The organism is Kribbella sp. NPDC002412, from assembly GCF_053592935.1.
In genome coordinates this window covers 1-56,732 of record NZ_JBSFBL010000010.1, presented here as the reverse complement: position 1 = coordinate 56,732, position 56,732 = coordinate 1, and the positions used below count along the sequence as shown (strand labels likewise).

Here is a 56,732-nt window from a genome sequence, read left to right as displayed (position 1 = left end):
GGCGGCTCCGGCGGCGAGTCCGGGGAAGACTTGCCCGAGGCAACGACCGGCGACGGCGAGGGTACGGCGGCGGCCGCCGCGGCGTCGACGTCGTACGCGTCCTCCTCCGGCGCGGGCGGGGCGGCCTTCGACTTGCGGCCGCGCTTGGTGAGCTCGCGCCCCTCGAGCACCGGCGAGTCGTACGGCTTGATCGTGGGCTCGCCGTCCTCTTCCTCGGCGGCTGCCTTGGCGCGGCGCTCCTTGCGGGTCAGCCGGACGGTGTCGTCGGTCGGCGCGGCCACGACGGACGGTGCGTCCTCGGGCAGCGCCGTACGTCCCATCAGCACGTCGAAGGCCGCGCGGACCCGCAGTGGGATCGCGTAGACCGGCGTCCCGGTGATCACCAGCGCGCCGAAGATCGACAGCAGGACCAGCAGCGGTGCGGCGACGTACTGCGTGAGCAGGTCGGACAGGAACGTGGAGATGAAGTACCCGATCGCGCCGCCCGCCTCCTGGATCGGGGCGTCGGCCGGGTTGCCGGGCCGGGGCAGGCCGTTGGCGATGTGGATCAGGCCGAGCACACCGAGCCCGAACGTCGTCCAGCCGATCACCTGCCGGCCGGCCGGGCCGTTGCGGTCCGGGTTGCGCATGGTGCGCAGCGCGATGAACAGCAGCATCAGCGGGACGGCCCAGCCGAGCATGCCGACACTGCCGCCGACGACGGTCCGGATGACGTTGCCGACGGCACCTGGCAGCTGCCACCAGATGGCGGCGGCCACCACGACGCCCAGGCCGATCAGGAACAGGCCGGCGCCGTCGCGGCGGTGCTCGGGGTCGAGGTCGCGGGCGCCGTTGCCGATTCCGCGGACCATGCCGCCGAGCAGGTGCGCGATGCCGATCCAGAGCTTCACGAAGCCGCGGCCGAGCGCGAGCATGGCGGCCGCGAACGGGCCCGGTCCGCTGTTTTTGGGCGTGCTGGTCCGCGCGGCGGTGGATCCACCGCGCTTCGCGCTCTGCCCACGCTTCTGGGCGCCTGACGGACGGGAGCGTCCACCAGCAGCCGACCGTGCCGTACTCGGCCGGTTGGCTGCCGACTTCTGCGCCCGCGCCGGGGAAGACGTGCGGGTCGCCATATGCCTCAGGCTACCCCGATTACCTCTCGAGTCCCACGTGTCACACGCCGATCACACTGCCCCATCCGTAGCGTCACGGCGCCGCCACCGGAACAGGTGCCAGAGCACCACATACCAGGCCAGAGCCACCAGACCGCCGAGAACGAGACCTGTGAGCACGAGTCGTACTGCGGTCTCGCCGACGAGTTCCTCGGCTCCGTCCAGCTGTACGAAGGCTCCCGCGATACCCAGCGCGAGCACGCCGGCGACGACGACGTACCGCACCCAGGACGGGACGAGGCCACCCACCGCATGCACCGGGGCGCGGCGGAACCAGCGGTAGAGCCAGATGGCGAGGATCAGGCAGCCGCCGAGGGTGCTGACGTACTGCAGGATGCGGTACGCGTCCCAGGCAGCGGTCACCTCGGCGACGAAGATGTCGGGGAAGCGGCGGACGAAGTAGCCGTGGCCGTGGGTCAACGAGTCCCAGAGCACATGCGTGAAGGCGCCGAGGACGGCGGAGACCGCGGCCCACGCGAGGACTACCGGCGACCAAGTCGGTGCGGGCGGGAGACGTGAGGCAAGAGCTGCCGGCGCGAGGGCTACGAGTGGACGCCTGAGGATCAGGTAGAAGACCGCGAGCAGGAGCAGCGCGATCAGGGGGTCGAGCCAGAAGGCTGACGTGAACTCGTGGGTCAGCGTCAGAGTCAGGTTGCCGTTGATCTGCTGGGTGGCGAGGCGGTAGAGCGGGTCGACGTACAGCAGGTCGGGTGCGATCGCGCCGGCTACCAGCGCTGAAGACACCAAGGGACGCCGGATCAGAGGGAGAACGGCCGCCGGGTGGGCAAGCGTGAAGGGCACTGCCGCAGCCTAGGCGCCGGTGGTGCCGTCCAGTTGTTCTCGGACGAGGTCGGCGTGGCCGCAGTGGCGGGCGTACTCGCCGATCAGGTGGATGTAGATCATCCGCAGCGTCGACTCGGTGTCCCTGAAGGTGAAGCGCTCGTCCAGCGAGTGCCCGGCAGCGGCCTCGTCGGACAGCTTCCACTCCTCGATCAGGCCGTCGTACGCCGCCTCGGCGTCAGCAGGATCGATGAGCTCGAAGTCCGCGTCCTTCCCGAGCTCCAGGGGAAACACGGGCTCGGCAGGGACGGCGGCGAAGTGGATGCGAAACCAGATCCGCTCGACCTTGGTCAGGTGCCGGATCAGTCCGAGCAGCGAGAGGTTCGACGGCGGCGACGGCCGCTCGGCCAGCTGCGCGGCGGTCAGCCCGGCGCACTTGAAGAGCAGAGTCGTGCGATAGAAGTCCAGGTAACCCTGGAGCAATGAGCGCTCCGGCGCGATCAACGAGCCGCTCGGTCGCTCGACGGCAGGTGCTCTCCAAGTCATGCGATCCCCAATGTGTCCACGATGTGTTCGCTCATCTCATCACATGAGATAGCCACTGGCGTCAGCCGTAGCCCGTTCGTTACCGTCTTCGGCAGGTCATGAGCGCCAGCGTCAAGCCCCGGCTCGCTGGCCGGCAACCCTCCTCCGCGGTGGGGTGCCCCGGGTGAAGACCAGGCCGTGCGGATACCCCGCTCGGCAAGTGCGGACTTCCTGGGAGCAGCAGCATGTCGATCCTCTCCATCCTCGAGCCTGCCAGTACGACGACCACGCGGCCGACTGTGGCCCGCCTCGCCACCGGCAGCATCCCCGCCACCGTCGGTTCGGACCTGCTGGTCCCGCTGGCCGACGGCCGGGTCACCGACTACGCGAACTTCGACCACGGCGCCAGCGCGCCGTGTCTGGAGTCGGTCCGCGCCAGCGTCGAGGCGGCGCTACCGTCGTACGCCTCGGTGCACCGCGGCAACGGGTACGCCTCCCGCATCACCACCCAGTGGTACGAGCGGGCCCGCGCTGAGGTGCACGCGTTCGTCGGCGCCCGTGACGACGACCAGGTCATCTTCACCCGGCAGACGACCGACGCGCTGAACCTGCTCGCCCACGCCGTCCCCGCGGACGCGACCGTGATCGTGTTCGAGTCCGAGCATCACGCAGCGCTCCTGCCCTGGCCGGCCGAGCGGACCGTGCGCCTCGCAGCGCCGGCTAGCCCGAGCGAGGCCGTGACCAACGTCGCCGACGCGCTCCGCAACGCGCCGGAAGGCCCGCGGCTCGTCGTCGTGACCGGCGCGTCCAACGTGACCGGCGAGATCTTCCCGATCGCGGAGATCGCGGCCGTCGCCAAGGCGCACGGTGCGCGCGTCTGCCTGGACGCCGCGCAGCTCGCGCCGCACCGGCCGGTGGACATCGCCGAACTGGACGTCGACTGGGTCGCCCTGTCCGGCCACAAGCTCTACGCCCCGTACGGCGCCGGCGCTCTGATCGGCCGCTCCGACTGGCTGGACGCCGCCGAGCCCTACCTGTACGGCGGCGGCGCGACGACCGCGGTCACCGAGGACCTCGTGGTCTGGGCGACCGGCCCGGCGCGGCACGAGGGCGGCTCCCCCAACGTGATCGGCGCGATCGCGCTGGCCTCGGCCTGTGCGGCGATCAGCAGGCACCGCGATGCCATCGAGCAGCACGAGCGCAGCCTGCTCGCCCGGCTCCGGACCGGTCTCGCACAGATTCCCGGCGTCACGACGTACTCGATCTTCGGCCAGGACGCGGACCGCGTCGGCACGGTGTGTTTCACCGTCGCCGGTCTGACCTCGACCCTGGTGTCCGCGGCGCTCAGCGCCGAGTACGGCATCGGCGTCCGCGACGGCAAGTTCTGTGCGCACCCGCTCGTCGGCCACCTGCTCGCGGATTCCCCCGAGCACGGTACGGCGGTCCGCGCGAGCCTCGGCCTCGGGACGACGCGGGAGCACGTCGACCGCCTCGTCAACGCCGTACGGACGCTGGCCACCAGCGGGCCGCGGTCGGAGTACGAGGAGTCCGCGCACGGCTGTCAGCCCGCCGACGACCCCCGCGACCTCCAAGCGCCTCGCATCTGGTGATGCAGCCCTCCTACTGCTCAGGAGGTTGAAGGCCTACATGGTGAGCAGCGAACGCCAGTAGGTCCGCCCATTCCGACGCGACCATCGCGGCGGGTTTCCCGAAGCCGTGGCCGGTGTTGACCTCGACCCTGGTCAAGACAGGTTCGGCGGAGGACTGGGCATGCTGCAACGCGGCGATGAACTTGTGGCTGTGCAACGGCACCACCCGGTCGTCGTGGTCACCGGTGACCACGAGCGTGGCCGGGTACGCCGTCCCCTCCTGCACCCGGTGCAGCGGTGAGTACGCCAGCAGGTCCTCGAACTGCTCCGGGTTGTCCGGATGCCCGAAGTCGGAGGTCCAGGCGGCCCCCACCGTGAACAGGTGGAACCTCAGCATGTCGAGTACGCCGACACCCGGCAGCGCGACCGCGAACAGGTCGGGCCGCTGCGTCATCACGGCGCCGACCAGCAGACCGCCGTTGCTGCGACCGTGGATGGCCAGCTGCTCCGGCGTGGTCACGCCGGTGTCGCGCAGGTGCTCGGCGACGGCGATGAAGTCGTCGAAGACGTTCTGCTTGTTCTTCAGGCGGCCCGCGTCGTGCCAGGCGCTGCCGTACTCGCCGCCACCGCGCAGGTTCGCGATCACCAGCACCCCGCCGGCGGCCAGCCACGCCGGCCAGCCCGGCCGGTACTCGGCCAGGATCGGGATGCGGAAGCCGCCGTACCCGTAGAGCATGGTCGGGCGTGGTGACGAGAAGTCGAGGTCGGCGCGGCTGATCAGGAAGTACGGCACCTCGCGCCCGGGCTCGAGCCGGCGCTCGACCGTGATGGCCGGCGACGTGAAGCCACCCGCCCCGCGGACGAGCTCGGGCAGCGCGCGGACGGCGCGGGTCGAGGCCGAAACGACGTACGAGAGGGTCGGGTCGGTCGGTGTGGACAGTCCGACGAAGAGCTCGTCGTACTCCGGGGAGGCGTTCATGCCGACCACTCCCCCGCCCGGCGCCTCCACCACGCGGGCGTCGGAGCCGTCCAGCGCGTAGAGCGTGAGCACGGGCTGCGCGTCGACCAGAGTGAGCGTCGCGAGACCGCTCGCCGTACCGCGGACCGCCTGCAGGGTGCCCTCGCCCTCCGGGATCAGGTCGGTGAACTGCCCATCGAGGGAGGCGAGCACGACCCGGCCGCGGGGTGCGTCGCGGTCGGTGCGCACGACGAGTTGATCACCGGACATCCGCACGAACGTGATCTCGTCCGCGAGGTAGTCGACCACCTTGATCGGTTCGCCGATGCCGTCGTCCGACGTGATCGGGAAGACCCACAGCCGGGTCGCCGGGTCGGTGCCCTCGCTGATGTGGACGACGAGATAGCGGTCGTCCTCGGACACCTCGGGCGTGATGAAGATGCGGTCGTTGTCCGGGAAGTCCAGCACCAACTCGTCCGACGCCTGCGGCGTGCCGACCCGGTGCAACATCAACCGGCCGCCCGACAGTGTCTTGGTCTCGGTGCCTTCGCTGCGACCGCTGGCCGGGTAGTGCAGATAGAGGTACGCCGAACTGTCCGGCAACCAGGTCGCCTCGCAGAACTTGGCCTCCGTCACCACGTCGTCGACCGGCGTGCCGGTGGCGATGTCGAGCAGCCGGAACGTGGTCCAGTCGCTGCCGCTCTCGTTGATGCCGTAGGCGAAGTACTTGCCGTCCGGGCTGACCGTGAACGTGCCCAGCGAGTCGGTGCCCGCGGCGGACAGCGTGTTCGGGTCGATCAGCACGCGGCCGTGGTCGACCAGGTCCTCGAGGGTCTCGGCGACGTACACCACGTCCTGCGCCTGGGTGCCGTCGTTGCGGCCGACGAAGTACCAACCGGACTTCTTGACCGGGACGCCGGCCCGCGGCCGGGCCAGGATCGCGGACATCGTGGCCTGAAACCACGCCCGCTCCGGATAGCTGGACAGCTCGGCCTCGGTGAACGCGTTCTGGCGGGCGACCCAGTCCCTGGTCCCGGGCGCGTCGGGGTCCTCCAGCCAGCGGTACGGATCGGCGATTCGATGCCCGTGCAGTGTCTCGACGACATCGTCGCGGCGGGTGTCCGGGTAGGTCATGGGGCCTCCCGGCCTGGACTGAGGAGCGGAGGGAGCGAGGCGACTGGAGTGACGAGGGAAGGCCGGGAGTTCCAGCCCCATGACCCGCCGCGCGGCAGCGTGGCATTCAGCAGAGTCATGCGGACAAACTTAACTGGCAAGTGCAACCTTCAACAGCAGCTCGAAGGTGGGCCGCGGGTCGACCTCGTCGTGGCGTGCGATGCGGTGCAGGATCAAGCCCTCGGAGGCGGCGGCGATCGCCCGGGCGGCAGCCAGCGGATCGGGTGCGCCGAGGCCGGCCAGTGCTGTCACGGCGATGTTCTCCATCACCTCCCGGCCGCGGGACAACCCGGCCCGGATGGCTGGATCGTGGCTGCCTTCCAGGAACAGCACCAGCCGTGCGGTGGTCCGAACCCGGTTGACCCGAGTGAGGTAGTCGAACAGTCCGCACATGATGTCGACGAACTCCTCGGCCGTGGCCGGAGTGAATGCCGTGTCCAGCGCCTGGCCCTCGGTCTCGGTGATCCGGTCGACGACACCGGAGAGCAGGGCCGCGCGGGTGCGGAAGTAGTTCGAGGTCGAGCCCTTCGGCAGTCCGGCCCGCTCGTCGACGCGGGCGTGGGTGAGCGCGCGCAGCCCCTCGGTGCCGAGGAGCTCGATGGCGGCGTCCAGGGCGCGAGCACGCGTCGGCGTCATGCCGTCACTATAGACGTAGTGACTTCGTACTACGTTCGTAGTACCGTCGAGGACATGCTTCCGACACTCGATGGGGTGACCCACACCTACGTCGAGCTGCCTGGACTCCGGATGCATGTGACCGAAGCCGGCAGCGGCGACGCCGTCCTGATGCTCCACGGTTTCACGCAGCACTGGTGGGAGTGGCGCGACGTCATTCCCACCATGGCTCAGCACTACCGTGTGATCTGCCCCGACCTGCGCGGCGCCGGCTGGACCGACGCGCCGCCCGACGGGTACACCGCCGACCAGTTGCTCGGCGACCTGCTCGCGCTGCTGGACGCGCTGGACCTCGACCAGGTGCACCTGATCGCGCACGACTGGTCCGCGATCGTCGCGTACCTGCTGTGCCTGGACCATCCGGAGCGCGTCCGCGACCAGGTGTCGATCGCGATCCCGCCGCCGTACGTCGAGTTCGACGGCGCGATGGTGCGCAGCCTCCTGCGGCACGCCTGGTTCAACTTCATCGTGCCGGTGCCGGGCCTCGGTCCCTGGGCGCTGCGCACGTGGCTGACCCGCCACCTGCTGGCGTCGGTCTCCCGCGGGATCACCGACGAGGACCTGGAGATCTTCACCGAGCGGCTGCGCGAGCCGGCCCGCGCCCGGGCCGGGTCCGCGCTGTACCGGCACTTCATCCAGCCGACCGGCACGCGGATGCTCCGCGGCAAGTACCGGGATCGCCGGCTCCGCACGCCGACCCTGGTGCTGCTCGGCGACGAGGACCCGAACGTGCGGCCCGAGTTCATCCACGGCTACGAGCCGTACGTCGACGACCTGCGGATCCACGAGGTCGCCGGCGCGTCCCACTTCGTCGTGGACGACAGACCTGACGAGGTCGCGCGGCTCGCACTCGAGTTCTTCAAACGTTGAGCGTCGTACCCACCGGCCCCGGTGGGCGGCATCCCGCACAGGCGCCGGGGGCCGGTGGGTACGACGGGCCTCAGCGGGCCGTCTCAACCACCTCTTACCGGGCGGGTTCGATGTCTTTGGACCACAGGACCTTGCCGTAGAGGTCGCGCAGCGACGCGGTGAAGACGCCGGTGCGCGGGTCGATGTCGACGTGGCCGAAGAACTGGTTGCCACCGCTCGGCGGCTGGTTCGGGAAGTCGGCCGCCTTCACGAACTCGACCTTCGGCCCGAACGTCGAGTCCAGCGCGTTCGGCCCGAACGTGCCGGCGTTGATCGGCCCGGCGACCAGCTCCCAGAACGGGTCGAAGTCGGTGAAGGCCGCCCGCGACGGGTCGTAGTGGTGCGCCGCGCAGTAGTGCACGTCCGCGGTCAGCCAGATCGTGTTGCGGAGCTTGCGCCGCTTGAACTGGCTCAGGATCCAGGCGATCTCGTGCTCGCGACCGCCGGGCGCGCCGGTCAGGCCGTTCGCGACCGCCTCGATCTCGGCGCCGTCCGGGACCAGCACGCCGATCGGCATGTCGCTGGCGATCACCTTCCAGGTCGCCTTCGACTTCGCGACCTCCCGGACCAGCCACTCGGCCTGCTCCGCGCCGAGGATCGCGACCTCGCCGGCGACGTCCGGCTTCGGGTTGGTGTCGCGGTAGGTCCGCATGTCCAGGCAGAAGATGTCCAGCAGCGGGCCGTAGCTCACCTTGCGGTAGATCCGGCCCCGCCCTGCGGTGTGGACCATCGGCAGGTACTCCAGGAACGCCTTCCGGGCCCGGGCCGCCAGGACGTCGACCCGCTTCTCGGTGTAGCGCTCGTCGGTGAGGATCTCGCCGGGGTACCAGTTGTTGACCGTCTCGTGGTCGTCCCACTGGCTGACGATCGGCACGTCGGCGTACAGCGCCCGGACGTGCTCGTCGAGCAGGTTGTACTTGTACCGGCCGCGGTACTCGGCCAGCGTCTCGGCGACCTTGGCGACCTCCTCGGTCACCACGTTCCGCCAGATGGTGCCGTCGGCAACCTTCACCTCGGCCGCGATCGGGCCGTCGGCGTAGATGTTGTCCCCGGAGTGCAGGAAGAAGTCCGGCCGGGTGTCGTGCATCGCCTGGTACGCGATCATGCCGCCGAGGTCCGGGTTGATGCCGTAGCCCTGGCCCGCGGTGTCGCCGGTCCAGACGAACGACAGTCCGCGGTTGCGTCCCGGCGTACTGAACGAACCCTCGAGCGACTCGCCACGGCGGCCGCTGGAGTCCTCGAACGCGATCCGGTAGTCGTACCGCTGGCCCGGGCGCAGGCCCTTCAGCGGGAGCTGCGCGGTGAAGTCGTCGTCGGGCCCGGTGACCGGCCCGCGCAACCGGATCGCCCGGTCGAACCGGCCGTGGCTGGTCAGGTCGACGACGAGGCGGGCCCGGCGGTCGGTCCGGGACCAGACGACGGCCGAGTTCTCGGTGACGTCACCGGACATGATCCCGGACGGCAGCGCCGGCCGGTCGCGACGGACGAGGTTCGGCGTCGCGGCGGCGATCTCTGGTACGGCGAGGGTCGCGCCGGCGACGGTGGATGCGGCCAGGAGCTGGCGGCGGCTCAAGTTCATGGTCCGAAGGTGCGCTCCCCCGATGACGGTCAGGTGACAGCCGGGCGAACTGGGACCGAATCAGCCCGCGAGCACCGAAAATGGAGAGAGCGGAGGGAGGAACGGATGAGTCGCGAGCACCGCATCACCGAGGTCTTCATCGAGCTGGCCGACACCCTGGTCGACGAGTTCGACGTGGTCGACTTCCTCCGGACCCTGGCCGAGGTCAGCGTCGAACTGCTGGATGTCGACGCCGCCGGCCTGATGCTGGCCGACCAGAACGGCGTCCTGCGGGTGATGGCGTCCTCGGACGACCAGGTCGAGCTGCTGGAGCTGTTCGAGCTTCAGCAGAACGAGGGTCCGTGCCCGGAGTGTTTCCGGACCGGCGCACCGGTGGTCAACACCGACCTGGCCCGCTGGCCCGAGTTCGCCGCGGCGGCAGCGGCCGGCGGCTACGCATCGGCGCACGCGATCCCGCTCCGCCTTCGCAGGCAGGTGATCGGTGCGCTCAACCTGTTCCGGACCAGTACGGAACAGCTCGGGGCCGAGGACATCGCCCTCGCGCAAGCCCTGTCCGACATCGCCACGATCGGTCTCCTGCACGAGCGGCGGCACCGTGAGCAGCAGCTGCTGGCCGGGCAACTCCATGACGCACTCACGAGCAGGGTCCTGATCGAGCAGGCCAAGGGAATGCTGGCCGAGCGTGCCGGGCTGAGCCCCGCGGCGGCGTTCGCCGCGATGCGCTCGTACGCACGCGAGACCGGTCAGAAGCTGAGCGTCGTGGCACACGGTGTGCTCGACGGCTCGCTGGACACCTCCGCGCTGCCGACCCGGTAGTTCGTCGCCTTGCGTGTGTGGGCCGGCCGTGGTTCCGTTGAAGTACCAGCCACTTTCGTGGCGCTGCCCCAGACCCGGTAGCCCATCGACGATGCACCGGACCGGGGCGCTCTCATGTCACAGCTTGTCGCGGACGACCATCCGCAGCGGCCGCAACAGCGGTACACGAACCTCTACACCGACCTTGCCCGGACAGTGCGTGAGCTGGGACTGCTCCGACGCCGTCGCCTGTACTACTGGATCCGCATCAGCCTGGTGCTCGCAGCCTTCGCGGCCGTCTGGGTCGGTATCGGCCTGCTCGGCAACTCCTGGCTACAGCTGCTCATGGCCGGCGCGCTGGCTCTGGTCCTCACCCAGGTGGCCTTCCTCAGCCACGACAGCGCACACCGGCAGATCTTCGACTCCGCGGCCTGGAACGACTGGACCGCACGCCTGCTCGGTGGCGGACTGATCGGGATGAGTTCCAGCTGGTGGCACTCCAAGCACAGCCGCCACCACCAGGCGCCGAACCAGGTCGACCGCGATCCCGACATCGGCGCCGGCGTCGTGGCCTTCACTCCGGAGCGCTTCGCGCAACGCCGCGGCCTGAGCGGCTGGCTCACCCGTCGCCAGGGCTGGCTGTTCTTCCCACTGCTCACCCTCGAAGGCCTCAACCTGTACGTCTCCAGCCTGCGTCATCTGCTCCGCCGGTCGGCGAGCCGGGTCGAACGGATCGAGGCCGCGATCGTGCTGTCCCGGCTGGGCGCCTACCTGGCGGTGTTGCTGATCCTGCTGCCGATCGGCAAGGCCGGCGCCTTCCTCGGGCTGCAGCTGGCGGTCTTCGGAGTCTGTCTCGGCGGCGCGTTCGCGCCCAACCACAAGGGGATGCCGCTGGTGCCCGCCACGATGAAGCTCGACTTCCTGCGCCGCCAGGTGCTGATGTCGCGCAACATCCGCGGCGGCGTGCTGGTGGACTTCGCGCTCGGCGGCCTCAACTACCAGATCGAGCACCACCTCTTCCCGAGCATGCCCAGGCCGACCCTCAAACAGGTCCAGCCGATCGTGCGCGAGTACTGCGCCGAGCACGACGTGCCGTACACCGAGGTCGGCCTGTTCACGTCGTACGGGATCGTCGTCGGCTACCTGAACAACGTCGGCCTGCGGGCCCGCGACCCGTTCCAGTGCCCGCTCGTCGAGGCCTACCGGAAGTGACGCTCAGCGGGGCGGGATCTCGCCCGACCCGCGGATCGTGAGCTTCACCGGAACCCGGACCGTGCGGCCCGGCCGGTGGGGCTCCGGGAGGCGCTCGGTCATCAGCTGGATCGCCGTACGGGCCATCACGTCCGCCGACTGCGCGACCGCGGTCAGGCCGGGGCTGAGCAGGTCGCCGAGCGCGAGGTCGTCGAAGGACACCAGGGCGACCTGGTCCCGGCGGCCCGCGAGTCCGCGGAGCACCTCGGCCGTGGTCATGTTGTTCGCCGACAGCAACGCGGTGGCCGGCTCGGAACGGTCGAGTACGGCGGACAGCGTGATGCCGATGCCCTCGGTCGTCGGCTCGGACAGGTGGACCAGGTCCTCGTCCACCTCGATCCCGTGCCGGGCCATCGCGGCTCGGTAGGCGACCACCCGTTCGCGGGCGGTGAAGATCCGCTCGTCGTCACCGAGGTAGGCGATCCGCCGGTGGCCCTGCCGGACCAGGTGGTCGATCGCCTGGTCGATCCCGCCGGCGTTGTCGGCCAGGACGGCGTCCGCCTCGATGCCGTGCGCCGGCCGGTCGATCGTGACGACCGCCATGCCGGCGTCGACGTGCGGCGCGAGGTACTCCTGGGTCTCGCCGATCGGCGCCATGATCAGCGCGTCCGGCCGGCGGGCGACGAACTCGAGGCAGACGTCGCGCTCCCGGTCCGGGTCCTCGTCGGTCAGGCCGATCATCACCACCGAGCCGGACGACCGGGCCCAGAGCTCGACCGCGCGGCCCAGGGACGCGAAGAACGGGTCGCCGATGTCGCGGATGACCACCGCGATCGTCCCGGTCTTGCCGCGGCGCAGCATCCGGGCGCTCTCGTTCGGGGTGTAGTTGAGCTCCTTGATCGCGGCCTGGACCTTGGCGGTCAGCTCCGGGCTGACGTTCGGCTCCTCGTTCACCACCCGGGAGACGGTCTTCAGCGCGACACCGGCCCGGGCCGCGACCTCCTTCATCGTGGGCCGGCGCTGGCCCGTCCCGTTCACTCCGCTGATCGTCATCGCCGGCCCTCTCCCCAGTTGTCCCGTTAGCTCTCGACGACGACCGGGATGATCATCGGGCGCCGGCGGTGGGTGTCGCTGACCCACTTGCCGACCACCCGGCGGATCACCTGCTGCAGCTGGTACATGTCGTCCACACCGCTGCCGATCGCCTTCTCGATCTCCGCCTCGATCTTCGGCTTCAGGTCGTCGAAGACAGTGTCGTCCTCGGCGAACCCGCGCGCCTGGATCTCCGGCCCGGCCGTCAGTTTGCCGGTGACCGAGTCCATCACGGCGATGACCGAGATGAAACCCTCGTCGCCGAGAATCCGGCGGTCCTTCAGCGAGGTCTCGGTGATGTCGCCGACCGTCGACCCGTCGACGAACACGTACCCGCAGTCCACCTTGCCGGCCACCACGGCCTTGCGGTCGATCAGGTCGACCACCACGCCGTCCTCGACGACGACGACGTTCTGCGCCGGCACCCCGGTCTGGATCGCCAGGTCCGCGTTCGCGTGCAGGTGCCGGATCTCGCCGTGCACCGGCATCACGTTGCGCGGCTTCACGATGTTGTAGCAGTACAGCAGCTCGCCCGCGCTGGCGTGACCGGACACGTGCACCAGCGCGTTGCCCTTGTGGACCACGTTCGCGCCGTGCCGGGTCAGGCCGTTGATCACCCGGTACACCGAGTTCTCGTTGCCCGGGATCAGCGACGACGCGAGTACGACGGTGTCGCCCGGCTGGATCTGGACGACGTGGTGGTCGTTCGCGGCGATCCGGGACAGCGCCGACATCGGCTCGCCCTGCGAACCGGTCGAGACCAGTACCACCTGCTCCGGCGGGTAGTTGTCCAGCTCGCGCATGTCGATCAGGGTGTCGCCGGGCACGTTCAGGAAGCCGAGGTCGCGGGCCACGCCCATGTTGCGGACCATCGAGCGGCCGACGTACGCGACCTTGCGGCGGTGCTTCACGGCCGCGTCCATCACCTGCTGGACCCGGTGCACGTGCGAGGCGAAGCAGGCGACGATGATGCGCTGGTTCTTCGCCTTGGTGAACACACCGTCCAGCACCGGCGCGATGTCGCGCTCGTGGGTGGTGAAGCCGGGCACCTCGGAGTTGGTCGAGTCGACGCAGAACAGGTCCACGCCCTCCTCACCCAGCCGGGCGAACGCGCGCAGGTCGGTGATCCGGTTGTCCAGCGGCAACTGGTCCATCTTGAAGTCGCCGGTGTGCAGCACCAGGCCGGCCGGCGTCTTGATCGCCACCGCGAGCGCGTCCGGGATCGAGTGGTTCACGGCGATGAACTCGCAGACGAACGGGCCGATCTGGAGCGACTCGCCCTCGACCACGGTCTGCTGCGGCACGTTGCGGTGCCGGTGCTCCTTCAGCTTGCCCTCGAGCAGCGCGAGCGTGAGCTGCGACCCGATCACCGGGATGTCGCCTCGCTCGCGCAGCAGGTAGGGCAGGCCGCCGATGTGGTCCTCGTGGCCGTGCGTCAGCACCACGGCGACGATGTCGTCGAGGCGGTCCCGGATCGGCTGGAAGTCCGGCAGGATCAGGTCCACGCCGGGCTGGTTCTCGTCGGGGAACAGCACTCCGCAGTCGACGATCAGCAGCTTGCCGTCGTACTCGAAGACCGTCATATTCCGGCCGACCTCACCGAGGCCGCCGAGCGGGATCACCCGCAAAGCGCCCGGGGCGAGGGGCCCGGGCGCGTCGAGATCTGGATGGGGATGGCTCATGCAATCAGTCCTGCCGTCTTGAGGTCGGTGGTGAGCCAGTCCACTTGCTCGGCGGTCGCCTCAATCAACGGCGACCGGAGTGTCGCGTGCTCGATGACGCCGGCCAGCTTGAGCGCGGCCTTCACCATGATGGCGCCCTGGGTCCTGGTCATGATCGCTTCGACGGCGGGCACCACCCGTCGGTCGATCTCTCGTGCGGTGGCGAGGTCGCCGGCCACCACGGCGTCGATCAGTTGCCGGTACTCCGGACTCGCGACGTGCGCGACGACACTGGCGATGCCGACCGCGCCGATCGCGAGCGAGGCGAGATTCAGCTCGTCGGCACCGCAGTAGTAGAACAGATCGGTGTTCGCCAGCACCTTGGTGGTCCCGGCGATGTCGCCCTTGGCGTCCTTCACCGCGACGATCCGCGGGTGCTCGGCGAGCGCGATCAGGGTGTCGGTCCTGACCTCGACGCCGGCCCGGCCGGGGATGTCGTAGACCATGTTCGGCAGGCCGGTGGCGTCGGCGACCGCGGTGAAGTGCGCGCGCAGCCCGTCCTGCGGAGGCTTGTTGTAGTACGGCGTGACGACCAGCAGACCGTGCACCCCGGCGGCCTCGGCCTGCTTGGCGCACTCGATCGTGTGCGCGGTGTCGTTGGTGCCGACGCCGGCGACCACCTTGGCCCGGTCGCCGACCGCGTCCAGCACCGCCTTCAGCAGCTGGACCTTCTCCCGGTCTGAGGTCGTCGGGGCCTCACCGGTCGTCCCGTTGACGATCAGCGCGTCGTTCCCGCGGTCGACGAGGTACTTCGCCACCTTCTGCGCCGCGTCGAGATCGAGCGAGCCGTCGGGCCGGAACGGGGTGATCATCGCCGTCGTCAGGCGGCCGAACGGCAGCGCCTCTGCGGCAGCAGTTGTGGCTGGGGACATGGGGCTCAGGTTACCGCTCCGAAGCCGCTGAGAAATGAGTAGGCCTGATGGCTGTCCGCTCGGGGGTCCGGGCAGCCACCAGGCTCACTCGTCCTATCGGGCCGGGCCCGGTAGGCGTTACAGCTTCCCGCAAAAAAGTCCGGAAAAAATTCTGTGAACACTCTCCGTCACACCACGGTTGCTGAGTGTCAGGGTCTGGTGACTTTCCGGACCGCTAGTCTCTCCGCGTGTCCACTGTCACTCCCGCGCAGCGATCGCTGATGACCACGGCCGCCGCCATGCTCGCCGCGATCCCGATGATCACCCTGACCCTGTGGTTCGTGCTGGCCGTCGACGGGATCGGTGACTTCCCGCCGACCTGGGCGCCGTCGTTCGTGCTGCTGGCCGCGGCGCTTGCTTATGCGTTCTGCGAGCTCATCGGTTTCCGGACCAGCCCGCTGGAGATCAGCGACCGGTCGCGGGCCGAGGTCGCGACGGAGTCGTGGCAGCGATTCACGGCGTCGACCTTCGTCCGGTTCGCGGTGTGTGAGGCGGTCTTCCTGATCTCGATCCCGCTCGCGTTCGTCGTCGACAGCTTCTATCTCGTGCTGATCGGGGCTGCCCTCGCGATCCCGCTGTTCCTGTGGGAGGTGTGGCCGGGCTTGCGCAACCAGCAGCGGTTCGCCGCCGCACTCGAGTCCGGCGGCGTGTCGTCGTACCTGACCGAGGTCTAGCGGCCGGCGATCCAGATCGAGGTTGCGGTGAAGAGGCGCTCCACTGCCTGCAGGGCGCCGGGCAGGAGGAGCACGGCGGCACCGAGCAGGAGCGGTACGACGATCAGGCGCTCGAACCAGCCGTTGGTGCGGAAGCGGAGCGGGCGTGGGAGGCGGATCTCGTACCAGGTCTCGCCGCGGATCGGCAGCGGCCACAGCCACGGGCAGCCGGAGCGGGTGAGGCTGTCGCCGAGACAGTGAACGAACATGCCCAGGGCGACGGCGACTCCGATCCAGCCGCCGATGCCGGTGAGGCCGGCTTGGATGGCGTCCGCGGTGGTTGTGCCGGGTAACGCCGTACCGGCCACGGACCAGGCGGTGGCGCCGAGCACGAGGACGATCAGCCAGTCACCCAGTACGTCGGCCGCGAGCAGCAGACCGGTGACGGCCACCGCGAGGACAGCCCACTTGCCGCGGTCGCCGGCGCTGGCCGCGAGCATGCCGAGCAGGATCGCGGCGACGAGCGTGTGGGTCGCGTGGCGGTGCTTGCCGGTGCTGTCCTCGTCGCGCGGGCCCTTGGTGAGGTTGTAGAGCACGCCTGAGAAGGCACGAACCGCCTCGGACACGAGCCGCGTCACCGGACCGACCAGCCGGGACGCCCGCGCCCCCGGGTGATCCAGATCCGGCACCAGCGCGCACCCAGCGGTCGCCGCCGCGAACGGCACCACCTCCGCCACCGTCGTCAACCCGACCAACGGCGCGACCACCAACCCCGCACACCACCCCGACAAAGCATGCGACCGCCCCATCATCCGGGCCCCACTCCCCTCACTCGGCGAGCCCCCATCCTCCCAACCCCAACCCCATCCGCCTCATCAGCCACGCTGATCCCCTCCAACCACAACCCCTCGCTTCGCTCGAGGGCTGGAACAAGGAGCCACCCGCCCGCCGACGCAGCGGGGCCAGCGGCGACTCGCTTTGCATAATCATGCAGGAGAGTGCATACTTTTTCTGTGTCCAAGGTTCTTACGTCTTTGCCTGTTGGTGAACGGGTCGGCATCGCCTTCTCCGGCGGTCTCGACACGTCGGTCGCGGTCGCGTGGATGCGGGACAAGGGAGCGATCCCCTGCACCTACACGGCCGATCTCGGTCAGTACGACGAGCCCGACATCGCCTCCGTCCCGGGTCGCGCCACGGCGTACGGCGCCGAGATCACCCGCCTGGTCGACTGCCGCGCGGCGCTGGTCGAGGAGGGCCTGGCCGCGCTGGCCTGCGGCGCCTTCCACATCCGGTCCGCCGGGCGGACGTACTTCAACACCACCCCGATCGGGCGGGCGGTGACCGGGACGCTGCTGGTCCGGGCGATGCTCGACGACGACGTCCAGATCTGGGGCGACGGCTCGACCTTCAAGGGCAACGACATCGAGCGGTTCTACCGCTACGGCCTGCTGGCGAACCCGCAGCTGCGGATCTACAAGCCGTGGCTGGACGCGGAGTTCGTGCACGAGCTCGGCGGCCGCAAGGAGATGTCCGAGTGGCTGGTCGCGCACGGCCTGCCGTACCGGGACAGCACCGAGAAGGCCTACTCCACCGACGCGAACATCTGGGGCGCCACCCACGAGGCGAAGACGCTCGAGCACCTCGACACCGGGATCGAGACCGTCGACCCGATCATGGGCGTGCAGCACTGGGACCCGGCGGTCGTGATCGAGGCCGAGGACGTGACGATCGGCTTCGAGCAGGGCCGGCCGGTGACGATCAACGGCAAGGAGTTCGGCTCCGCGGTCGACCTGGTGCTGGAGGCCAACGCGATCGGTGGCCGGCACGGCATGGGCATGTCGGACCAGATCGAGAACCGGGTGATCGAGGCCAAGAGCCGGGGTATCTACGAGGCTCCCGGGATGGCGTTGCTGCACGCGGCGTACGAACGGCTCGTCAACGCGATCCACAACGAGGACACGCTGGCGAACTACCACAACGAGGGCCGGCGGCTCGGCCGGCTGATGTACGAAGGCCGCTGGCTGGACCCGCAGTCGCTGATGCTGCGGGAGTCCCTGCAGCGCTGGGTCGGTACGGCGGTGACCGGTCAGGTCACGCTGCGGCTCCGGCGGGGTGAGGACTACTCGATCCTCGACACCACCGGTCCGGCGCTCAGCTACCACCCGGACAAGCTGTCGATGGAGCGGATCGTGGACTCGGCGTTCGGCCCGGTCGACCGGATCGGTCAGCTGACCATGCGGAACCTGGACATCGCCGACTCCCGCTCGAAGCTGGAGCAGTACGCGGGCCTCGGCATGTTCGGCTCCACCAACCCGGCGCTGGCCTCGTCCACCGACCTCATCGGACCGATGCCCACCGGCGGCGCCGAAGCGATCGCCTCCCGGGGCGAAGCCACCGAAGAGGACGAGCTCCTGGACCGCGCCGCGATGGAGTCCGGCACCGACTGACCCGACACCCGCAAACAGCCAACCTCATCAGGTGGGGTTGGCTGTTTGTCGTGGTCAGGCGTCGAAGTCGAGGGTGACTGCGGGGGTGGTGGGGTGGGACTGGCAGGTCAGGACGTAGCCGGCCCGGATCTCGTCGGGTTCCAAGGCCCAGTTGGTGTCCATCCGGACGGAGCCTTCGAGGACCTTGGCTCGGCAGGTGCCGCAGACGCCGCCCTTGCAGGCGAAGGGTGCGTCGGAGCGTACGGCGAGGGTGGCGTCGAGGACCGGCTTGGAGTGTTCGGCCAGAGCAAAGGTCGAGCGGCGGCCGTCGAGGATGACGGTGACCTGGGCTGCGTCCTCGTCGACGGGAGCCTCCTCGACGGGAGCCGCCGGGGCCTCGTCGCCTACGTGGAAGAGCTCGGCGTGGACGTGCTCGCGCGGAACGCCTTGGTTCAGCAGCAGGTCCTGGGCGCCGACAACCATCGCGTACGGGCCGCAGAGGAACCACTCGTCGACGGTCCCGATCGGCAGGATCGTCTTGAACATCCGCTCCAGCCGCTCGGCGTCGATGCGGCCGCTGAACAGCTCCACCTCCGTCGACTCCCGCGACAGCACGTGCACCAGGTGGAACCGCTCGGCGTACCGGTCCTTCAGATCGGCCAGGTCGTCGGCGAACATCACCGACCCCGCGGTCCGGTTCCCGTAGAGCAGCGTGACCCGGCTGGCCGGCTCCACGGACAGGATCGTCGCCACCAGCGACAGCACCGGCGTGATCCCGCTGCCCGCGGCAACGAACGCGTAGTGCTTCGCGTTCGCCGGATCGAACGTCGTACCGAACCGTCCGAGCGGTGTCATCACCTCGAGCTCATCGCCGACCTGCAGCTCGTTGGCGGCGTACGCCGAGAACTCGCCACCCGGGATCCGCTTGACCCCGATCCGCAGCACACCGGACCCGGCCGGCGAGCAGATCGAGTAGCTGCGCCGCACGTCTTCACCGGTACGGCGGATCGTCAGATGCTGTCCCGCGGTGAAGTCGTACTCGTCCACCAACTCCGCCGGCACCGCGAACGTGATCGCCACCGAGTCGTCGGTGATCGCCTCGATCGCCGCCACCTTCAACGGGTGGAAGACAGCGCGCCGCCGGGGCGCCACAGTCGTCATCTAGATCGCCTTGAAGTGGTCGAAGGGCTCCCGGCAGCTGTTGCACCGCCAGAGGGACTTGCAGGACGTGGAGCCGAAGCGGCTGAGCTCGGTGGTGTCGGGCGACCCGCACAACGGGCACCGGATAGTCAATGACAGCGCAACCGGGCCGCCGACAGCACGGTGACCGGTCGGCGGGGCGATCCCGTACTCGACCAGCTTCGCCTTCCCGGCGTCACTCATCCAGTCGGTCGTCCAAGCAGGCGACAGCACGGTCTCGACCCGCCCGCCGACCCCCAGATGGTCAAGCGTCAGCTCGACCTCGTGCCGGATCAGGTCCATCGCCGGACACCCGGAGTACGTCGGGGTGATCGTCACCACCACCTCGTCACCCTCATGCCGCACCCCACGCAGCACGCCGAGATCCGCGATCGTCAGCACCGGCACCTCAGGATCAGCGACCTCACCAACAGCCTCGAGGATCGCCGCGTCCGTCACCATGTCGCGCCCGGATGCGACCGCGCCACATGCTGCAGCTCAGCCAGCAGATACCCCAGATGCTCCGTATGCCGACCAGCGCGACCGCCCGTGTGCTGGTACGACGCCGCCGGCCGAGCACACGTCGACTCGTCGATCACCGCAAACACCCGGCGCTCCCACTCATCCCGGACCGTCGACGGTTCGACCGCGACCGGCAGGCGCCGTACGAGCTCGTCGGACTCGAACATCTCCGCGGTGTAAGGCCAGAACGCCTCCAACCCGGCCTGCATCCGACGGTGACTCTCCTCGGTCCCATCGCCGAGCCGCAGCACCCACTGCGTCGCATGGTCGACGTGATAAGCGACCTCCTTGACCGCCTTGCCCGCCACCCCCGACAGCATTTCGTCGGAGCACTCGAGCAGCTCTTCGTAGACCAGATGCTGGTACGTCGCGAAGTACAGCAATCGCGCCATCGCCCGCGCGAAGTCGCCGTTCGGCAGCTCGCACAGCTGAAGGTTGAGGAAGTCGCGCTCGTCCCGGAAGTACGCGAGGTCGTCCTCCGTCCGCCCCTCCCCCTCGACCTCGCCGGCGTACTGCAGCAGCGACCGGGCCTGGCCGAGCTGGTCGAGGCCGATGTTGCCCAGGGCAACGTCCTCCTCGAGCTGCGGGGCGGCCGCGATCCACTCGGCGGTGCGCTGCGCGGAGATCAGCGCGTCGTCGCCGAGCCGGAGCGTGTAGACGAAAAGGTCGTTCACAGGTGCTCTACGCCTTCCGGGACCTGGTAGAAGGTCGGGTGCCGGTACACCTTGTCGCCGGCCGGGTCGAAGAACTCGTCCTTCTCGTCCGGGCTCGACGCGGTGATGTCGGCCGCCCGCACGACCCAGATCGACACGCCTTCCTGGCGCCGGGTGTAGACGTCCCGGGCGTTGCGCAGCGCCATCGTCGCGTCCGGCGCGTGCAGGCTGCCGACGTGCGTGTGCGAGAGCCCGCGCCGGGACCGCACGAAGACCTCCCACAGCGGTTCGATGCTCATGCCGCACTCTCCTGACGAGCAGCCTTCTTCGCCGCGTACGCCGCCGCGGCTTCACGGACCCACGCGCCGTCCTCGTGCGCCTTCACGCGGTGCGCAAGCCGCTGCTGGTTGCACGGCCCGTTGCCCTTCACCACTTCGTACAGCTCGGTGTAGTCCGGCTCGCTGAAGCGATAGTGTCCGGTCTCCTCGTCGTACGACAGGCCGTCGTCCGGCACGCGCAGCCCGAGCACGTCGGCCTGCGGGACGGTCATGTCGACGAAGCGCTGGCGCAGCTCGTCGTTGCTGTGCCGCTTGATCCCCCACGCCATCGACTGCTCGGAGTGCGTGGACGCGGAGTCCGGCGGACCGAACATCATCAGCGACGGCCACCACCAGCGGTCGAGCGCGTCCTGGGCCATCGCCTTCTGCGCCTCGGTGCCGTTGCACAGCGTGTGCAGGATCTCGAACCCCTGCCGCTGGTGGAAGGACTCCTCCTTGCAGACCCGGACCATCGCCCGCGCGTACGGCCCGTAGGAGCAGCGGCAGAGCGGGACCTGGTTGACGATCGCGGCGCCGTCGACCAGCCAGCCGATCGCGCCGATGTCGGCCCAGGTCAGCGACGGGTAGTTGAAGATGCTGGAGTATTTCTGCTTCCCGCTGTGCAGCAGGTCGAGCAGGTCGGCCCGGTCCACGCCGAGGGTCTCGGCGGCGGCGTACAGGTAGAGCCCGTGGCCGGCCTCGTCCTGCACCTTGGCCATCAGGATCGCCTTGCGGCGCAGCGACGGCGCGCGACTGATCCAGTTGCCCTCCGGCTGCATGCCGATGATCTCGGAGTGCGCGTGCTGCGCGATCTGCCGGATCAGGGTCTTGCGGTACCCCTCCGGCATCGCGTCCCGCGGCTCGATCCGGCCGTCGGCGTCGATGGTCGCCTGGAAGCTGTCGTCCATGCCGCCAGCATAGCCGAGTTGTGACACTTTCTGTCCAGATCAGCGAAGAAGTGTCACAAAGCCGGACGGTGGCACGGCCGAGACCCTGCTGCGGAAGCTCGTGTACTGACTTGCGAGGATGGCGGGTATGAGTGACTTCGGCGTCCCGGAACCCGCCAACCTCTCCGACCTGTCCAGCACGGGCGAGAGCCCGGTCGCGGAGACGAGTGTGCGGCTGGCGCTTCCGGCCGAGGCGAACGAGATCGGCGAGATCCAGGTCGCGTCCTGGCGGGCGTCGTACGCCGGCTTGCTGCCGGTCGACGTACTCGCCGATCTCAACCCGGCGCAGTTCGCCGCTCAGTGGCGAGCTGCGCTGATCGCTCCCGGTGAGGCCCGCAACCGGGTGATGGTCGCACTGGCCGGCCGGACGCTCGTCGGGTTCGCCGCGATCACGCCGTCGGACGACCCGGACGCCGATCCGCAGCGGGACGCGTTGATCGCCGAGCTCGCGGTCAAGCCGGAGGCCACCCGGGCCGGCCACGGTTCGCGGCTGCTGAACGCGGTCGTCGACACGGTCCGCGCCGACGGGTTCGGCCGGGTCACCGTGTGGGTCAACTCGACCGACGACGTTCTTCGGGCGTTCTACACCGAGGCCGGCTGGGCTCCGGACGGCGCCCACCGCGAGCTGGATTTGTACGGCGACGAGTCCGTCCGGATCAAGCAGATCCGGCTGCACACGGACCCCGGCACCGCCGACTGAGAGGTCAGCCGACTGACCGCAGGGCGAACCGCCGGCGGTACTCGCTCGGGGTCAGCCCGGTGGTGCGTTTCAGCTGGAGCCGGAGGTTGGCCGCCGTACCCAGGCCGCAGTTCCGGGCGATCGTCTCCAGCCTGACCTCGCCGCGTTCCAGGACCCGGCAGGCCATCGCCACCCGCTCTCCCGTCAACCAGGCCAGCGGGGTCGTCCCCAGCTCAGCCTGGAAGCGCCGATGCAGGGTCGCCTGGCTCACGGCTGCATGCGCTGCGATGTCCGCGACCGTCAGCGGGCTGCCGAGTCGCGCCCGCACCCACTCGAGCAGAGGGGCCAGCGAGGTGTCCGCCACCACCGGCACCGGCTGGTCGATGAACTGCCGCTGCCCGCCGTCGCGATGCGCGGTGAACACCAGCCGCCGGCTGACCGCATTCGCGACCTCGGCGCCGTGATCGCGCCGGATCAGGTGCAGTCCGAGGTCGAGGGCCGCCGCACTCCCGGCCGCGGTCAGAACGTTGCCGTCGTCAACGAACAGGACGTCCGGCAGCAACTCCACCTGCGGATGCAGGCGCCGGAACGTCCGAGCCCACCGCCAGTGCGTCGTCGCCCGCCGCCCATCCAGCACGCCGGCGGCGGCCAACGTGAACGCCCCGGTGCAGAAGCTCACCAACCGCGCTCCCCGCTGCTCGGCTCGGCGTACGGCGTCCAGTACGGCGGGCGACGGCGGCGTCTCGGGATCGGGACGGTTCGGCACGATCAGCGTGTCCGCCCGATCCGCCTCGTCGAGTCCGGCGACCCCGGTCAGCGTGAAGAAGCCGGAGTGCATCCGCACCGCCGGCTCCGCCGTACACAGGCTGAACTCGTACCAGTCCCGGCCGAGCTCCGGCCGGCGCAGCCCGAACAGCTCGGTCGCGACCCCGAGCTCGAACGGGTTCGACCCGTGGTCGACGATTACGACCACCCGATGCGAGGATCCTTGCGGCATCTGCCATTTCTAGCACTCACGGTCGGGCTACGCACGCGGCGAGACTGGGCGGCATGAGCAACGAACCAGTCGACCTGCGCGGAGTCCTGAAGACCTTCGACGACCTCTGGAGCCCGCGGATCGCCGCGCGGATCAACGACTACGACGTCCGGGTCACGAAGGTGGCGGGCTCGTACATCTGGCACGTCCACGAGACCACCGACGAATTCTTCCTCGTCCTCGACGGCGAGCTGAGCATCGCGGTACGCGACCCGGACGAGCGGGTGGTCTCCCTCGCACCCGGGCAGGTCTTCGTCGTGCCGCGCGGCGTCTACCACCGCCCGTTCTCCGACGGCGGCGCCTCCATCGTCGTCATCGAACCCGAAGGCACCCCCACCACCGGCGACCACCACGACCCGATCCCCGCCCACATCCAAACCCACACCGGCCTCGATCTCTAACGCAGCCACCCGTGTGTGGTCACCGGGCGCGGTAGAGGTCGCGGAGGAGGCAGAGTTCGGCGCCGTGGTGGATGGTTTCGCGGTTGAGGTGTGTGATCAGGGCGAGCATGGTGTCTTCGGCGTAGAAGGAGCCTTTGGGGCCGAGGGGCTGGCTCAGCTCCTGCTCGGAGAGGGCGCGGATCGAGTCGTTCCAGCGGTGGTACCAGTGGTCGAGGAAGGCCAGGCCGTCGGCCGCCGTGCCGGGGAGGTCGGTGGGCATGTGCCGGGAGTCGAACATGTCCGCGTCGTCCGGCACGCTGCCGTCGCCGAAGAACGCGCTCGTCCGGGTCGCGAAGCAGCCGACGCCGATGTGTACGAGTCGCCACGCGATCGTGGTTACCGGCGGCGGGTCCGGCACCGGGTCCTCGTGGTCGACCACGAACCGGCCGTCCGCGTCCGGGCGCACCGACCAGGCCGGAGAGGCCGGCTCCCACAGGTACTCGTCGTCCGTCAGCCCCTGAAGCCGCGGCCACAGGTGCATGTCCCAGTAGAACTCCAGCTGCCCGATCACCAAGTCACCACAGTCCATGCGACGACGGTAGAAGGGTGCACCGACATACCACGGGCCTGATCGGCGACGGGCCGGGGGTGGTGCTCGACCGTTCCATCAAGGCATGACAGATTGTCACGGTCCGATCACGCATGGCCACCCGCTGGAGTCTGCATGAAGTACCTACCCCTGGCCGTCGGCCTAGGGCTGTCCGCTGCTGCTGTTCTCGTCGTCCCGGGGTCCGGGGCGACTGCCTCGATGGACCAGGCGACTGTCGTCGACCGGGCACATCCGGTGGCGAATCGGTATCTCAAGCAGACACCGGCATGGAAGCAGTGCGGCGACAAGGAGTACCGGACGTACTGCGCGAAGATCACCGTCCCCCGCGACTGGGCCAACCAGCACTCGGGCAACGACATCCAGATCGCGGTCAGCAAGGTCGCGCCGCTGAAGGGGAAGCCGAGCCGTGTGGTGTTCGGCAACCCGGGTGGACCGGGTGGCGCCGGCCTCGGCATGGCGCCGTACCTGGCCAGCCAGGCGCCGCTGGCGAAGGACCACCTCGCGGTCGGGTTCGACCCGCGCGGCACCGGTGACAGCACCAACGTGACCTGTGAGGGTGCGCCCGGCTACACGATGGACGCGCGCGACCGCGACCCGTGGAACCTCGACCTGATCGCGGAGGCGTCGCGGCTGAGCCAGCCGTACTGCGACCGCCAGTCCCGCGGCCTCCTCCCGTACGTGAACACCGCGCAGACCGTGCAGGACATGGACCTGATCCGCCGGCTGCTCGGCTTCGACAAGATCGACTTCGTCGGGTACTCCGGCGGCACCTGGATGGGCGCGTACTACCAGACCTACTTCCCACAGCACGTCGGCCGCTTCGTGCTGGACTCGAACACCGACTTCACCCAGCCGTGGATCACCACGTTCGTCGCCCAGCCGGAGGCGTTCGAGCGCCGGTTCCGCGAGGACTTCGCGACCTGGGCGGCGAAGTACGACAGCGAGCTGCACCTCGGCACGTCGCCACGCTTGGTGATCAGGACCTACGAGCGGCTCCGGGCGGCGCTGAAAAAGCAGCCGGTGGTCGAGGAGTTCCTGGACGGGTCGATCAAGATCACCTACGACCAGAACACCCTCGACCAGATCGTGTCCGGGGATATGTACACGAAGGTCGACTTTTATTCACTGGCCGTCGACCTGGCATTTCTCCGCGACCTTTCCGCGGCCCAGACCAAGGGCGGCCCGCGCGCTGCGCAGCGCAAGGTCGACGCACTGTCAGCGGCCCGGCAGCAGCAGCTCGTACGGCGCGCCTCCCGCGACACCGTCGGCCTGCGCCCGCTCGGCCGGATCGTCGGCGAGGACGCCGAGGACGCGACCTTCACGGCGGTCACCTGCAACGACACCCCCTGGCCGCAGGGCCGCGAGTACGGCGACCAGCTGGCCGGCCGCCTGGGCCCGAAGTACCCACTGCTCGGCTGGGGACTGAACGAGAACCCGTGCTTCTACTGGAACCGCCCGAACCTGACCATGCCACTGCCCACCGGCAAAGGCTTGCCGACAACGCTGATGGTGCAGTCGGCACACGACCCGGCGACCAGCTACTCGCTCGCGGTGTCGGCGCACAGCCGGTACGCCGGTTCGCGCCTCGTCACCGTCAGCCGGGAGGGCGACCACGGCGTCTACGGCGGCGTGAACCAGTGCGCCGACAAGATCGTCAACACGTTCCTCACCACCGGCAAGGCGCCGGCCAAGGACGTCACCTGCGTCGGCGAGGGCATCCCGGCGCCGTCGACGCCACCGCCGGGCCTCGACGAGTACGGCGCCGCATACGGTCACACTCCGTTGCGCCGGATCGCCGGCTTCACCAAAGCCGTGTCCGGATATTTGCATTGACGCTACTGAATTCGGCGAAGTGCCCGAACGGGCAGGAAAATCGCACGATTTCAGCCGAAATCCCCTACGGACCGGAATTTCGTGATCACCGTCGGCGAAATCCCCGCGGGGGTTTCGTTGTCAGGACATATTTGTCAGGGCGATGTCAGGGTTCCGTCCCTGTGCGACTCAGCGTGATTTCGACAACCTTGAGTCAGCGCGGAGGAACCGGCCGTCGACTGGGAGGGCTCGACGAGAGGTGACATCGCCGACGTGGCTTCGGCCGGCTGTGAGGTGGGGGGACTGCCTGGGGGGTCAGACAGGGACACAGCCGGCCGGGTCCGTCACACGGATCCCGCGCTCACAGATCCCTCGCGGGGTACCGTCGATCCCCCAGGTCGTGGTGCTCCGCGAGGCAACCATCCGATCAGCAGACCTGGTGGACTGCTGATCGGTTTTCTTTGCCGGCACGTCCGTCAGAGTCGCCCGGTGCGGTTCGGGTTCGAGCTGGACGGAGCGGGCGGGTATCCGTCGGCCACGGCGACCAGTGGTGCGGCTCGCCCGGCCGACCAGGCTGTTCGGAAGGCCCGGCGATCCAGCGACTGCTCGATCGCGCTCCGGGTCGCCAGGTAGTCGGCCTTCTCGATCTCCGGCACCGGCGCTCCGATGACCTCACGCACCCCGTCCGCGGCTCCGAGCAGGAACGCGGCGTACTCGCTTCTCCCCCGCTGCTGCGCGACCGTCGCCAGCTCCTCGAGGACACTCGCCGACCGCCACCGGTCGCCCAGATCGCGATGCTCCGCAAGGCTCTCGTCCAGCAGGTGTACGGCGCGCTCCGTCAGACCACGACGTCGTTCGACGATGCCCAACTGGTTCAGCGACCAGGCAACACCTTCGCGGTAACCGAGCCGCTGCGACAACGCCAGGCTCTCCTGCAGCAGGTCCTCCGCCTCGACGAGCTCACCGCTGTACTGCGCGATGGTCCCGAGACTGATCAACGACCAGGCAAGTCCTTCACCGTCACCGATCAGCCGGAAGCTGTCCCGCGCCCGGCTGCAGCGCCGCGCACCGACCTCCAGGTCGCCACGCAGCCACGCGACGAAGCCCAGGTGGTTGTGCGCCCACGCCATCCCCGACTGGTCGCCGAGACTCTCGTAGAGGTCGTAGCTCTCGCAGTGCAGGTCCTCCGCGGCCGCGTAGTCCCCGCGCTCCCTGGCGACACCACCGAGCCGTTGCAGCACGAGCGCCGACCCGGCTGTGTCGTCGAGTTCCTTGTACTGCGTCAATGCGGTCTGCAGCCGGGCGGTCGCCGCGTCGTACTCACACTGCAGGAAGGCGAGCATCCCGGCACCCAGGTTCGCCTTGGCACACGCGGGTGCCAGGCCGGCCGTGTCCGACTCCGGGACGGTGTCCGACAGCGCGAGTGCGCGTTCGAGCCACTGACTGCCCTCGGCGTAGTGCCCACGCAGGTAGCAGAACAGCCACAGCCCGCCTGCCAACCGCAGTGCCTCGTTGATCGACCTGGTCCGCAGCGCCCAGGCCATGGCTGCCCGGAGGTTGTCCAGCTCGGCGTCCAGCCGTTCCAGCCACTCGGCCTGGTTCACACCGCGCAGCTGCGCTTCGGCCTCCTCGGCCAAGCCGATGTAGAAACGCGCATGACGACGGGCCGCCTCTTCCGCCAGGCCTGCCGCGGTCAACCGGTCCGCGGCGAACTCACGAATCACGGCAAGCATGTAGTACCGCGCAACGCCGCTGCGCCGAGTGACCCGGATCAGCGACTTGTCGACCAACCGGCCGATCAGGTCGAGTGCTTCGGCGCGGGCCATCGGACCAGGTGACGGCTGACCCGACATGACGGTGGCGGCCGCACTCAACGTCCACCCGCCGACGAACACCGACAGCTGCGCGAACACGTCCCGCTCGGCCGCTGTGAGCAGGTCGTGGCTCCACTCGATCGCGCCGTACATGGATTGCTGCCGGGGCGAGGCCGTCCGCGGTCCGCCGGCGAGGATGCCGAACGAGGTCTCCAGCTCGGTCGCGAGCTCCTCGATCGTCATCACGTTCGTCCGGGCCGCGGCCAGCTCGATCGCGAGCGGCATACCCTCCAGCCGCCGGACCACTCGGGCGACCTGGTCCAGCTGTCCGTCCACGTCGTACCCCCGGGCGGCCGCTCGCTCGACGAACAGGCGTACGGCGGCCGACGACTCGAGCTGATCCTCGTCGTGCGGCAGCGCCAGCGCGGGTACGACGTACACGCTCTCGCCGGGCACCCGCAGCAGCTCCCGGCTGGACGCGAGGACCGACAGGTTCGGGCAGTACTCCAGCAGGGCGGCGCAGACCTGCCCGACCGTGGCGACGACGTGCGAGCAGTTGTCGAACACCAGCAACATCGTGCGCCGACCGATCTGCTCGGCGATCGTCTCGACCAGCCTGGCGTTGTCCAACGGATGCACACCGGTCGAGGCCGCGACCGCCGGAATCACGCCGGCGGGGTCGGTCAGCGATGCGAGCGGGATCCAGCAGACGCCGTCGGCGAAGCTGTCCTCGAGCTGAGCCGCCAGCCCCAGCGTGAGCCGCGTCTTGCCGACACCGCCGGGCCCGGTCAGGGTCAGCAACCGAGTGAGCCGCTGGCCAAGCAAACGTTTGGTCGTCGTGAGCTCAGTGCCGCGGCCGATCAGCTCGTTCGGCGGCGCCGGTGGCCGGCGCAACTGGATCTGCGGGGACTCGGTGTCCCGGCGCGCAGCCATGGTGAGCGCAGCGCGGTCGGACGCGCCGAGCCGCAGGGCGTCCGCGAGAAGGCGCAGCGTGTGCGCCCGCGGCGCGCGTCGACGCCCCCGCTCCAACGCCGCGATCGCGTCGACGCTCAGGCCGGCGAGCTCGGCGAGACCCTCCTGCGACAGCCCGGCTTCCCGCCGGTGCCGCCGCAACAAGCCACCGAAACCTGCCCCTTGCACGTCGTCCGAGCCGCGGCGAGACCCGTCTGATGGCACAGGACGGCTCCACCCAGTCTCCGACCTGCACGTGGCGGTTGCCACGCACTTGCTTTGAAAGTATCCCGTTCCGCACCGCGTTGTCAGTTACCTCGGTGTCGTTTACGGCCAACTCTCAAGTAACTGTGGCCTCGTGCTTCGCGATCGCGGTCCGCATCATCGCTCGGGCCCGCCGCCGGTCGCCGGCCGCGTCGTACGCCGTCGACAGCCGAAACCAGACCCGCCAGTCGTCCGGCGCAGCCTCGGCTTCGGCCTTGTACTTCTCGAAGGCGACGTCGGCCGCGGCCCGGTCGACGCGCCCCGACGGGCGGCGCGGCAGGTCGTCGACCGGCAGGCCGCCGGACGCCTCCAGCTCGCGCGCGAGGACCTCGGTACGGCGGCCGAACTGCAGCTCCCGCCAGACCAGGAACGCGCCGAGCACCGGGATCACCAGTACGGCGACCCCGAGCCCGACGGCGACCGGATCGCCGGTGCCGATCAGCAGCACACCCCGCCAGCCGAGCAGTCCGGCGTACGCGACGAAGACGACCGCCAGCACGATCGCCATGCGCTTGGCGGTCACAGCAGGCCGGTCATGTCAGTCGAGGTCCATGAAGTGCTCGAGGCCGACGGTGAGGCCGGGAGTGGTGCCGATCCGGCGGACGCCGAGCAGCACGCCGGCCATGAACGACACCCGGGCCATCGAGTCGTGCCGGATGGTGAGCGTCTCGCCGGTGTCGCCGAACAGCACCTCCTGGTGCGCGATCAGGCCGCGCAGCCGGACGCCGTGCACCCGGATCCCCTCGACGTCGGCGCCGCGCGCTCCGTCGAGCGCGGTCGTGGTGGCGTCCGGGATCGGGGCCGAGCCGGCCTCCCGGCGGGCCTCGGCGACCAGCTCGGCGGTCCGGCGCGCCGTACCGGAGGGAGCGTCGACCTTGTCCGGGTGGTGCAGCTCGATGATCTCCACCGACTCGTAGTACTTCGCGGCCTTGGCGGCGAACTGCATCATCAGCACGGCGCCGATGGAGAAGTTGGGCGCGATCAGCACCCCGGCGCCCGGGTTCTTCGCCAGCAGGCCGCGCAGCGTCTCGAGCCGGGCCTCGTCGAACCCGGTGGTGCCGACGACCGCATGGATGCCGTGCTCGATGCACCACGCCAGGTTGTCCATCACCACCTCGGGCCGGGTGAAGTCGACCACCACCTGGGCGCCGGCCTTGGTCAGCTCGTCCAGCTCGTCGCCGAGGTCGAGCCGCGCGACCAGCTCGCAGTCGTCGGCTTCTTCCACCGCGAGGCACGTCTGAGCGCCCATCTTGCCCTTGGCCCCCAGCACACCGACCTTGATCATCCGCACCCTTTCGACAGACTCCGACCGCCCAAGGATCTCATCTGATCCATCGACCAGTGTCAGGGTGTCTTGGTGTCCCGTTCGCCGCGCGGCACGTAGACCTGCAGGTTCATCGTCTGCTGTGGCGGCGCGAGCAGTTCGTAGTCCGCGGTGAAGTCCAGGGCGCAGGCGCGCAGCGCGGTGATCTCCACGTCGGAGATGCGGCGGTTGAGCAGGATGACCGGCGGGCGGCCCGGGCTCCACGGCTGACCGTCCCGGCAGACCTCCTCGATCCCGGCGGCCGTCCGGTTGCGTTCCTTCGGCGCCACCCACGCCTCGCCGACCGGTTTGCCCTGCAACATCAGCACCAGGCCGGCCATCTTGTCGAACGCGAGGATCGGCCGGCCGGGCGGCTGGAGGTACGGCCGCAGCTCGGCCTCGAGGTCGGCGTACTTCTGCGCCGCCGAAGGCTGCAGGTAGAGCCCCTTCAGTGGCGCCAGAGTGGCCGGCTCGGTCAGCTCCGCATGCCCGACCGAGCGATACGGGTGCAGGAACATCCCGCTGTAGGAGATGGACGCCACCGCCACCAGCGAAGCCACCGTGACCAGGCCGACGGTCACCCGCGCCACCACCGGAACCGCCCAGATCCCGGTCAGCACCGCGATCATCACCGCGACCCAGCAGGCGAACGCGTTGAACCCGATCGTGTACAGCGGGTTGTTCGTCCCGAACGCCTGCACCATCGGCAACACCACGAGCAGGCCCAGGACGACCCACCCGCGTGCCTTCTCCCGGCTCAACGTCGACCGCCGGGTCAGCCCGTACCGGCCCGCGACCACGGCCGCCACAGCAGTGACCAGCCCGACCAGTACGGCGGCCAGCAGCGTGACGGTGTAGTCCGAAGTGTGCGCCGACCCGCCGACCGCGGCGTCGTCGACGACTACCCGCCGTACCGAGAGAACGAACCCGACAGCGACCAGAACCCCGGCGGCGATGCGCAACCACGGCCAGCGGCCGATCACCGCTACGGCGGCCGCGACCAGCAGGACCGCGTGCTCGCGGAGGGTCTTGCCGAGCAGCTCGATGCCGGTCGACCAGTAGACCTGCAGCAGGGCCGTCGGCGAGTACGACGTCTCCGCGATGAACCTGTTCACGGCCATGATCCCGGGCACCGCGACGTTCAGCCGGACCACGAACAGCTGCACCACCAGGGCCGCGAGGGCCAGACCGGCCACGGCGAAACCGACGCCTCGGGCAACGGCTCGCCAGCCCTGCCCGGTCAGCACGACCACGGCTGCGACCACGATCAGCCCGATCACCACGACCGAGGTCCACTTCGCCAGCACCATCACGCCGATCACGACCCCGGCGGCCATCAGCACCCAGAACGGCACCGGCGTCCCGCGGTCGACCGCGGTCGCCATCCACAGCACGCAGGCGACCAGCGTCAGCGCGCCGAGCAGGATGACGTCGTTGTACCCGGGCGACATCGGCAGCCAGCTGTAACACATCCCGCCGGCCGCCAGGATGGTCGCCATCCCGGCCAGCTCCCACAGCTTGGTCGGCGGCGCCCCCGGCCGCCGGCCGCGCAGCCACCGCATGAAGCTGTAGCCGAAGACCAGGTGTACGGCGACCACGGTGAACAACCGGAAGAACCGCAGCCCGACGATGTCGTACCCGAGCCACTCGAAGATCGGCCCGTAGAGGTACTGCACCCCGGTCAGCGCCAGCGGGTTCTGGTCCCACCAGCGGTACGACAGCAGGTAGTAACCCTCGTCGGTGAGGTCGAATCCCTCGTTCGCGACCCGTCCGGCGGTCAGCACCCACCACGCGGCGAGCCCGCCCGCGACCACGAGCACACCAAGAAGCAACACGGTTTGCCTACGCAGCGTGTTCCTTCTGGCCTCCGACCTCACGGCCGACACCTTAGGCCATCACTCCGGGGTTACGTCATCAGGCGGCCGCAGCCTGGCTCCGATCAGTGGGGCGGGATGTTCTGGTTGAGGTGAAAGAGGTTGTTCGGGTCGTACTTCCGCTTGAGCGCCTGCAGGCGGTCGTACGTCGTGGCGCCGTACGCGTCCCGGATCCGGCCGGTGCCCTCGTCGGTGAGGAAGTTGACGTAAACGCCGGTCTGGTGGGGTGCCAGCGCCTGCCAGGAGTCGCGGGCCCACTGGCGTTGCTCCTCGAAGCCTTCCGGGCCGAGGGTGGAGCCGACGAAGTTGAAGGTGTGTCCGCTGCCCCGGCCCCCGAACGCGGTGGCGTCCGCCGGGACCCGGGAGATCGCCCCGCCGAGGTGGAAGATCGGGTACGACGTGAGCGGCCCGTTGATCGCGAACCCACGGTCGGCCGCGACGTCGACCACGTCGTCGGTGAGCTCGGCGACGTCGGACGAGCGCATGTAGTACCAGCGACCGTGCGGGAAGCTCAGGTCGAACATCGCCTGCAGGTCGACGAACGGCTTCGGCGCGCACAGGTCCAGCAGCGGCGGCGCAAACGCCTTCAGCGGCGCCAGCACCCGTTCACCCTCCTCGATCGAGCCCGCGTAGCAGGCCAGCACAACCACGACCGGCAGGCCGTGCAACTCGGGCGGGATCGCCGGCACCGCCGGGATCCAGCGGTGCATCACCGCGGTGGTCAGGTCGTCGGGGATGTCCGTGATCCACTCGCGGTAGAAGCGCAGCAGCCGCGGCGACTCGGTCATCGGCCACATGATCGGGCCCGCGTAGACGATCGGGCCGACCGGGTGCAGCCGGAACTCGAACTCGGTCACGATGCCGAAGTTCCCGCCGCCACCGCGGATCCCCCAGAACAGGTCGGCGTTGACGTCCTCGCTCGCGGTCAGCAGCTCACCATCGGCGGTGACCAGGTCGACCGAGACCAGGTTGTCGATGGTGAGCCCGTACTTGCGCATCAGCCACCCGATCCCGCCGCCGAGCGTGAGCCCGGCCAGGCCGGTGTGGGTGACGATCCCGGCCGGCGTGGCCAGCCCGAACGCCTGCGTCTCGCGATCGAGCTCACCGAGCAGGACTCCCGCCTGCGCCCGCGCCGTACGCCGTACCGGATCGACCCGGATGCCCTTCAGCGGCGCCAGGTCCAGCAGGACCCCGCCGTCACAGGTCGAGTGCCCGGGGAAGCTGTGCCCGCCGCCGCGCACCGCGACCGGTCCACCGGTACGGCGGGCGTAGGCCAGCGCGGCCCGGATGTCGGCGACCCCGGTGCAGCGGGCGATCAGGCCCGGCCGGCGGTCGATCGACCCGTTCCAGACCTTCCGCAGCTCGTCGTACGACGGTTCGCCCGGGTGCACCAGCTCCCCACGGAAGTCCTCGCCGAGCGCCTGAATCTCCGGAGTAATCGTACTCATGACCCACTCCCCGCAGCCCCTCCCCCAGGCCCCCTTCCCCGGCCAGTCTGCTCCTGCCGGGTGGGGCTGTCGAGGCCGTCAGAGCGTGAACGCGGTGGTGTCCTCGTCGAAGGGGCCCATCACGGTGAGAGCAGGGGTGCCGGCGTAGAGGTCGGCCGCGAGCCGGCTGACGTCGTCGAGGGTGACGGCGTCGATCCGGCGCAGGATCTCGTCGACGGTGGGCAGCTCGCCGTACACCAGCTCGGCCTTGGCGATCCGGGTCATCTTGGCGCCGGTGTCCTCCAGGCCCATCACCACCGAGCCGCGCATCTGGCCCTTGCCACGGAGCAGCTCGTCCGGCGTGATGTTGCCGCTGGCAATCGACGCCAGCTCGGAGCGGACCACGTCGAGCACCTCGCCGGCCTTCTTCGGCAGGCAGCCCGCGTACACGCCGACCATGCCGGAGTCGGCGTACGCCGAACCGAACGTGAACACCGAGTACGCCAGGCCGCGCTTCTCCCGGACCTCCTGGAACAGCCGCGACGACATGCCGCCACCGACGATCCCGTGCAGCACGCCGGCGACGTACCGCCGCTCGTCGTTGCGCACCAGGCCCGGCATCCCGAGCACCAGGTGCGCCTGCTCGACGTCCCGGTGGTGCACCTGCACCCCGCCGTACGTCGGAACCGGCTTGGACGCACCGCGTCGCACCGGCGCCGGCTCGGCCTCGCCGGTCACCCAGTGCCGCTCGAACGCCTTGCGGACCAGGCGGACGACGTCGGCGTGGTCGACGTTCCCGGCGACCGAGACGACGATGTTGGACGGCTTGTAGCGGCGGCGGTACCAGCCCACCACCTGCTGGCGGGTCAGTCCGGCAACGGTCTCCGGCGTACCGGTGATCGAGCGGCCGAGCGGCGACTTGCCCCACAGTTGTTCGGCGAACAGGTCGTGGATGTGGTCCGACGTCTCGTCGGCGTGCATCGCGATCTCCTCGTCGATGACGCCGCGCTCACTCTCCACGTCCTCGCCGGTCAGCGTGGCGGAGGTGATCATGTCGCAGATGACGTCGACCGCGAGCGGCAGGTCGGAGTCGAGCACCCGCGCGTAGTAGCAGGTGTACTCCTTGCCGGTGAACGCGTTCATCTCGCCGCCGACCGCGTCGATCGAGGCGGAGATCTCCAGCGCGTCGCGGCGCTCGGTGCCCTTGAACAGCAGGTGCTCGAGGAAGTGCGTGGCGCCGGCCAGCCGCTCCGGTTCGTCGCGGGAGCCGACGCCGACCCAGACCCCGAACGTGACGGTCCGGAAGCCGGGGACGGACTGGGACAGAACCCGAAGCCCGGAGGGCAGGACGGTCCGTTTCACCGGACCGCCCGCCTCCGGGCTCAGCAGGGTGCTGGTGATCGCTCGGGTCACTCGGCGGACTCGGCGCCCTTCTCTTCGGACTTCTTGTCGCCCTCTTCACCCTCGATGACCGGGATCAGCGAGAGCTTGCCGCGGTCGTCGATCTCGGCGATCTCGACCTGCAGCTTCTGGCCGACCGAGAGCACGTCCTCGACCGCCTCGACCCGCTTGCCACCGGCCAGCGGACGCAGCTTCGAGATGTGCAGCAGGCCGTCCTTGCCCGGCAGCAGGCTGATGAACGCGCCGAAGTTGGTCGTCTTCACGACCGTGCCCAGGTAGCGCTCACCCTTCTCCGGCATGGTCGGGTTCGCGATCGCGTTGATCGCGGCCCGGGCGGCCTCGGCCGACGGGCCGTCGGTCGCGCCGATGTAGACGGTGCCGTCGTCCTCGATCGAGATGTCGGCGCCGGTGTCCTCGGTGATCTGGTTGATCATCTTGCCCTTCGGGCCGATGACCTCGCCGATCTTGTCGACCGGGACCTTCACCGAGATGACCCGCGGCGCGAACTCGCTCATCTCACCCGGAGCGTCGATGGCCTTGGCCATCACGTCCAGGATGGTCAGCCGCGCGTCCTTCGCCTGCGTCAGCGCGCCGGCCAGCACGCTGGCCGGGATGCCGTCCAGCTTGGTGTCCAGCTGCAGGGCGGTGACGAAGTCCTTCGTGCCGGCGACCTTGAAGTCCATGTCGCCGAACGCGTCCTCCGCGCCCAGGATGTCGGTCAGCGCGACGTACTGCGTCTCGCCGTCGACCTCACCCGAGATCAGGCCCATCGCGATACCGGCGACCGGGGCCTTCAGCGGCACACCGGCGGACAGCAGCGACAGGGTGGAGGCGCAGACCGAGCCCATCGAGGTGGACCCGTTCGAGCCGAGCGCCTCGGAGACCTGGCGGATCGCGTACGGGAAGTCCTCGCGCGACGGCAGCACCGGCACCAGGGCCCGCTCGGCCAGCGCGCCGTGACCGATCTCGCGGCGCTTCGGCGAACCCACCCGGCCGGTCTCACCGGTCGAGTACGGCGGGAAGTTGTAGTTGTGCATGTACCGCTTGCGGGTCTCCGGCGACAGCGTGTCGAGCTGCTGCTCCATCCGGAGCATGTTCAGCGTGCTGACACCCATGATCTGGGTCTCGCCCCGCTCGAACAGCGCCGAGCCGTGCACCCGCGGGAGCACCCGCACCTGCGCCTTGAGCGGCCGGATGTCGGCCAGCCCGCGGCCGTCGATGCGGACCTTGTCCTTCAGCACCCGCTGCCGGACCAGCTTCTTGGTCAGCGACCGGAACGCCGCGGACAGCTCCTTCTCGCGGCCCTCGAAGTCGGCGGCCAGCTTGTCCACCACGGCGGCCTTGACGGCGTCGGTGGCGTCCTCGCGCTCGTGCTTGCCGGCGATGGTCAGCGCCTGCGCCAGCTCCTCGGTGGCCGCGGCCTCGACGGCGGCGAACGCGTCGTCGGCGTAGTCCGGGAAGACCGGGAACTCGGCGGTCGGCTTCGCGGCCCGCGCGGCCAGGTCGGCCTGCGCGTCGACCAGGGTCTTGATGAAGCCCTTGGAGGCCTCGAGGCCCTCGGCGACGATCTCCTCGGTCGGCGCCTGGGCGCCGCCGGCGACCGCGTCGAAGGTGCCCGGGGTGGACTCCGCCTCGACCATCATGATCGCGACGTCACCGGACTCGGTCACCCGGCCCGCGACGACCATGTCGAAGACCGCGTCCTCGAGCTCGGTGTGGGTCGGGAACGCCACCCACTGGCCCTCGATCAGGGCGACGCGGACGCCGCCGATCGGGCCGGAGAACGGCAGGCCGGCCAGCTGGGTCGACATCGACGCCGCGTTGATGGCGAGCACGTCGTACAGCTTGTCCGGGTTCAGCGCCAGGACCGTGATGACGACCTGGATCTCGTTGCGCAGGCCGGACACGAACGACGGCCGCAGCGGGCGGTCGATCAGCCGGCAGGTCAGGATGGCCTCCTCGGACGGACGGCCCTCCCGGCGGAAGAACGAGCCGGGGATCCGGCCCGCGGCGTACATCCGCTCCTCGACGTCGACCGTCAGCGGGAAGAAGTCGAACTGGTCCTTGGGCTTCTTGCTGGCCGTGGTGGCCGACAGCACCATCGTGTCGCCGTCGAGGTACGCGGCGGCCGAACCGGCGGCCTGCTGGGCCAGGCGGCCCGTCTCGAAGCGGATGGTGCGGGTGCCGAAGCTGCCGTTGTCGATGACGGCTTCAGCGAACTCTGCGCCCTCCATGGGCGCGCTTGTGGATCCCGACACGGGATACCCCTCTCTAGCAGTGTGACGACTGCGAGGCGCGAGCTTCCGGGGTGCCGGTCTTCGATCGAGGCCCGCGGGTGGCTGTGTTCCAGCCGCACCCGAAGGCCACTACCGAGGACCGGTCGTCCTCCCGCCACGCGCTTCGCGTCGCCTCGTACGTCTTGCGTGCTTCGTTATTCAGTTGTGGGTTCCGCGCCCGGGCGCGGATACGCCAGGAGCGGCCACCCGGTGTCGGGGGCCGCTCCTCGCGACGTCAACGGCGGAGGCCGAGCCGCTCGATCAGGGACCGGTAGCGGTTGATGTCCTTCTTCGCCAGGTAGTTCAGCAGCCGGCGGCGCTGGCCGACGAGCAGCAGCAGGCCACGACGGCTGTGGTGGTCGTGCTTGTGCTCCTTCAGGTGCTCGGTGAGGTGCGTGATGCGGTGCGTCAGCAGCGCGACCTGGACCTCGGGGGACCCGGTGTCACCCTCGGTCAGGGCGTACTCACCCATGATCTTCTTCTTCGTGGCGGCATCAACAGATGACACGGAGTTCCTCTCGATTTCCGTTGCGCGGCGCACCGGGGCATTCTTCACCCGAGCACTCTCTGTCCGCGGCCGTTCAGACGGCAGCAGCCAGCGTATCAGTCCGTGGACGCGTCACCCTAATTCCCGGTCAAGATCCGGCGTGCCTGGTCGGCGTCGGACTTGATCTGGGAGATCAGCTCGTCGATGGTGTCGAAACGGATCTGGGTGCCGCGCAGCCGGGCCACGAAGTCCACCGCGATCCGGGCGCCGTACAGCTCCAGGTCGTCGCGGTCCAGCACGTACGACTCCACCCGCCGGTCCACGCCGTCGAAGGTCGGGTTGCTGCCCACGCTGATCGCGGCCGGCAGCGGGTCCGGGTACGACGGCCCGCCCGGCGCCGGCTCGAGCACGGTCAGCCAGCCCGCGTACACGCCGTCCAGCGGGACCGCGGCGTGCGGGTCGGCGGGGATGTTCGCGGTCGGGAACCCGAGCTCCCGGCCACGCTTGTCGCCCTCGACGACGACCCCGGTCACCCGCAGCGGCCGGCCGAGCGCCTCCGCCGCCGCCTCGACGTCACCCTCGGCGATCCGGCCCCGGATGTACGTCGACGACCACGGCTGCGCGTCCCCGGCCAGGCTCAGGCCCTCGACCTGGAACCCGTGCGTCACGCCGGCCTCGACCAGGGTGTCCACGTGCCCGGCGGCCTTGTGGCCGAAGCGGAAGTTCTCGCCGACCACGATCGCCTTGGCGTGCAGCGTGCCGACCAGGACGCGCTCGATGAACTCCTCCGGCGACCAGTTCGACACCTCCTTGTCGAACGGCAGGATCAGGACGGCGTCGGCGCCGTGCCGCCCGAGCAGGCCGGCCCGGTCCTCGGGCTCGCTGAGCATCGCGGGCGCCCGGTCCGGCCGCAGTACGGCCACCGGGTGCGGGTCGAAGGTGAGCGCGACCACCGGCAGGCCACCCAGCTCGGCCGCTCGCGCCTTGGCGTGCGCGAGCACCTCCTGGTGTCCCCGGTGCACGCCGTCGAAGTTGCCGATGGTGACGACCGAGGGGCCGAACTCCGGCTCCACCTGGTCCAAACCGTGCCAGACACGCATGACAGCAGGATTCCATGCTTGTTCCTACCCCGCCCCACCGCCCCATGCAGTCACACCCGCGCTCGGCGCAGGAGGTCGGCGGTCACCCCTTGTAATCGGCGTGTCACCCAACTTAGGGTGTGTCGGCACCGTCGATTTCCGGGGAGGGCACTGGTGAAACTCCGTCGAGTTGCCGCCATCGCGGTGGCGCTGTTGCTCTTTCCCGGGACGGCGCTCGCCGCCACGCCGGCCTCCGCGTCTTGGGAAGAGCCGCTCTTCAAGCACTACGTGGCCCTCGGCGACTCCTACACGTCGGCGCCGCTGGTCCCGCTGCCGGACCTGCTGTCACTCGGCTGTGCGCGGTCCTTCGGCAACTACCCGAAGCTGCTCGCCGCGAAGCTGCGGGTGTACCAGTTCACCGACGTGAGCTGCGGCGGCGCGGACACCACGAACATGGCGCAGCCACAGAGCACGATCCTCGGCACGGCGCGCCCGCAGTTCGACGCGCTGCGACCGGACACCGACCTGGTGACGCTGGGGATCGGCGGCAACGACTTCGGGGTGTTCGGCGACATCATCGGCACCTGCCCGGGGCTGCGGGCCAGTGATCCGGCGGGCGCGCCCTGCAAGGCGCACTTCACTGTCAACGGCGTGGACACGCTGCGGGCGCGGATCGCCCAGACCCAGGTCCGGATCACGACCGTTGTCCAAGGCATCAAGGAGCGGTCGCCGAAGGCAACGATCGCGCTGATCGGCTACCCGAAGATCGCACCGGAGCACGGCACCTGCCCGGCGATCCTGCCGTTCGCGGACGGCGACTACACCTACCTGTACTCGATCGAGCAGGCCCTGAACGGCGCCATCGCCTCCGCGGCCGCCGCGACCGGAGCGACGTACGTCGACACCTTCGGGCCGTCGACCGGCCACGACGCCTGTGCGCCGGACGGGCAGGCGTGGATCCAGGGCAAGGACATCAACCCGCTGCGGGCGCTGAACTACCACCCGCGCTACGAAGGACAGGCCGGCGTCGCGTCGCTGACCGCAAAGACGCTGACCGGCGACCCCGCCGTGGTGACCGCCGCCGAGCAGGCCGCCTGGGCTGCCCGTGGCAAGGAATTGGCGCGGCAAGCGGCCGCCTCCCCCAGGGCCCTCGAGGCCTCCCTGGACCGCCTACGGACCAGCGCGCAACGCTGACCCTTTCCAATCCGTACGGCGGACCCCGGGCCGAGCCACCTCACGCGTGGCGCGGCCCGGTGGTATTTCAGAGCCGCTGCGTCAGCTCGGTGAGCGCCTGGCCGAGGGGGAGGTTGACGCGATGGGCGGCGTACGGGTCGCCGCGGGTGACGCCCTGGTTGATGATCAGGACCGGTTTGCCCGCCTTGGCGGCGTGCCGGACGAACCGGAAGCCGGACATCACGGTCAGGGACGAGCCGAGGACCAGCATCGAGGCCGCGGCGTCGATGAGGCGGTAGCAGCGTTCGACCCGCGGCTTCGGCACGTTCTCGCCGAAGAACACCACGTCGGGTTTGAGCACTCCCCCGCAGACCGTGCAGTCCACGACCCGAAAGCCGCGCACGGCCTCCTCGGGGAGCTCCGCGTCGCCGTCCGGGTTGATCCGGGTCACCTCGGCCTCGAACTCCGGGTTCGCTGCGCGGAGCCGCTGGTCGAGGGCTCCGCGGGCGGACGTCGTACGGCACCGGAGGCAGATCACCCGGTCGAGGTTGCCGTGCAGCTCGATCACGTCCCGTGCGCCGGCGGCTTGATGCAGGCCGTCGACGTTCTGGGTGATGACGCCGTCGAGGTAGCCACTCGCCTGGAGGGTTGCGACGGCCCGGTGGCCGTCGTTCGGGGCGGCCCGCGCGATCGTCCGCCAGCCGAGGTGGCTGCGCGCCCAGTACCGTTGCCGGCCGGATTCGCTGGCCACGAAGTCGCCGTACGTCATCGGCGTGTGCGTCCGCAGGCTGCCGGTCTCACCGCGGTAGTCGGGGATCCCCGACTCGGTGGAGATCCCCGCACCGGTCAGTACGACGACCTCTCCGGCGGCCACCACGTCCGCGATCGGCCCGACATCCGCCGTACCGGGCTCCAGCGCCAACACGTCAGGGCCGGGAACCCATTGCAGTGTCGGACGCGAGCGCACCCCACCAGCGTAACCAGGTCGCTGCTCAGCCTGCCCGGGACACGTTGAGGGTGGCGATCAGGTCTTCGTGGAGCTCGAACCAGACTTTGTGGCAGGAGTCGACGCTGGTCTGGTCGATCCAGGCCGGGTCGCCGGCGCGGGCGCGGTCGAGGGCGGCGGCGAACCTCGCGTGGTAGCCGCGGAACCGGTCGAGGAGCGCTGCTAGCCGGTCGGACAGTGGGTGGAGGTGCTCAGCCAGGTCTGCCAGCTCCGCGATGACTTGCTCATCCCAGGCGGCATCGGTGTGGTCATTGAACGCCAGCGGATCGCCGGGGGTCGGCCGCAGCTGCCAGTTCGTGCAGGCCATCTGCAGGCGTGCGTTCAGCGGCAGGAACCCCGCGTAGACCTCGGTGACGGTCTCCACGCCGCCGCTAGCACCAAGCTCGGCCTTCAGCCCGCGCTCGTTCTGCGCCCGGCCGGAGTCGGTGAGCGACCATCCGCCGACACCGGCGAACGCACTCCACGAGACCCATCCAAAGGCCTGGTAGTCGAGCAGCAGCTCCTTCACGACCGCGGAGTCGAGCGCGAAGCGTCTCGCGACCGCCTCGTCGGCCGCCACTCCCAGCAGCCGTACGGCGTGCAACGTCAGCAGCTCAGGCGTGGATCCGTGAGTCATGTCGCCGGCCCGTTCGTGGGTGTCGTCGGCCCGTCCGCCAGCGGGGTGCTGCGGGCGGCCAGCCGGTCGAGCCGCTGCTGGCACGCCTGCGGCGAGTTCAGCCCGAGCGCCCGCGCCATCTCGGCCCACGTCAGCCCCAGCCCGCGCGCGGTGAACATCAGCCCGGTCTCGAGCTGCTCGAGCTCCGCCCGCGCAGCCGCCAGCAGTCGCAGGCCTGCCAACGCCGTGTCGCGTTCGGCCTGCTCCTCAGTGGACTGCCACAGGACGAACTGGATGAGGTCGACTGCGGACGGCGGCATCCAGCCGTGCTGCCAAGGGCGCCGGGCCAGCTGGTCGGCGCCGCGTTCGAGCAGCAGCCGGCGCGCGTCGTGCTCACGCCGAGCCTGCGCTTGATCGTCGAGGTGGTTGCTCTCCACCCCAGAACCCTGGATCATTCAACAGAATGTTGTCAACACCATGTTGAAGAGGTGCTCGTGATCGTCCCCCTCGCCGAGGCCGTTCCACAGCAGGCCGGCGGCAAGGCAGCCGTCCTCGGCCGGCTCCTTCGCGCCGGTTTCCCGGTCCCATCCGGCTTCGTCGTACCCGTCGAGGTCTACCGAGCGGTGACGAGCCACCTCGACCTCCCCGCCGTGCTGGCTGAGCGTGGGCCGGCCGAGATACGTCGATTGATCGCCGCGCAACCGCTGCCGTCAGATGTGATGAACGAACTGACGGCCGCTTTGGCGCAACTCGGCACCCACGCGTTCGCCGTACGGTCCTCGGCATCCGACGAGGACACCGCGACCGCCTCAGCCGCCGGGCAGCACGACTCGTTCCTGTCTGTCGGTGGTGCGGCGGTTGGCGCACACGTGTCGGCGGTCTGGGCGTCCCTGTGGTCCGACCGCGCAATCGCCTACCGCTCTACCGCCATCCCGCAGATGGCGGTCCTCATCCAGGCACACATCAACGCCGACGTAGCCGGAGTCCTCTTCACCGGCGATCCGACCGTCATCGAGGCCTCCTGGGGCCTAGGCGAATCCGTAGTCCGCGGCCTGGTCACGCCCGACACCTTCACCACCAGCAGCTCCGCCGTCCTCACCCGCAGCCTCGGCACCAAGCAATCCCGCCTCGACGGCACCACCCCGGCCCAGGTCCCATCCGCCGACCGCACACGCCTCTGCCTCAACGACCCCCAACTCCTGGACCTGACCCACCTCGGCGCCGAGGTCGCCGACTACCTGGGCGGCCCGCAGGACATCGAGTTCGCCCTCTCGAACGACCAGCTGTGGCTCCTCCAGTCCCGCCCGATCACAGCTCCCCTCCCACCAACCAACCGCACCGCCCTGGGATCAGGTGGGCTGCGTGGGACGGGTGGGAGTGCGGGAGTTGCTTCGGGGCCGGCTCGGGTTGTGCGTGGGCCGGGAGACTTCAGTCGGGTGCGGGCCGGGGACATCCTCGTTTGCCGGTTCACCGACCCGGCGTGGACTCCGCTGTTCGGCGTCGTCGCCGGCGTGGTCACCGAGACCGGCGGGCTGCTCTCCCACGCCGCGATCGTCGCCCGCGAACATCGCATCCCCGCCGTACTCGGCGTCCCCCACGCCACGACCACCCTCCACGACGGCCAACCCCTCACCCTCAACGGCACCACCGGCACCGTCACCCCAGCCGGCTGACCCGCGAGAAGACCAGCGGACGTGGCGCGTGGGGATCGGTAATCAGCTGACTCGGGGTGGGCCTGCCTTGAGGCGGGTTTCTGCGGCGGCACGGACCTCTTCGGGGTCCATGGACGACCAGTCGGCTTCGATCCACCAGGTGGCGCCTGCTTCGGACCAAGGGCGGACGGGGTCGGGGTCGCCGGGTTGGGTTGTGCCTTCGACCACGACGTCGTACGAGTCCATCGTCAGGCCGTGGGTGGTGCGTTCCTCGCGGATCCAGGTGATGGCTTCGGCCAGGTGTTCGGGGGTCAAGTCGCCTGGAGTCTCGCCGGGCCCGAGGATCGGGGCATAGGTCGGGATCCAGCCGTCCTGGAGGGCTGCCCGGCGCATCGACTTCGGCCTCGGCCAGGCGCCGACCACCCACGTGGGGATCCGCGGCTGCTGAACCGGGGGCGGTGGCGCGGGTGGCATCAGGTCGGGGATCTTCCGCGAGCGGTAGTGCTTGCCGGCGTACTCGAAGGGCTGGTCGCGCCACAGGTGCTGCAGCATCTCGAGCGACTCGTCCATCAGCTCCGCGCGCACCTTGCGGCCCGGATCGTCCTCGAACAGCCAGAACCGGTCCTCACCGGTGACACCGAGCCCGACCACGAGGTTCACCCGCCCGTTGCTCAGGTTGTCCACGGTGGAGGTCTGGCCGGCCACGTCCCACGGTTTGCGCCGCGGCAACGGGGTCAGCATCGTGCCGAGCCGGATCCGCTCGGTCGTCATCGCCGCCGCGGCCAGCATCGCCCAGGCGTCGATCCCCCAGATCGACTCCCAGACGAAGAACCCGTCCCACCCGTGCTCCTCGGCCAGCGCCGCCAACTCAGCCGCCGCCCGCGCATCGCCGTACGCCATCACGAAGCCGTATCTCATCCCTCGACGGTAGACGGCGCCACCGACAGTCAGCCGGTGCGTTGCAAGGCTGGGTCAGGCTGTCTGCCGAGAGTGACTGTGGTGGTCTGGGCTACCCCGGCGCGTTCGAAGTCGACCTTGACCGTCGCCCCGGGCTGCTTGGTCAGGGAGATCTCCTGGAGCTGGTCGGCGCTGGTGACGGCCTCGCCGTCGAGGGCCGTGATCACGTCGGCACGGCGCAGACCGGCCGCCGCGCCAGGCCCGCCGAGCGGCGCGGCCGACACGTAGAGCGCGTCCGGATGGATGGCGCTGTCACCGCGCGACAGGGGTACGACGGACAACCCGAAGTACCCGTGGACGACGCGCCCGTCCGCGATCAGCTTGTCGGCAATTGTCCGCGCCGTCTCAGCGGGGATCGCGAACCCCAGCCCGATGCTCCCGGCCACAGGGACCCCTCGTGAATCGCTGGCAGTCGCGCCGGCTGTCGGTACGCCGACCAGCCGGCCATCGCAGTCGGCCAGCGTCCCGCCGCTGTTGCCCGGGTTGATCGAGGCATCGGTCTGGATCGCCGAGGTGAGCAACGCCGTCGTGTTGTTGTCCGCCGGCACCCGGGCCGACCGGCCGAGCGCGCTCACGATCCCGGCCGTGATCGTGTCCGTGAGGCCCAACGGAGCACCGATCGCGAAGACCCGGTCCCCGACCTCCGGCGCCGGACCGAACTCGATCGGCACCACCGTCGACTTCGGCGTGACCGAGATGACCGCGAGGTCGGTCTGGATGTCCCGCCCGACCAGGGTCGCGGTCAGTTCCTCGCCGTTCGGCCGCAGCACGGTGATCGTGCCGCCGGTGGCGGCCGCGGAGATGACGTGGTTGTTGGTCAGGATATGTCCCTCGGTGTCGAGGAACTGACCGGACCCGTTACCGCCCCCGCCCGTGCTGGACTGCACGTAGATCGTCACCACCGACGGCATCGCGGTCTCCGCCACGGACTCGGCATCGCACTGCAGGCCGCTGCTCCTCGCCCACCCGACCGAGGCCACCACCGCGATGATCGAAATGACGGCCAGGGCAACCAGGAGCGGCCACAGGTCGGACCGATGCCACCACGGGCCGGACTGCTCTGGATCGGACATCAGAAGTCGACGGCGTCGCGGATGATCGGGCACGTCATGCAGTGGCCGCCGCCCCGACCGCGGCCCAGTTCCGCCCCGACGATGGTGATCACCTCGACGCCGGCCTGGCGCAGCAGCGTGTTCGTGCGCGTGTTGCGGTCGTACGTGAAGACCACGCCCGGCTCGACCGCGACCGCGTTGTTGCCGCTGTCCCACTGCTGGCGTTCGGACTCGTACACGTCCCCGCCGGTCTCCAGGACCCGCAGGCTCGAGAGGCCGAGAGCGGCAGCCACGACGTCCACGAACCGCCGCGACCCTTCGTCCACCACCTCGACGCCGGGCGCGGTGTCCGCCGGCCGCAACGAGAACGTGTGGACGCCGTCCATGATCGCCGGGTACAGCGTGACGATGTCGCGGTCGGCGAACGTCAGCACGGTGTCCAGGTGCATCGCCGCCCGCAGCTTCGGCATCCCGGCCACCACGACGTGCTCGGCCGCGCCCTTCTCGAACAGCGCCGCCGCGACCTGGGTGATCGCCTGCCGCGAGGTTCGCTCACTCATGCCCATCAGCACGACGCCGTTCCCGACCGGCATGATGTCGCCGCCCTCGAACGTCGCCCGGCCCCACGACTGCTCCGGGTCGCCCCACCACACGGTCGACCCGGCGAAGTCGGGGTGGAACTGGTAGATCGCCTTCATCAGCAGGGTTTCGTCGTGCCGTGCCGGCCAGTACAGCGGGTTCAGCGTCACCCCGCCGTACAGCCAGCAGGTGGTGTCGCGGGTGTACAGCGTGTTCGGCAGCGGCGGCATCAGGTACTCGCGGGCTCCGGTCGCCTCCCGCGCGAGGCCGATGTAGCCGGTGCGGAAGTCCTCCGGCAGGTCCGAGGTGGCGAGCCCGCCGACCAGGTACTCGGCGAGCTGCCGGGGTTCCAGCGTCTCCAGGAAGCTCCGGGTGCCGTCGACCAGGCCGAGGCCGACGTCGTTGGCGACGATCTTGCGGTCCAGCAGCCACGACCGCGCCTCCGGCGCCGCGACGGTCTCGGCCAGCAGGTTGTGCAACTCGACCACCTCGACCCCGCGGTTCGACAGCTTGTTCATGAAGTCGGCGTGATCGCGCTGGGCGTTCTCCACCCACATCACGTCGTCGAACAGCAGGTCGCCCGCGTTGGTCGGGGTGAGCCGGCGATGGGCCAGCCCGGGCGAGCAGACGAGAACCTTGCGCAACCGGCCGACTTCGGAGTGGACGCCGTACGTCGAGGTCGTGTCGTGACTGGCCATGCGGATCGACTCCTTACGTGCGGTGGCAGGGCCGGCTGGCGGCTCAGATCGTGATCCAGCCGGTTGCGAGAGCGATGACGCCGAGGACGGCGCCCAGGATCGAGACGACGAGGATGGCGAGCTCGCCGGGGCTGAACAGCCGGCGGCCCTGCTCGCGGCGAGCCATCACGAACAGGACGCTCGCGGGCGCGTAGATGATGAACGACAGCAGGATGAACTTCGGACCGGCGGCGTACAGCAGGAACGCGGTGTAGAGGGTCGCGAGCCCGCCCACCACCAGCTCGCGGGTGTGTCCCTGCGGCGCGTCGACGTACGTCTCGCGGGTGACCGCCAGCTTCAGCGCGTACCCGGCCGCGAGCAGGAACGGGATCAGGCTGAGCGCGCTGGTCAGGTCGAGGGCGAAGTTGAACGCGTCCTCGGAGAACATCGTGACCACCAGGACGACCTGGATCAGGATCGTCGTCAGCAGCAACGCCGCGGTCGGCACGTCGGCCTCGTTGGACCGGCGCAGGAACCGCGGCATGTCGTCGTCGAGCGCGGCCACGAACAGCACCTCGGCGGCCATCAGCGTCCAGGCCAGGTAGGCGCCGAGCACCGACACGATCAGGCCGACGCTGACGAAGACCTTGCCCCACTGCCCGACCGCCGCCTCCAGCACCCCGGCCATCGACGGCTGCCGCAGCTCGGCGATCTCGCTGATCGGCATGATGCCGTACGACACCACGGTCACCGACGCGAAGACGGCCAGCACGCTGAGCAGGCCGAGAACCGTGGCCCGGCCGACGTCCTCGCGGCGCTTGGCGTGCCGCGAGTACACGCTCGCGCCCTCCACGCCCAGGAAGACGAAGACGGTGACGAGCATCGTCCCGGTGACCTGGTCGTACAGGGACCCGTAGCTGTCGCCGTTGAAGTTGTCCGCGAACACCTGCGGATCGAGGTAGATCGCCGCGATCAGGATGAACACCAGGATCGGCACCAGCTTCGCGACGGTGACGATCCGGTTGATGATCGCGGCCTCCTTCACGCCGCGCCGGATCAGCAGGTAGAACACCCAGATCCCGACCGACGACAGGACGGCGGCCGTCACCGTGTCGCCGTCGCCCAGCGCCGACCACAGGGCCCCGACCGTCGACATGATCAGCACCCAGTACGTCACGTTGCCGACGCACGCGCTGGCCCAGTAGCCGAACGCCGAGAAGAAGCCGAGGTACTCCCCGAAACCCGCCTTGGCGTAGGCGTACACCCCGGCGTCGAGCTCGGGCTTGCGGATCGCCAGGGTCTGGAAGACGAAGGCGAGCATCAGCATGCCGGTGCCCGCGATGGCCCAGGCGATCAGCGCGCCCGCGACCCCGGTCTCCTGGGCGAACCGGCGCGGCAACGAGAACACGCCGGCGCCCACCATCGAGCCCACGACCATGGCGGTCATGGTCATGAAGGTCAATTTCTGCGCCGACGTGCTGGAAACAGTCTCTGCGCTGGCCACGACTGGCATGATGCCGACGGCGCGCTGGCGCTTGATCACCCGCAGTGGATGAGATCGGTCAGTCCGGTGGCTTGCTCCCCTTGGCCTTCATGCCGTTCGCGCCGATCCAGACCGCGACGGCGACCAGCAGGCCGATCCCGACCAGCCAGCCCCACAGTCCTTCGGAGACCGGGCCGAGGCGGCCCAGACCGAACCCACCGGGATCCCGCTCGGTCTGGAGCGCGACGATGTAGGCGATGATGTCGCGCTTGTCCTCGGGTTGCAGCACCTGGTCGGAGAAGACGGGCATCTGCTGCGGGCCGGTGAGCATGGCCTGGTAGATGTGCCTGGGCGTGCTCTCCATCAGCGAAGGCGCGTAGCGGCCGTTCGGGAGGGCGCCACCGCGACCGGCGAAGTTGTGGCAGGCCGTGCAGTTGGTGCGGAACAGCTCGCCACCACGAGTCACTTGCTCGTCGGTGACGTTGCTGACGTCGTACGACTCCTCCGCCGGAACCGCCGGGCCGGGGGCCAGCGAGGCGACGTACGCCGAGAGGGCCTCGATCTCCTCCTGGGTGTAGGCGGGTGCCTTGGCCGGGACCTGGGCGCCGGGCTGCATCGCCGGCATCCGGCCGGTGCCGACCTGGAAGTCGACCGCGGCCGCGCCGACACCGATCAGCGACGGACCGGCCATCTCGCCCTCACCGTTGCCACCACCCTCGGCGTTCAGGCCGTGGCAGCTGGCACAGCCGACCGCGAAGAGTTTCCTGCCCTCCTCGATGGTCTGCGACTGGGACGAGTTCTCCGCGACCGCGTCGTCGGGCATGACGGCGGAGTACGCCGAACCCACTGCCAGCAGGCCGAACAGCAGTACGACGAGGCCGGCTGCCCGGTGCCGTCGCCGTACGGTGCGAATCCTTGCCTTGGACAATCGTTTGACCCTCGACGGGTGAGGTTGCGGACTGCAACCCATGATCCGTCACCGTAGCCGTCGGCAACACAGCTCGAGTCACCCGAACCGGACGATTTTCCCCGCGGGACCGTCCGCTCAGCGGATTACTTCGCCCAGATTCCGGCACGGACCGGTCCGAATCGGCCTAATCTGGGGATGTTCGCCTGGCGGCAAAATACCCCACTACCCGGACAGCCCCGCCGAATGCGCCGGGCCGCGACTCTCCCCCACGAGCGTCGCCGAAGTAGCCCCGATCGGCCCAGACGCTGCCTGGGGCCGCCAGGCGGGCCCGCCAACCGCGCCTAACCCACGAAAACTGCAGTGGGTTTGGCTACTGGGCCGTGGGGTTCGTAGAGGGCCAGGAAGGTGCCGGTGGGGTCGAACATGGCGGTCTGTCCGGCGGGGAGGTTGAGGCCGGGGAGGGGGCGGCCGGTGCGGATCGCGGCGGACTGGGTGGCGTCGGCGTCGTAGCGGGGGAAGGTGCCCGCGGCGACCTCGGCGATCGGGAGCCAGTCGAAGGAGTCGGCCAGCGACTCGAGCGTGTGGGCGACCGAGAGGTCGAAGGAGCCGACCCGCGTACGGCGCAGCGCGGTGAGGTGACCGCCCACGCCGAGCTCGGCGCCCAGGTCGCGGGCGAGGGCCCGGATGTAGGTGCCGCTGGAGCAGTCGACCGAGATGTCGACCTCGATCCCCGACGACCCCGGGCGTACGTCGACCACGTCGTACCGGGAGACCGTGACGCTGCGAGCCTTGAGCGCGACCTCCTCGCCGGCCCGGACGCGTTCGTACGCGCGCCGCCCGTCGACCTTGATCGCGGACACCTTCGACGGGACCTGCGAGATCTCCCCGCGGAACCCCGCCACCGCGGCCTCGATCGCCTCGGCCGTCACCCCGTCGACCGGCGCGGTCGACACGATCTCGCCCTCGGCGTCGTCAGTCGTCGTGGTCGCGCCGAGCAGCACGGTCGCGTCGTACGACTTGTCGGCCAGCTGAAGGTGACCCAGCAACCGAGTGGCCCGGTTGAGGCCGACCACCAGCACCCCGGTCGCCATCGGGTCCAGCGTTCCGGCGTGCCCGACCTTCCGGGTGCCGGCGAGCCGACGGATCCGGGCCACCACCGTATGGGAGGTCAGACCCGCCGGCTTGTCCACCACAACGATGCCATCGGCAACGCTGGGCTCACTCGTCGTCGCTGTCATCGTCCTCGCGGCGCTTGTAGGGGTCCGCCTCGCCGGCCGGCTTCGCGTTCGCCGCGCTCTTGGCCACCTCGGCGTCAGCCTGCCGGGCCTTCTCCAGCAACTCCTCGATGTGCCCGGCAGTCTCCGGTACGGCGTCCAGGAAGAAGGCCACGCTCGGAGTGTGCCGCAGGCCGAGCGCCTTGCCGACCTCGCTGCGGATCAGCCCGCGCGCCGACTCCAGGGCGGCCGCGGTCGAGGCCCGCTCCTGCTCGTCGCCGTACACCGTGTAGAAGATGCTGGCTTCCCGCAGGTCGCCGGTCAGCCGGGCGTCGGTCACGGTGACGAAGCCGAGCCGCGGGTCCTTCACCCGGCGCTCGAGCAACTCGGCCACCAGCACCTGGATCCGGTCGGCGAGCTGCTTCGCCCTTGCTTCACCCATCAGGGCTCACTCCCTCATTCATGAACAACGTCCGGAGAGGCAGGCGTTGCCGCCTCTCCGGACGTTACTCCGGTGCCCGGAGCGTCCGGGCACCGACTGCGGTCAGTTACGCGGCTTCTCGCGGAGCTCGAAGGCCTCGACCACGTCGCCGATCTTGATGTCGTTGTAGCCGTTGATGGTCAGACCGCACTCGAAGCCCTCGCGGACCTCGGACGCGTCGTCCTTGAACCTCTTCAGCGACGACAGCTCGGTGTTGTCGACGACCACCGCGCCGTCCCGGATCAACCGGACCTTGGCGTTGCGGCGGATCAGTCCACTGGTCACCCAGCAACCGGCGATGTTGCCCACCTTCGAGGAGCGGAAGATCTCCCGGATCTCCGCCTGGCCCAGGGTGGCCTCCTCGTAGATCGGCTTGAGCATGCCCTTCAGGGCGGCCTCGATGTCGTCGATCGCCGAGTAGATGACCGAGTAGTACCGGACATCCACGCCCTCGCGCTCGGCCAGGTCACCGGCCTTGCCCGCCGGCCGTACGTTGAAGCCGATGATGACGGCGTTCGACGCGATGGCCAGGTTGACGTCGTTCTCGTTGATCGCGCCGACACCGCGGTCGATGACGCGCAGGTTGACCTCGTCGCCGACCTCGATCCGGACCAGCGCGTCTTCCAGCGCCTCGACCGAACCGGACACGTCGCCCTTGAGGATGAGCAGCAGCTCCTGGGTCTCGCCCTTCTCCATCGAGGCCATGAAGTCCTCGAGGGTCCGGCGCGCGCGCCGCTTGGCGTTGGCCGCCGCACGGGCACGGGCTTCCCGCTTCTCGGCGATCTGCCGGGCCCGCCGGTCGTCGTCGACGACCAGGAACTTGTCACCCGCACCTGGTACGGCGGTCAGACCGAGCACCAGGACCGGACGCGACGGCGTCGCCTCCTCGACCGGGTCGCCGTGCTCGTCGAGCATGGCCCGGACCCGGCCGTACGCCGGACCGGCCACCATCGAGTCGCCGACCCGCAGCGTGCCGCGCTGCACCAGCACGGTCGCCACCGGGCCACGGCCCTTGTCGAGGTTGGCCTCGATCGCGATGCCCTCGGCGTGCATGTTCGGGTTCGCCCGCAGGTCCAGCGCCGCGTCCGCGGTCAGGATCACGCTCTCGAGCAGCCCGTCGATGTTGATCCGGGACTTCGCCGAGACGTCGACGAACATGGTGTCGCCGCCGTACTCCTCGGGGACCAGGCCGTACTCGGTCAGCTGACCGCGCACCTTGGCCGGGTCGGCCGCCGGAACGTCGATCTTGTTGACCGCGACCACGATCGGGACGCCCGCCGCACGGGCGTGGTTCAGCGCCTCGATCGTCTGCGGCATCACGCCGTCGTCGGCCGCGACCACCAGGATGACGATGTCGGTGGCCTGCGCACCACGGGCACGCATGGCGGTGAACGCCTCGTGACCCGGGGTGTCGACGAAGGTGATGGCCCGCTGCTCGCCGTCGACCTCGGTCGTCACCTGGTACGCGCCGATGTGCTGGGTGATGCCACCGGCCTCCTTGGCGACCACGTTCGCCTCGCGGACGGCGTCCAGCAGCTTCGTCTTACCGTGGTCGACGTGACCCATCACGGTCACCACCGGCGGCCGCTTGACCAGGTCGCTCTCGTCGCCCTCGTCGGACCCGAAGTCGATGTCGAACGACTGCAGCAGCTCGCGGTCCTCGTCCTCCGGGGACACGATCTGGACGTCGTAGTTCAGCTCGGTGCCGAGCAGCTGCAGGGTCTCCTCGTTGACCGACTGGGTCGCGGTCACCATCTCACCGAGGTGGAACAGCACCTGCACCAGCGACGCCGGGTCGACGCCGACCTTCTCGGCGAAGTCCGTCAGCGACGCACCGCGGGCCAGGCGCACGACCTCGCCGTCACCGTGCTTGACGCGGACGCCGCCGACTGCCGGCGCCTGCATGTTGTCGAACTCCTGGCGCTTCGCCCGCTTCGACTTGCGGCCACGACGGGCCGGGCCGCCCGGACGCCCGAAGGCGCCCTGCGTGCCACCACGGCCGCGGTTGCCCGGACCCGGACGACCGCCACCGCCACCGGGCGGGCCGCTGGGGCCGCCGCCACCCGGGCGGAAGCCGCCGCCACCGCCGCCGCCACCGCGCGGACCGGCGCCCGGTCCACCACCCGGGCCGCCGCCACCGGGGCGGCCACGGCCGCCACCGCCACCGGCGCCACCGCCGGGGCCGGAGGGACGGCCGGTGAACGTGCCGGCCGAGGACTTCGGCATCATCGCCGGGTTGGGCCGCGGCGCACCGGGCACACCCGACGGACGCGGACGGTCGCTACCGCCGCCACCGCGGTTCTGCGGCGGGCGCGGCGGCATCCCGGCCGGGCTCGCACCCTGGCCGGATCCACCCTGACCGCCCGGACCCGGACGGGCGCCACCGCGCTGCATGCCCTGGGTCGAGCTGAACGGGTTGTTGCCCGGACGCGGCGCACCCGGACGCGGGCCGCCACCCTGGCCGCCGGGAGCACCCGGACGGGGACCGCCCGGACGCGGGGCGCCAGGACGCGGGCCACTGCCACCCGGACGCGGGGTCGCACCCGGACGCGGCGTGGCCGGACGCGGCCCACCGTCGGCGGGACGCTCCTGCCGCGGACCCGGGGCCGGACGCGACGGCGCCGGAGCCGGAGCAGCAGCCGCCGGGGCCTCGGGGGTCGCCTTGGCCGCGGGCGCCTCGAACGAGGGCGACTTGGCGGCCGGAGCCTCGACCGGAGCCGCCGGAGCGGGCTCCTGCCGCGGACCCGGCTTGGGGCCAGGACGCGGACCCGGCTTGGCCGGCGACGGCGACGGAGCCGCCTTGGCCGGCGCCGGAGCAGCCTGCTCGGCCACGGTCGGCTCGGCGGCCACCGGAGCCGGGGTCGCCGGAGCGGCCGGCGCAGGGCGCTCGGCCGGAGCCGCGGGCGCGGCCTTCTTCGCCGGCTCGGCAGGCGCGACCGGTGCGGTCGCCTGCGGCGCGGCGGACGTGCTGGCGGCAGCCTTCTTGGCTGCGCGCTTCTTCGGCGGGTTCTTCTCGAACTCCTCCGCCAACCTACGGACTACCGGCGCCTCGATCGTCGAGGATGCCGATCGGACGAACTCGCCCATGTCGTTCAGTCTGGTCAGAACGACCTTGCTGGTAACTCCGAGCTCCTTCGCGAGCTCGTAGACCCGGACCTTTGCCACTACTCTCCCTCTGGTCCGAGCCTGGGCGCGGACCGTTAGTTGACGTACGTGCTCATCGCTTTGCACTCATCGGTAGACACTCATCGAGTGGTCATGAGTCGATGACCCGCCTTCATGTCGTCACGACGGTCCGGTCAGACCGCCGCGGACGGCCGGTTGGCCGCCGTTTGCACTGCTTCTTGCCTATCACGCTGCGCGACGTACTCCCGCAGCGCGGTCACGTCGAGCGGCCCCTGGGCCCGGAAGGCCCGCGGGAACGCCTTACGCCGTACGGCGAGGTCGAGGCACTCGGCCACCGGGTGCAGGTGCGCTCCGCGGCCGGGCGCCCGATGAGCGGGATCCGGGAGGACACGTCCTCCGGAAACCGTCATCCGCAGCAGGTCAGCCGGACTGCACCGCTTCCGGCACCCGATGCAGGTACGCTCCCTGACCTTGCCAGGGCGCCCCGGATCCATCACAGTCACCGTCACTGTCACGTGATCCTTCGGGAGTGGTTGCGACTCAGTCGACCGACCGAGAGATCAGTCTACCTTCTCGTCATCACGAGTCACATCGGTATCCGGCCGGATGTCGATCCGCCACCCGGTCAGCCGGGCGGCGAGGCGGGCGTTCTGCCCCTCCTTGCCGATCGCCAGCGACAGCTGGTAGTCGGGTACGACGACCCGCGCGGCACGGGCCGCGGCGTCGACGACCTCCACCGACGTAACCTGCGCCGGCGACAGCGCATTCCCGACGAAGGTGGCCGGGTCGTCGCTGTGGTCGATGATGTCGATCTTCTCACCGTGCAGCTCGTGCATGATGTTGCGCACCCGCTGGCCCATCGGCCCGATGCACGCGCCCTTGCCGTTCACCGACGGGTTCAGCGTCCGGACGGCGATCTTCGTGCGGTGCCCCGCCTCCCGGGCGATCGCGGTGATCTCGACCGTCCCGTCGGCGATCTCCGGCACCTCGAGCGCGAACAGCTTCTTGACCAGGTTCGGGTGTGTCCGGCTGACCGTGATCTGCGGGCCCTTGAAGCCCTTGCGGACCCCGACCACGTAGACCCGCAGCCGGGCGCCGTGCTCGTACTTCTCCCCCGGCACCTGCTCCGGGGCCGGCAGCACCGCCTCGATCTTGCCGAGGTCGACCATCACCGAGCGCGGGTCGCGGCCCTGCTGGATGACGCCGGAGACGATGTCGCCCTCCTTGCCGGAGAACTCGCCGTACCGGACCTCGTCCTCGGCGTCGCGCAGCCGCTGCAGGATGATCTGCTTGGCCGTGGTGGCCGCGATCCGGCCGAAGTCGGCGGGCGTGTCGTCGTACTCGCGGGCCAGCGTTCCGTCCTCGGCGAACTCGCGCGCGTAGACGGTCACGTGCCCGGTCTTGCGGTCCAGCTCGGCCCGGGCGTGCTGCTGGGCGCCCTCGGTGCGGTGGTACGCCACCAGCAGCGCCTGCTCGATCGCCTCGACGACCACGTCCAGGGAGATGTCCTTCTCCCGTTCCAGCGACCGCAGGACAGCCATGTCGATGTCCATGTTCAGTTCTCCTCCACCGTGCCCGCGGCGTTCGATCCTGGGGCAGCCTCGTCGTTGCCGGGGGCAGCCCGGTTGAACTCGATCTGGACCTTGGCCTTGGCCACGTCGGCGTACGCGATCGTGCGCGGCTTGCCGTCCACGTCCAGCTCGGCCGCCTCCTCGGAGGCGGACTTGATCCGGCCGGTCACCTTCCCGCCCGCGGTCAGGGTGACCGCGACCAGCCGGCTGACGTTACGCCGCCAGTGCCGGGGCAGGGTGAGCGGCCGGTCGACGCCCGGGCTGGAGACCTCCAGCGTGTAGGCGCCGTCGCCCATGATGTCGTCGGCGTCGAGCGCCTTGGAGATGGCCCGGGTCACCTCGGCGACGTCGTCCAGGCTGATTCCCCCGTCGCGGTCGACGAGCACGCGCAGCAACCGGCGGCGGCCGGCCGGCGCGATGTCGGCGGCCTCCAGGTCGCAGCCGAACTGCTCGACGATCGGCCGCAGGAAGTTCTCGAGGCTCGAGGTGTCCGTGTGGTCAGTCTTTCGGCTCACAGGTTGACCTGCCTCTCTCCAGTTGTGCACCCGTTCCGCCACCCGGCGATCCGACCGAGGGCAGTAGCCCACCATATCCGGCCCGCGACGATGTGCACGTCACCGCCTCGTCCCAGGCCGGTCACCGACCCGTCACCAGGTATCGTTCCGCCGTGCCGAACGAACCTGTCCGCCTGTCGCGCCGGACCGCCCTGACGACCGCAGCCCTGCTGCCGGGCGCCGCCGTACTCGCGGGGTGCGACGACGGCCCGAGCAGCTCCGGTACGCCGGGCGCCGAGAACGACTCGAAATCGGGTCAGCCGGCCGAGGAGACACCCAGCACCGATCCGGTGGTCGTCGCGGCACTCGGTACGGCGGCCGCTCAGGTGATTCAATTGTCACTCCGCTACGCCACGATCACCCGGAAATTCCCCGCGCTGCGCGCCCAGCTCGCGGCCGGCGCGAAGTACCACGCCAGTCACCTGGCCCGGCTCAAGGAGACCGCGGGCGTGCAAGCGGCCGCGGCGGGCCCGGCCCCGGCCCTCCCGAGTACGTCGGCGGCCGCTCTGGCCGACCTGGCGAAGCGAGAGCGGGCCGCCGCGACCGCGCACGCCGCAGCGGCC

52 protein-coding genes and 1 riboswitch (1 of these 53 running past the window's edge) are annotated in these 56,732 nt (G+C 69.9%); of the genes, 12 read left to right on the top strand and 40 right to left on the bottom strand.

What is annotated here, in order from left to right; all coding sequences use genetic code 11:
* The 3 genes in view from ACWCOV_RS10770 to ACWCOV_RS10760 are tightly spaced (at most 51 nt apart) and all read right to left on the bottom strand, a layout consistent with a single transcriptional unit that may run on beyond the window.
* Window positions 1–1,112, bottom strand: the beginning of a protein-coding gene (locus tag ACWCOV_RS10770) for a DNA translocase FtsK 4TM domain-containing protein (protein WP_449829022.1). It extends 1,516 nt beyond the left edge of the window; the window shows 1,112 of its 2,628 coding nt (coding positions 1–1,112); the start codon lies at window positions 1,110–1,112; its stop codon lies beyond the left edge, outside the window.
* A 51-nt stretch (window positions 1,113–1,163) separates the two neighbouring features.
* A complete protein-coding gene (locus ACWCOV_RS10765) occupies window positions 1,164–1,952 on the bottom strand; it encodes a DUF4184 family protein (RefSeq protein ID WP_449829021.1) in 789 nt (262 codons plus the stop codon).
* A gap of 9 nt (window positions 1,953–1,961) precedes the next feature.
* On the bottom strand, window positions 1,962–2,477 hold the full coding sequence (locus tag ACWCOV_RS10760; RefSeq protein WP_449829020.1) for a DinB family protein: 516 nt from the start codon (window positions 2,475–2,477) through the stop codon (window positions 1,962–1,964).
* A 94-nt stretch (window positions 2,478–2,571) separates the two neighbouring features.
* Window positions 2,572–2,685, top strand: a riboswitch (SAM riboswitch).
* Window positions 2,686–2,701: 16 nt separating this feature from the next.
* On the opposite strand from ACWCOV_RS10760, the gene ACWCOV_RS10755 reads away from it, so the two are divergent.
* Entirely contained in the window at window positions 2,702–4,066 is a 1,365-nt protein-coding gene (locus ACWCOV_RS10755; protein ID WP_449829019.1) for an aminotransferase class V-fold PLP-dependent enzyme, read from the top strand.
* Window positions 4,067–4,076: 10 nt separating this feature from the next.
* Here the strand turns inward: ACWCOV_RS10755 and ACWCOV_RS10750 are convergent, their stop codons facing one another.
* Entirely contained in the window at window positions 4,077–6,137 is a 2,061-nt protein-coding gene (locus tag ACWCOV_RS10750) for a prolyl oligopeptidase family serine peptidase (RefSeq protein WP_449829018.1), read from the bottom strand.
* 129 nt (window positions 6,138–6,266) lie between these two features.
* Window positions 6,267–6,812: a TetR/AcrR family transcriptional regulator gene (locus tag ACWCOV_RS10745; RefSeq protein WP_449829017.1), complete on the bottom strand. Its 546-nt coding sequence runs from the start codon at window positions 6,810–6,812 to the stop codon at window positions 6,267–6,269.
* A 54-nt stretch (window positions 6,813–6,866) separates the two neighbouring features.
* Between ACWCOV_RS10745 and ACWCOV_RS10740 the strand changes: the two genes are divergently transcribed.
* Window positions 6,867–7,721, top strand: a complete 855-nt coding sequence (locus ACWCOV_RS10740; protein ID WP_449829016.1) for an alpha/beta fold hydrolase — start codon at window positions 6,867–6,869, stop codon at window positions 7,719–7,721.
* Window positions 7,722–7,815: 94 nt separating this feature from the next.
* On the opposite strand, the gene ACWCOV_RS10735 is transcribed toward ACWCOV_RS10740, so the two are convergent.
* A complete protein-coding gene (locus ACWCOV_RS10735) occupies window positions 7,816–9,339 on the bottom strand; it encodes an alkaline phosphatase D family protein (protein ID WP_449829015.1) in 1,524 nt (507 codons plus the stop codon).
* Between the two features lie 105 nt (window positions 9,340–9,444).
* On the opposite strand from ACWCOV_RS10735, the gene ACWCOV_RS10730 reads away from it, so the two are divergent.
* Together ACWCOV_RS10730 and ACWCOV_RS10725 are read left to right on the top strand one after the other, a co-directional pair.
* Window positions 9,445–10,155 (top strand): GAF and ANTAR domain-containing protein, encoded by a 711-nt coding sequence (locus ACWCOV_RS10730; RefSeq protein ID WP_449829014.1) that lies wholly within the window; start codon window positions 9,445–9,447, stop codon window positions 10,153–10,155.
* Window positions 10,156–10,269: 114 nt separating this feature from the next.
* A complete protein-coding gene (locus ACWCOV_RS10725) occupies window positions 10,270–11,346 on the top strand; it encodes a fatty acid desaturase family protein (RefSeq protein WP_449829013.1) in 1,077 nt (358 codons plus the stop codon).
* Window positions 11,347–11,349: 3 nt separating this feature from the next.
* Here the strand turns inward: ACWCOV_RS10725 and ACWCOV_RS10720 are convergent, their stop codons facing one another.
* Genes ACWCOV_RS10720 through dapA form a run of 3 tightly spaced genes read right to left on the bottom strand, consistent with a single transcriptional unit; the run spans window position 11,350 to window position 15,010 of the window.
* A complete protein-coding gene (locus ACWCOV_RS10720) occupies window positions 11,350–12,378 on the bottom strand; it encodes a LacI family DNA-binding transcriptional regulator (protein ID WP_449829012.1) in 1,029 nt (342 codons plus the stop codon).
* A 26-nt stretch (window positions 12,379–12,404) separates the two neighbouring features.
* Entirely contained in the window at window positions 12,405–14,099 is a 1,695-nt protein-coding gene (locus ACWCOV_RS10715) for a ribonuclease J (RefSeq protein ID WP_449829011.1), read from the bottom strand.
* A complete protein-coding gene (gene dapA / locus ACWCOV_RS10710) occupies window positions 14,096–15,010 on the bottom strand; it encodes a 4-hydroxy-tetrahydrodipicolinate synthase (protein WP_449829010.1) in 915 nt (304 codons plus the stop codon). The genes ACWCOV_RS10715 and dapA overlap by 4 nt, the downstream gene beginning before the upstream one ends.
* Before the next feature lie 227 nt (window positions 15,011–15,237).
* Between dapA and ACWCOV_RS10705 the strand changes: the two genes are divergently transcribed.
* Window positions 15,238–15,723 (top strand): hypothetical protein, encoded by a 486-nt coding sequence (locus ACWCOV_RS10705; RefSeq protein ID WP_449829009.1) that lies wholly within the window; start codon window positions 15,238–15,240, stop codon window positions 15,721–15,723.
* Here the strand turns inward: ACWCOV_RS10705 and ACWCOV_RS10700 are convergent.
* Entirely contained in the window at window positions 15,720–16,511 is a 792-nt protein-coding gene (locus ACWCOV_RS10700) for a metal-dependent hydrolase (RefSeq protein ID WP_449829135.1), read from the bottom strand. The genes ACWCOV_RS10705 and ACWCOV_RS10700 overlap by 4 nt on opposite strands.
* A gap of 204 nt (window positions 16,512–16,715) precedes the next feature.
* Here ACWCOV_RS10700 and argG point away from each other — a divergent pair, with 204 nt between their 5' ends.
* Window positions 16,716–18,149 (top strand): argininosuccinate synthase, encoded by a 1,434-nt coding sequence (gene argG / locus ACWCOV_RS10695; protein ID WP_449829008.1) that lies wholly within the window; start codon window positions 16,716–16,718, stop codon window positions 18,147–18,149.
* Between the two features lie 54 nt (window positions 18,150–18,203).
* On the opposite strand, the gene paaE is transcribed toward argG, so the two are convergent.
* Genes paaE through paaA form a run of 5 tightly spaced genes read right to left on the bottom strand, consistent with a single transcriptional unit; the run spans window position 18,204 to window position 21,707 of the window.
* Entirely contained in the window at window positions 18,204–19,289 is a 1,086-nt protein-coding gene (gene paaE / locus ACWCOV_RS10690; RefSeq protein ID WP_449829007.1) for a 1,2-phenylacetyl-CoA epoxidase subunit PaaE, read from the bottom strand.
* Window positions 19,290–19,769, bottom strand: coding sequence for a 1,2-phenylacetyl-CoA epoxidase subunit PaaD (gene paaD, locus ACWCOV_RS10685; RefSeq protein WP_449829006.1), 480 nt, complete (start codon window positions 19,767–19,769; stop codon window positions 19,290–19,292).
* The gene (gene paaC / locus ACWCOV_RS10680) at window positions 19,763–20,503 is read right to left on the bottom strand and encodes a 1,2-phenylacetyl-CoA epoxidase subunit PaaC (RefSeq protein WP_449829005.1); all 741 of its coding nucleotides are present in this window, start codon (window positions 20,501–20,503) and stop codon (window positions 19,763–19,765) included. The genes paaD and paaC overlap by 7 nt, the downstream gene beginning before the upstream one ends.
* On the bottom strand, window positions 20,500–20,781 hold the full coding sequence (paaB, locus tag ACWCOV_RS10675; RefSeq protein ID WP_132315431.1) for a 1,2-phenylacetyl-CoA epoxidase subunit PaaB: 282 nt from the start codon (window positions 20,779–20,781) through the stop codon (window positions 20,500–20,502). Before paaB ends, paaC begins: the two co-directional genes overlap by 4 nt.
* On the bottom strand, window positions 20,778–21,707 hold the full coding sequence (gene paaA / locus ACWCOV_RS10670) for a 1,2-phenylacetyl-CoA epoxidase subunit PaaA (protein WP_449829004.1): 930 nt from the start codon (window positions 21,705–21,707) through the stop codon (window positions 20,778–20,780). Before paaA ends, paaB begins: the two co-directional genes overlap by 4 nt.
* 127 nt (window positions 21,708–21,834) lie before the next feature.
* Here paaA and ACWCOV_RS10665 point away from each other — a divergent pair, with 127 nt between their 5' ends.
* Entirely contained in the window at window positions 21,835–22,446 is a 612-nt protein-coding gene (locus tag ACWCOV_RS10665; protein ID WP_449829003.1) for a GNAT family N-acetyltransferase, read from the top strand.
* A gap of 4 nt (window positions 22,447–22,450) precedes the next feature.
* On the opposite strand, the gene ACWCOV_RS10660 is transcribed toward ACWCOV_RS10665, so the two are convergent.
* Window positions 22,451–23,398: a helix-turn-helix domain-containing protein gene (locus ACWCOV_RS10660; RefSeq protein WP_449829002.1), complete on the bottom strand. Its 948-nt coding sequence runs from the start codon at window positions 23,396–23,398 to the stop codon at window positions 22,451–22,453.
* Window positions 23,399–23,475: 77 nt separating this feature from the next.
* Here ACWCOV_RS10660 and ACWCOV_RS10655 point away from each other — a divergent pair, with 77 nt between their 5' ends.
* Window positions 23,476–23,862 carry a cupin domain-containing protein gene (locus ACWCOV_RS10655; RefSeq protein WP_449829001.1) on the top strand — a complete coding sequence of 129 codons (387 nt, stop codon included), beginning with the start codon at window positions 23,476–23,478 and terminating at the stop codon, window positions 23,860–23,862.
* Window positions 23,863–23,881: 19 nt separating this feature from the next.
* Here the strand turns inward: ACWCOV_RS10655 and ACWCOV_RS10650 are convergent, their stop codons facing one another.
* Window positions 23,882–24,430 carry a DinB family protein gene (locus ACWCOV_RS10650; protein WP_449829000.1) on the bottom strand — a complete coding sequence of 183 codons (549 nt, stop codon included), beginning with the start codon at window positions 24,428–24,430 and terminating at the stop codon, window positions 23,882–23,884.
* 135 nt (window positions 24,431–24,565) lie between these two features.
* Between ACWCOV_RS10650 and ACWCOV_RS10645 the strand changes: the two genes are divergently transcribed.
* Window positions 24,566–26,284, top strand: coding sequence for an alpha/beta hydrolase (locus ACWCOV_RS10645; RefSeq protein WP_449828999.1), 1,719 nt, complete (start codon window positions 24,566–24,568; stop codon window positions 26,282–26,284).
* Window positions 26,285–26,739: 455 nt separating this feature from the next.
* On the opposite strand, the gene ACWCOV_RS10640 is transcribed toward ACWCOV_RS10645, so the two are convergent.
* From ACWCOV_RS10640 to ACWCOV_RS10600, 9 genes are all read right to left on the bottom strand, one after another.
* Window positions 26,740–29,253 (bottom strand): ATP-binding protein, encoded by a 2,514-nt coding sequence (locus ACWCOV_RS10640; RefSeq protein ID WP_449828998.1) that lies wholly within the window; start codon window positions 29,251–29,253, stop codon window positions 26,740–26,742.
* Window positions 29,254–29,368: 115 nt separating this feature from the next.
* Entirely contained in the window at window positions 29,369–29,815 is a 447-nt protein-coding gene (locus ACWCOV_RS10635) for a hypothetical protein (RefSeq protein ID WP_449828997.1), read from the bottom strand.
* Between the two features lie 15 nt (window positions 29,816–29,830).
* Window positions 29,831–30,577, bottom strand: coding sequence for a 4-hydroxy-tetrahydrodipicolinate reductase (gene dapB / locus ACWCOV_RS10630; protein ID WP_449828996.1), 747 nt, complete (start codon window positions 30,575–30,577; stop codon window positions 29,831–29,833).
* Window positions 30,578–30,636: 59 nt separating this feature from the next.
* Window positions 30,637–32,430: a hypothetical protein gene (locus ACWCOV_RS10625; RefSeq protein ID WP_449828995.1), complete on the bottom strand. Its 1,794-nt coding sequence runs from the start codon at window positions 32,428–32,430 to the stop codon at window positions 30,637–30,639.
* Window positions 32,431–32,534: 104 nt separating this feature from the next.
* A complete protein-coding gene (locus ACWCOV_RS10620; RefSeq protein ID WP_449828994.1) occupies window positions 32,535–33,917 on the bottom strand; it encodes an FAD-binding oxidoreductase in 1,383 nt (460 codons plus the stop codon).
* Window positions 33,918–33,995: 78 nt separating this feature from the next.
* Entirely contained in the window at window positions 33,996–35,309 is a 1,314-nt protein-coding gene (locus tag ACWCOV_RS10615; protein WP_449828993.1) for a M16 family metallopeptidase, read from the bottom strand.
* Complete coding sequence (locus tag ACWCOV_RS10610; protein ID WP_449828992.1) at window positions 35,306–37,531, bottom strand: polyribonucleotide nucleotidyltransferase; 2,226 nt, start codon at window positions 37,529–37,531, stop codon at window positions 35,306–35,308. The genes ACWCOV_RS10615 and ACWCOV_RS10610 overlap by 4 nt, the downstream gene beginning before the upstream one ends.
* 277 nt (window positions 37,532–37,808) lie before the next feature.
* Complete coding sequence (gene rpsO, locus ACWCOV_RS10605; RefSeq protein WP_360522488.1) at window positions 37,809–38,081, bottom strand: 30S ribosomal protein S15; 273 nt, start codon at window positions 38,079–38,081, stop codon at window positions 37,809–37,811.
* A gap of 116 nt (window positions 38,082–38,197) precedes the next feature.
* Window positions 38,198–39,160, bottom strand: coding sequence for a bifunctional riboflavin kinase/FAD synthetase (locus ACWCOV_RS10600; protein WP_449828991.1), 963 nt, complete (start codon window positions 39,158–39,160; stop codon window positions 38,198–38,200).
* Window positions 39,161–39,313: 153 nt separating this feature from the next.
* Between ACWCOV_RS10600 and ACWCOV_RS10595 the strand changes: the two genes are divergently transcribed.
* On the top strand, window positions 39,314–40,333 hold the full coding sequence (locus ACWCOV_RS10595) for an SGNH/GDSL hydrolase family protein (protein ID WP_449828990.1): 1,020 nt from the start codon (window positions 39,314–39,316) through the stop codon (window positions 40,331–40,333).
* 67 nt (window positions 40,334–40,400) lie between these two features.
* Here ACWCOV_RS10595 and ACWCOV_RS10590 read toward each other — a convergent pair whose 3' ends face one another.
* Genes ACWCOV_RS10590 through ACWCOV_RS10580 form a run of 3 tightly spaced genes read right to left on the bottom strand, consistent with a single transcriptional unit; the run spans window position 40,401 to window position 42,368 of the window.
* A complete protein-coding gene (locus ACWCOV_RS10590; protein ID WP_449828989.1) occupies window positions 40,401–41,279 on the bottom strand; it encodes an NAD-dependent protein deacetylase in 879 nt (292 codons plus the stop codon).
* Window positions 41,280–41,304: 25 nt separating this feature from the next.
* Window positions 41,305–41,934, bottom strand: coding sequence for a transcriptional regulator (locus tag ACWCOV_RS10585; protein WP_449828988.1), 630 nt, complete (start codon window positions 41,932–41,934; stop codon window positions 41,305–41,307).
* Window positions 41,931–42,368, bottom strand: coding sequence for an AsnC family protein (locus tag ACWCOV_RS10580; protein ID WP_449828987.1), 438 nt, complete (start codon window positions 42,366–42,368; stop codon window positions 41,931–41,933). Before ACWCOV_RS10580 ends, ACWCOV_RS10585 begins: the two co-directional genes overlap by 4 nt.
* A 33-nt stretch (window positions 42,369–42,401) precedes the next feature.
* Here ACWCOV_RS10580 and ACWCOV_RS10575 point away from each other — a divergent pair, with 33 nt between their 5' ends.
* The gene (locus tag ACWCOV_RS10575) at window positions 42,402–43,586 is read left to right on the top strand and encodes a PEP/pyruvate-binding domain-containing protein (RefSeq protein WP_449828986.1); all 1,185 of its coding nucleotides are present in this window, start codon (window positions 42,402–42,404) and stop codon (window positions 43,584–43,586) included.
* A 42-nt stretch (window positions 43,587–43,628) separates the two neighbouring features.
* Here the strand turns inward: ACWCOV_RS10575 and ACWCOV_RS10570 are convergent, their stop codons facing one another.
* From ACWCOV_RS10570 to rimP, 11 genes are all read right to left on the bottom strand, one after another.
* Complete coding sequence (locus tag ACWCOV_RS10570; RefSeq protein WP_449828985.1) at window positions 43,629–44,483, bottom strand: LLM class flavin-dependent oxidoreductase; 855 nt, start codon at window positions 44,481–44,483, stop codon at window positions 43,629–43,631.
* Between the two features lie 29 nt (window positions 44,484–44,512).
* A complete protein-coding gene (locus ACWCOV_RS10565; protein ID WP_449828984.1) occupies window positions 44,513–45,595 on the bottom strand; it encodes a S1C family serine protease in 1,083 nt (360 codons plus the stop codon).
* Complete coding sequence (locus ACWCOV_RS10560; protein ID WP_449828983.1) at window positions 45,595–46,851, bottom strand: arginine deiminase; 1,257 nt, start codon at window positions 46,849–46,851, stop codon at window positions 45,595–45,597. Before ACWCOV_RS10560 ends, ACWCOV_RS10565 begins: the two co-directional genes overlap by 1 nt.
* A 43-nt stretch (window positions 46,852–46,894) precedes the next feature.
* The gene (locus ACWCOV_RS10555) at window positions 46,895–48,283 is read right to left on the bottom strand and encodes a basic amino acid/polyamine antiporter (RefSeq protein WP_449828982.1); all 1,389 of its coding nucleotides are present in this window, start codon (window positions 48,281–48,283) and stop codon (window positions 46,895–46,897) included.
* 109 nt (window positions 48,284–48,392) lie between these two features.
* Window positions 48,393–49,283, bottom strand: a complete 891-nt coding sequence (qcrC, locus tag ACWCOV_RS10550; RefSeq protein WP_449828981.1) for a cytochrome bc1 complex diheme cytochrome c subunit — start codon at window positions 49,281–49,283, stop codon at window positions 48,393–48,395.
* 281 nt (window positions 49,284–49,564) lie between these two features.
* Window positions 49,565–50,461, bottom strand: a complete 897-nt coding sequence (gene truB / locus ACWCOV_RS10545) for a tRNA pseudouridine(55) synthase TruB (protein WP_449828980.1) — start codon at window positions 50,459–50,461, stop codon at window positions 49,565–49,567.
* Window positions 50,442–50,879, bottom strand: a complete 438-nt coding sequence (rbfA, locus tag ACWCOV_RS10540) for a 30S ribosome-binding factor RbfA (RefSeq protein WP_449828979.1) — start codon at window positions 50,877–50,879, stop codon at window positions 50,442–50,444. The genes truB and rbfA overlap by 20 nt, the downstream gene beginning before the upstream one ends.
* Before the next feature lie 102 nt (window positions 50,880–50,981).
* Window positions 50,982–54,083 carry a translation initiation factor IF-2 gene (infB, locus tag ACWCOV_RS10535; RefSeq protein ID WP_449828978.1) on the bottom strand — a complete coding sequence of 1,034 codons (3,102 nt, stop codon included), beginning with the start codon at window positions 54,081–54,083 and terminating at the stop codon, window positions 50,982–50,984.
* 134 nt (window positions 54,084–54,217) lie between these two features.
* Entirely contained in the window at window positions 54,218–54,538 is a 321-nt protein-coding gene (locus ACWCOV_RS10530) for a YlxR family protein (RefSeq protein ID WP_449829134.1), read from the bottom strand.
* 66 nt (window positions 54,539–54,604) lie between these two features.
* Window positions 54,605–55,597: a transcription termination factor NusA gene (gene nusA, locus ACWCOV_RS10525; protein WP_449828977.1), complete on the bottom strand. Its 993-nt coding sequence runs from the start codon at window positions 55,595–55,597 to the stop codon at window positions 54,605–54,607.
* Window positions 55,598–55,599: 2 nt separating this feature from the next.
* A complete protein-coding gene (gene rimP / locus ACWCOV_RS10520) occupies window positions 55,600–56,130 on the bottom strand; it encodes a ribosome maturation factor RimP (RefSeq protein WP_449828976.1) in 531 nt (176 codons plus the stop codon).
* 152 nt (window positions 56,131–56,282) lie between these two features.
* Between rimP and ACWCOV_RS10515 the strand changes: the two genes are divergently transcribed.
* Window positions 56,283–56,732, top strand: a 450-nt coding sequence (locus ACWCOV_RS10515; RefSeq protein ID WP_449828975.1) for a cell division protein FtsK, incomplete at its 3' end; no start/stop codon positions are given.

Excerpts from the sequence above, each read along its gene's own strand:
- ACWCOV_RS10760 (WP_449829020.1), bottom strand. The coding sequence starts at position 2,477 with ATGACTTGGAGAGCACCTGCCGTCGAGCGACCGAGCGGCTCGTTGATC.
- ACWCOV_RS10755 (WP_449829019.1), top strand. The coding sequence starts at position 2,702 with ATGTCGATCCTCTCCATCCTCGAGCCTGCCAGTACGACGACCACGCGG.
- ACWCOV_RS10750 (WP_449829018.1), bottom strand. The coding sequence starts at position 6,137 with ATGACCTACCCGGACACCCGCCGCGACGATGTCGTCGAGACACTGCAC.
- ACWCOV_RS10745 (WP_449829017.1), bottom strand. The coding sequence starts at position 6,812 with ATGACGCCGACGCGTGCTCGCGCCCTGGACGCCGCCATCGAGCTCCTC.
- ACWCOV_RS10740 (WP_449829016.1), top strand. The coding sequence starts at position 6,867 with ATGCTTCCGACACTCGATGGGGTGACCCACACCTACGTCGAGCTGCCT.
- ACWCOV_RS10735 (WP_449829015.1), bottom strand. The coding sequence starts at position 9,339 with ATGAACTTGAGCCGCCGCCAGCTCCTGGCCGCATCCACCGTCGCCGGC.
- ACWCOV_RS10730 (WP_449829014.1), top strand. The coding sequence starts at position 9,445 with ATGAGTCGCGAGCACCGCATCACCGAGGTCTTCATCGAGCTGGCCGAC.
- ACWCOV_RS10725 (WP_449829013.1), top strand. The coding sequence starts at position 10,270 with ATGTCACAGCTTGTCGCGGACGACCATCCGCAGCGGCCGCAACAGCGG.
- ACWCOV_RS10720 (WP_449829012.1), bottom strand. The coding sequence starts at position 12,378 with ATGACGATCAGCGGAGTGAACGGGACGGGCCAGCGCCGGCCCACGATG.
- ACWCOV_RS10715 (WP_449829011.1), bottom strand. The coding sequence starts at position 14,099 with ATGAGCCATCCCCATCCAGATCTCGACGCGCCCGGGCCCCTCGCCCCG.
- dapA (WP_449829010.1), bottom strand. The coding sequence starts at position 15,010 with ATGTCCCCAGCCACAACTGCTGCCGCAGAGGCGCTGCCGTTCGGCCGC.
- ACWCOV_RS10700 (WP_449829135.1), bottom strand. The coding sequence starts at position 16,511 with ATGGGGCGGTCGCATGCTTTGTCGGGGTGGTGTGCGGGGTTGGTGGTC.
- paaE (WP_449829007.1), bottom strand. The coding sequence starts at position 19,289 with ATGACGACTGTGGCGCCCCGGCGGCGCGCTGTCTTCCACCCGTTGAAG.
- paaD (WP_449829006.1), bottom strand. The coding sequence starts at position 19,769 with ATGGTGACGGACGCGGCGATCCTCGAGGCTGTTGGTGAGGTCGCTGAT.
- paaB (WP_132315431.1), bottom strand. The coding sequence starts at position 20,781 with ATGAGCATCGAACCGCTGTGGGAGGTCTTCGTGCGGTCCCGGCGCGGG.
- paaA (WP_449829004.1), bottom strand. The coding sequence starts at position 21,707 with ATGGACGACAGCTTCCAGGCGACCATCGACGCCGACGGCCGGATCGAG.
- ACWCOV_RS10665 (WP_449829003.1), top strand. The coding sequence starts at position 21,835 with ATGAGTGACTTCGGCGTCCCGGAACCCGCCAACCTCTCCGACCTGTCC.
- ACWCOV_RS10655 (WP_449829001.1), top strand. The coding sequence starts at position 23,476 with ATGAGCAACGAACCAGTCGACCTGCGCGGAGTCCTGAAGACCTTCGAC.
- ACWCOV_RS10650 (WP_449829000.1), bottom strand. The coding sequence starts at position 24,430 with ATGGACTGTGGTGACTTGGTGATCGGGCAGCTGGAGTTCTACTGGGAC.
- ACWCOV_RS10645 (WP_449828999.1), top strand. The coding sequence starts at position 24,566 with ATGAAGTACCTACCCCTGGCCGTCGGCCTAGGGCTGTCCGCTGCTGCT.
- dapB (WP_449828996.1), bottom strand. The coding sequence starts at position 30,577 with ATGATCAAGGTCGGTGTGCTGGGGGCCAAGGGCAAGATGGGCGCTCAG.
- ACWCOV_RS10620 (WP_449828994.1), bottom strand. The coding sequence starts at position 33,917 with ATGAGTACGATTACTCCGGAGATTCAGGCGCTCGGCGAGGACTTCCGT.
- ACWCOV_RS10610 (WP_449828992.1), bottom strand. The coding sequence starts at position 37,531 with ATGGAGGGCGCAGAGTTCGCTGAAGCCGTCATCGACAACGGCAGCTTC.
- ACWCOV_RS10600 (WP_449828991.1), bottom strand. The coding sequence starts at position 39,160 with ATGCGTGTCTGGCACGGTTTGGACCAGGTGGAGCCGGAGTTCGGCCCC.
- ACWCOV_RS10585 (WP_449828988.1), bottom strand. The coding sequence starts at position 41,934 with ATGACTCACGGATCCACGCCTGAGCTGCTGACGTTGCACGCCGTACGG.
- ACWCOV_RS10580 (WP_449828987.1), bottom strand. The coding sequence starts at position 42,368 with ATGATCCAGGGTTCTGGGGTGGAGAGCAACCACCTCGACGATCAAGCG.
- ACWCOV_RS10570 (WP_449828985.1), bottom strand. The coding sequence starts at position 44,483 with ATGAGATACGGCTTCGTGATGGCGTACGGCGATGCGCGGGCGGCGGCT.
- ACWCOV_RS10565 (WP_449828984.1), bottom strand. The coding sequence starts at position 45,595 with ATGTCCGATCCAGAGCAGTCCGGCCCGTGGTGGCATCGGTCCGACCTG.
- ACWCOV_RS10560 (WP_449828983.1), bottom strand. The coding sequence starts at position 46,851 with ATGGCCAGTCACGACACGACCTCGACGTACGGCGTCCACTCCGAAGTC.
- ACWCOV_RS10555 (WP_449828982.1), bottom strand. The coding sequence starts at position 48,283 with ATGACCATGACCGCCATGGTCGTGGGCTCGATGGTGGGCGCCGGCGTG.
- qcrC (WP_449828981.1), bottom strand. The coding sequence starts at position 49,283 with ATGGGTTGCAGTCCGCAACCTCACCCGTCGAGGGTCAAACGATTGTCC.
- truB (WP_449828980.1), bottom strand. The coding sequence starts at position 50,461 with ATGACAGCGACGACGAGTGAGCCCAGCGTTGCCGATGGCATCGTTGTG.
- rbfA (WP_449828979.1), bottom strand. The coding sequence starts at position 50,879 with ATGGGTGAAGCAAGGGCGAAGCAGCTCGCCGACCGGATCCAGGTGCTG.
- ACWCOV_RS10530 (WP_449829134.1), bottom strand. The coding sequence starts at position 54,538 with ATGGATCCGGGGCGCCCTGGCAAGGTCAGGGAGCGTACCTGCATCGGG.
- nusA (WP_449828977.1), bottom strand. The coding sequence starts at position 55,597 with ATGGACATCGACATGGCTGTCCTGCGGTCGCTGGAACGGGAGAAGGAC.